Annotated in this window: 52 protein-coding genes and 1 pseudogene (2 of these 53 running past the window's edge); 11 read left to right on the forward strand and 42 right to left on the reverse strand. The window is 33.8% G+C overall.

All coding sequences use genetic code 11. The features are described from left to right. Positions 1–1,151, forward strand: the 3' portion of a protein-coding gene (locus AC4BB2_RS09500) for a hypothetical protein (protein ID WP_490472695.1). Its footprint begins 115 nt before the window's first position; 1,151 of the gene's 1,266 nt are visible here — the last part of the coding sequence; its start codon lies beyond the left edge, outside the window; its stop codon occupies positions 1,149–1,151. Between the two features lie 176 nt (positions 1,152–1,327). Here the strand turns inward: AC4BB2_RS09500 and AC4BB2_RS09505 are convergent, their stop codons facing one another. The 12 genes from AC4BB2_RS09505 to AC4BB2_RS09560 form a co-directional block, all read right to left on the reverse strand. Beyond that, positions 1,328–1,468: a putative metal homeostasis protein gene (locus AC4BB2_RS09505; RefSeq protein ID WP_490472696.1), complete on the reverse strand. Its 141-nt coding sequence runs from the start codon at positions 1,466–1,468 to the stop codon at positions 1,328–1,330. 36 nt (positions 1,469–1,504) lie between these two features. Then, positions 1,505–1,774, reverse strand: coding sequence for a 30S ribosomal protein S14 (gene rpsN / locus AC4BB2_RS09510; protein WP_490472697.1), 270 nt, complete (start codon positions 1,772–1,774; stop codon positions 1,505–1,507). A 174-nt stretch (positions 1,775–1,948) separates the two neighbouring features. After that, entirely contained in the window at positions 1,949–4,777 is a 2,829-nt protein-coding gene (locus tag AC4BB2_RS09515; protein ID WP_490472698.1) for a M60 family metallopeptidase, read from the reverse strand. A gap of 284 nt (positions 4,778–5,061) precedes the next feature. Then, positions 5,062–5,751 (reverse strand): winged helix-turn-helix domain-containing protein, encoded by a 690-nt coding sequence (locus AC4BB2_RS09520; protein WP_490472699.1) that lies wholly within the window; start codon positions 5,749–5,751, stop codon positions 5,062–5,064. Between the two features lie 21 nt (positions 5,752–5,772). After that, the gene (locus tag AC4BB2_RS09525; RefSeq protein ID WP_490472700.1) at positions 5,773–8,517 is read right to left on the reverse strand and encodes a putative mucin/carbohydrate-binding domain-containing protein; all 2,745 of its coding nucleotides are present in this window, start codon (positions 8,515–8,517) and stop codon (positions 5,773–5,775) included. Between the two features lie 143 nt (positions 8,518–8,660). Further along, complete coding sequence (locus tag AC4BB2_RS09530; protein WP_490472701.1) at positions 8,661–11,375, reverse strand: leucine-rich repeat domain-containing protein; 2,715 nt, start codon at positions 11,373–11,375, stop codon at positions 8,661–8,663. A gap of 20 nt (positions 11,376–11,395) precedes the next feature. After that, positions 11,396–12,478: a WxLIP family cell surface protein gene (locus AC4BB2_RS09535; protein WP_490472702.1), complete on the reverse strand. Its 1,083-nt coding sequence runs from the start codon at positions 12,476–12,478 to the stop codon at positions 11,396–11,398. A gap of 224 nt (positions 12,479–12,702) precedes the next feature. Next, positions 12,703–13,386: a WxL domain-containing protein gene (locus AC4BB2_RS09540; RefSeq protein ID WP_490472703.1), complete on the reverse strand. Its 684-nt coding sequence runs from the start codon at positions 13,384–13,386 to the stop codon at positions 12,703–12,705. A 23-nt stretch (positions 13,387–13,409) separates the two neighbouring features. Next, positions 13,410–14,084: a WxL domain-containing protein gene (locus AC4BB2_RS09545; RefSeq protein WP_490472704.1), complete on the reverse strand. Its 675-nt coding sequence runs from the start codon at positions 14,082–14,084 to the stop codon at positions 13,410–13,412. 26 nt (positions 14,085–14,110) lie between these two features. Continuing rightward, positions 14,111–14,803 (reverse strand): WxL domain-containing protein, encoded by a 693-nt coding sequence (locus AC4BB2_RS09550; RefSeq protein ID WP_490472705.1) that lies wholly within the window; start codon positions 14,801–14,803, stop codon positions 14,111–14,113. A gap of 14 nt (positions 14,804–14,817) precedes the next feature. Continuing rightward, the gene (locus tag AC4BB2_RS09555) at positions 14,818–15,501 is read right to left on the reverse strand and encodes a WxL domain-containing protein (protein WP_490472706.1); all 684 of its coding nucleotides are present in this window, start codon (positions 15,499–15,501) and stop codon (positions 14,818–14,820) included. Further along, the gene (locus AC4BB2_RS09560) at positions 15,455–15,829 is read right to left on the reverse strand and encodes an EF2685/EF0750 family sortase-dependent surface protein (protein WP_490472707.1); all 375 of its coding nucleotides are present in this window, start codon (positions 15,827–15,829) and stop codon (positions 15,455–15,457) included. Before AC4BB2_RS09560 ends, AC4BB2_RS09555 begins: the two co-directional genes overlap by 47 nt. A 220-nt stretch (positions 15,830–16,049) precedes the next feature. Here AC4BB2_RS09560 and AC4BB2_RS09565 point away from each other — a divergent pair, with 220 nt between their 5' ends. From AC4BB2_RS09565 to AC4BB2_RS09575, 3 genes are all read left to right on the forward strand, one after another. After that, positions 16,050–16,802, forward strand: coding sequence for a LytR/AlgR family response regulator transcription factor (locus AC4BB2_RS09565; protein ID WP_490472708.1), 753 nt, complete (start codon positions 16,050–16,052; stop codon positions 16,800–16,802). 115 nt (positions 16,803–16,917) lie between these two features. Further along, positions 16,918–18,111: a GHKL domain-containing protein gene (locus AC4BB2_RS09570; protein WP_490472709.1), complete on the forward strand. Its 1,194-nt coding sequence runs from the start codon at positions 16,918–16,920 to the stop codon at positions 18,109–18,111. Between the two features lie 18 nt (positions 18,112–18,129). Next, positions 18,130–19,416 (forward strand): hypothetical protein, encoded by a 1,287-nt coding sequence (locus tag AC4BB2_RS09575; RefSeq protein WP_490472710.1) that lies wholly within the window; start codon positions 18,130–18,132, stop codon positions 19,414–19,416. A 118-nt stretch (positions 19,417–19,534) separates the two neighbouring features. Here AC4BB2_RS09575 and AC4BB2_RS09580 read toward each other — a convergent pair. After that, positions 19,535–19,774: pseudogene (locus AC4BB2_RS09580) on the reverse strand (winged helix-turn-helix domain-containing protein); the annotation flags it as partial. 255 nt (positions 19,775–20,029) lie between these two features. On the opposite strand from AC4BB2_RS09580, the gene AC4BB2_RS09585 reads away from it, so the two are divergent. After that, positions 20,030–20,728 carry a TIGR00266 family protein gene (locus AC4BB2_RS09585; RefSeq protein WP_490472711.1) on the forward strand — a complete coding sequence of 233 codons (699 nt, stop codon included), beginning with the start codon at positions 20,030–20,032 and terminating at the stop codon, positions 20,726–20,728. Between the two features lie 56 nt (positions 20,729–20,784). Here the strand turns inward: AC4BB2_RS09585 and AC4BB2_RS09590 are convergent, their stop codons facing one another. Then, positions 20,785–21,729, reverse strand: a complete 945-nt coding sequence (locus tag AC4BB2_RS09590) for a DUF975 family protein (protein ID WP_490472712.1) — start codon at positions 21,727–21,729, stop codon at positions 20,785–20,787. A 366-nt stretch (positions 21,730–22,095) separates the two neighbouring features. Between AC4BB2_RS09590 and AC4BB2_RS09595 the strand changes: the two genes are divergently transcribed. Continuing rightward, a complete protein-coding gene (locus AC4BB2_RS09595; RefSeq protein ID WP_490472713.1) occupies positions 22,096–24,093 on the forward strand; it encodes an alpha/beta hydrolase in 1,998 nt (665 codons plus the stop codon). Between the two features lie 305 nt (positions 24,094–24,398). Here AC4BB2_RS09595 and AC4BB2_RS09600 read toward each other — a convergent pair whose 3' ends face one another. From AC4BB2_RS09600 to AC4BB2_RS09625, 6 genes are all read right to left on the reverse strand, one after another. Further along, positions 24,399–25,094, reverse strand: coding sequence for an amino acid ABC transporter permease (locus AC4BB2_RS09600; RefSeq protein WP_490472714.1), 696 nt, complete (start codon positions 25,092–25,094; stop codon positions 24,399–24,401). After that, on the reverse strand, positions 25,095–25,940 hold the full coding sequence (locus tag AC4BB2_RS09605; protein WP_490472715.1) for a transporter substrate-binding domain-containing protein: 846 nt from the start codon (positions 25,938–25,940) through the stop codon (positions 25,095–25,097). A 9-nt stretch (positions 25,941–25,949) separates the two neighbouring features. Next, positions 25,950–27,410, reverse strand: coding sequence for an amidase (locus tag AC4BB2_RS09610; protein WP_490472716.1), 1,461 nt, complete (start codon positions 27,408–27,410; stop codon positions 25,950–25,952). A gap of 325 nt (positions 27,411–27,735) precedes the next feature. Then, entirely contained in the window at positions 27,736–28,158 is a 423-nt protein-coding gene (locus AC4BB2_RS09615; protein WP_490472717.1) for an activator of HSP90 ATPase, read from the reverse strand. Between the two features lie 261 nt (positions 28,159–28,419). Continuing rightward, the gene (locus AC4BB2_RS09620) at positions 28,420–28,902 is read right to left on the reverse strand and encodes a hypothetical protein (RefSeq protein WP_490472718.1); all 483 of its coding nucleotides are present in this window, start codon (positions 28,900–28,902) and stop codon (positions 28,420–28,422) included. Between the two features lie 424 nt (positions 28,903–29,326). Further along, positions 29,327–29,563 (reverse strand): hypothetical protein, encoded by a 237-nt coding sequence (locus AC4BB2_RS09625; protein ID WP_490472719.1) that lies wholly within the window; start codon positions 29,561–29,563, stop codon positions 29,327–29,329. A gap of 217 nt (positions 29,564–29,780) precedes the next feature. Here AC4BB2_RS09625 and AC4BB2_RS09630 point away from each other — a divergent pair, with 217 nt between their 5' ends. Beyond that, positions 29,781–30,656 (forward strand): hypothetical protein, encoded by an 876-nt coding sequence (locus tag AC4BB2_RS09630; RefSeq protein WP_490472720.1) that lies wholly within the window; start codon positions 29,781–29,783, stop codon positions 30,654–30,656. A gap of 623 nt (positions 30,657–31,279) precedes the next feature. On the opposite strand, the gene AC4BB2_RS09635 is transcribed toward AC4BB2_RS09630, so the two are convergent. Then, on the reverse strand, positions 31,280–31,705 hold the full coding sequence (locus AC4BB2_RS09635) for a hypothetical protein (RefSeq protein WP_490472721.1): 426 nt from the start codon (positions 31,703–31,705) through the stop codon (positions 31,280–31,282). An 85-nt stretch (positions 31,706–31,790) separates the two neighbouring features. Between AC4BB2_RS09635 and AC4BB2_RS09640 the strand changes: the two genes are divergently transcribed. Further along, positions 31,791–32,084 carry a hypothetical protein gene (locus AC4BB2_RS09640; protein WP_490472722.1) on the forward strand — a complete coding sequence of 98 codons (294 nt, stop codon included), beginning with the start codon at positions 31,791–31,793 and terminating at the stop codon, positions 32,082–32,084. A gap of 67 nt (positions 32,085–32,151) precedes the next feature. On the opposite strand, the gene AC4BB2_RS09645 is transcribed toward AC4BB2_RS09640, so the two are convergent. The 15 genes from AC4BB2_RS09645 to AC4BB2_RS09715 form a co-directional block, all read right to left on the reverse strand. Beyond that, positions 32,152–33,024, reverse strand: a complete 873-nt coding sequence (locus tag AC4BB2_RS09645; RefSeq protein ID WP_490472723.1) for a GIY-YIG nuclease family protein — start codon at positions 33,022–33,024, stop codon at positions 32,152–32,154. Positions 33,025–33,050: 26 nt separating this feature from the next. Further along, positions 33,051–35,300 carry a DGQHR domain-containing protein gene (locus tag AC4BB2_RS09650; RefSeq protein ID WP_490472724.1) on the reverse strand — a complete coding sequence of 750 codons (2,250 nt, stop codon included), beginning with the start codon at positions 35,298–35,300 and terminating at the stop codon, positions 33,051–33,053. Then, positions 35,300–36,133 (reverse strand): DNA adenine methylase, encoded by an 834-nt coding sequence (locus tag AC4BB2_RS09655; RefSeq protein ID WP_490472725.1) that lies wholly within the window; start codon positions 36,131–36,133, stop codon positions 35,300–35,302. Before AC4BB2_RS09655 ends, AC4BB2_RS09650 begins: the two co-directional genes overlap by 1 nt. Before the next feature lie 1,220 nt (positions 36,134–37,353). Next, positions 37,354–37,614, reverse strand: a complete 261-nt coding sequence (locus tag AC4BB2_RS09660) for a helix-turn-helix transcriptional regulator (RefSeq protein WP_490472726.1) — start codon at positions 37,612–37,614, stop codon at positions 37,354–37,356. A 503-nt stretch (positions 37,615–38,117) separates the two neighbouring features. Further along, complete coding sequence (locus AC4BB2_RS09665; RefSeq protein ID WP_490472727.1) at positions 38,118–38,447, reverse strand: nucleotide pyrophosphohydrolase; 330 nt, start codon at positions 38,445–38,447, stop codon at positions 38,118–38,120. Between the two features lie 38 nt (positions 38,448–38,485). After that, complete coding sequence (locus tag AC4BB2_RS09670) at positions 38,486–38,842, reverse strand: DUF2200 domain-containing protein (protein WP_490472728.1); 357 nt, start codon at positions 38,840–38,842, stop codon at positions 38,486–38,488. A 220-nt stretch (positions 38,843–39,062) separates the two neighbouring features. After that, on the reverse strand, positions 39,063–40,232 hold the full coding sequence (locus AC4BB2_RS09675; protein ID WP_490472729.1) for a M20 metallopeptidase family protein: 1,170 nt from the start codon (positions 40,230–40,232) through the stop codon (positions 39,063–39,065). A 27-nt stretch (positions 40,233–40,259) separates the two neighbouring features. After that, positions 40,260–41,459: an MFS transporter gene (locus AC4BB2_RS09680; RefSeq protein ID WP_490472730.1), complete on the reverse strand. Its 1,200-nt coding sequence runs from the start codon at positions 41,457–41,459 to the stop codon at positions 40,260–40,262. A gap of 397 nt (positions 41,460–41,856) precedes the next feature. Beyond that, positions 41,857–42,093: a hypothetical protein gene (locus tag AC4BB2_RS09685; RefSeq protein WP_490472731.1), complete on the reverse strand. Its 237-nt coding sequence runs from the start codon at positions 42,091–42,093 to the stop codon at positions 41,857–41,859. A gap of 187 nt (positions 42,094–42,280) precedes the next feature. Beyond that, the gene (locus AC4BB2_RS09690; RefSeq protein WP_490472732.1) at positions 42,281–42,568 is read right to left on the reverse strand and encodes an SHOCT domain-containing protein; all 288 of its coding nucleotides are present in this window, start codon (positions 42,566–42,568) and stop codon (positions 42,281–42,283) included. Positions 42,569–42,667: 99 nt separating this feature from the next. Further along, positions 42,668–43,714, reverse strand: coding sequence for a hypothetical protein (locus AC4BB2_RS09695; protein WP_490472733.1), 1,047 nt, complete (start codon positions 43,712–43,714; stop codon positions 42,668–42,670). A gap of 24 nt (positions 43,715–43,738) precedes the next feature. Continuing rightward, a complete protein-coding gene (locus AC4BB2_RS09700; RefSeq protein ID WP_490472734.1) occupies positions 43,739–44,440 on the reverse strand; it encodes a response regulator transcription factor in 702 nt (233 codons plus the stop codon). A gap of 13 nt (positions 44,441–44,453) precedes the next feature. Further along, the gene (locus AC4BB2_RS09705; protein WP_490472735.1) at positions 44,454–45,917 is read right to left on the reverse strand and encodes a sensor histidine kinase; all 1,464 of its coding nucleotides are present in this window, start codon (positions 45,915–45,917) and stop codon (positions 44,454–44,456) included. Between the two features lie 52 nt (positions 45,918–45,969). Beyond that, positions 45,970–46,929 carry a DUF4822 domain-containing protein gene (locus tag AC4BB2_RS09710; RefSeq protein WP_490472736.1) on the reverse strand — a complete coding sequence of 320 codons (960 nt, stop codon included), beginning with the start codon at positions 46,927–46,929 and terminating at the stop codon, positions 45,970–45,972. Positions 46,930–47,145: 216 nt separating this feature from the next. Further along, positions 47,146–47,853 carry a DUF975 family protein gene (locus AC4BB2_RS09715; protein ID WP_490472737.1) on the reverse strand — a complete coding sequence of 236 codons (708 nt, stop codon included), beginning with the start codon at positions 47,851–47,853 and terminating at the stop codon, positions 47,146–47,148. Between the two features lie 317 nt (positions 47,854–48,170). Between AC4BB2_RS09715 and AC4BB2_RS09720 the strand changes: the two genes are divergently transcribed. Then, a complete protein-coding gene (locus tag AC4BB2_RS09720; protein WP_490472738.1) occupies positions 48,171–48,653 on the forward strand; it encodes a DUF3955 domain-containing protein in 483 nt (160 codons plus the stop codon). 167 nt (positions 48,654–48,820) lie between these two features. Here the strand turns inward: AC4BB2_RS09720 and eno are convergent, their stop codons facing one another. The 6 genes from eno to AC4BB2_RS09750 all read right to left on the reverse strand — a co-directional run bounded on the left by eno (position 48,821) and on the right by AC4BB2_RS09750 (position 55,947). Beyond that, positions 48,821–50,119, reverse strand: coding sequence for a phosphopyruvate hydratase (gene eno / locus AC4BB2_RS09725; protein WP_490472739.1), 1,299 nt, complete (start codon positions 50,117–50,119; stop codon positions 48,821–48,823). A gap of 158 nt (positions 50,120–50,277) precedes the next feature. After that, complete coding sequence (gene tpiA, locus AC4BB2_RS09730; RefSeq protein ID WP_086444861.1) at positions 50,278–51,033, reverse strand: triose-phosphate isomerase; 756 nt, start codon at positions 51,031–51,033, stop codon at positions 50,278–50,280. Positions 51,034–51,206: 173 nt separating this feature from the next. Next, positions 51,207–52,397: a phosphoglycerate kinase gene (locus AC4BB2_RS09735; protein ID WP_490472740.1), complete on the reverse strand. Its 1,191-nt coding sequence runs from the start codon at positions 52,395–52,397 to the stop codon at positions 51,207–51,209. 128 nt (positions 52,398–52,525) lie between these two features. Further along, positions 52,526–53,527 (reverse strand): type I glyceraldehyde-3-phosphate dehydrogenase, encoded by a 1,002-nt coding sequence (gap, locus tag AC4BB2_RS09740; RefSeq protein WP_490472741.1) that lies wholly within the window; start codon positions 53,525–53,527, stop codon positions 52,526–52,528. Between the two features lie 40 nt (positions 53,528–53,567). Beyond that, positions 53,568–54,605 carry a sugar-binding transcriptional regulator gene (locus AC4BB2_RS09745; RefSeq protein ID WP_490472742.1) on the reverse strand — a complete coding sequence of 346 codons (1,038 nt, stop codon included), beginning with the start codon at positions 54,603–54,605 and terminating at the stop codon, positions 53,568–53,570. A gap of 466 nt (positions 54,606–55,071) precedes the next feature. After that, positions 55,072–55,947, reverse strand: a complete 876-nt coding sequence (locus AC4BB2_RS09750; RefSeq protein ID WP_490472743.1) for a YitT family protein — start codon at positions 55,945–55,947, stop codon at positions 55,072–55,074. Positions 55,948–56,177: 230 nt separating this feature from the next. On the opposite strand from AC4BB2_RS09750, the gene AC4BB2_RS09755 reads away from it, so the two are divergent. Beyond that, a complete protein-coding gene (locus AC4BB2_RS09755) occupies positions 56,178–57,632 on the forward strand; it encodes a glycoside hydrolase family 1 protein (RefSeq protein WP_490472744.1) in 1,455 nt (484 codons plus the stop codon). Continuing rightward, on the forward strand, positions 57,632–57,671 hold the 5' end (the start) of the coding sequence (locus AC4BB2_RS09760; protein ID WP_490472745.1) for a PTS sugar transporter subunit IIC. Its footprint extends 1,304 nt past the window's final position; only the first 40 of its 1,344 coding nucleotides appear in the window; its start codon is at positions 57,632–57,634; the stop codon falls past the right edge of the window. The genes AC4BB2_RS09755 and AC4BB2_RS09760 overlap by 1 nt, the downstream gene beginning before the upstream one ends.

Below are 57,671 nucleotides of genomic sequence, written 5' to 3' on the forward strand. Positions count from 1 at the left end.
TAGTTTCAATAATAATTATTAGTTTTTTTATTAGAACACCGTATATTTTTATGCTATTATTTATTTTTTATGCGACTTCAGCAATCTTTATACTACAATATACGACCAGTTGGATTTTAATGGCACTCACGCTTTTTTCGATTAATTCTTTAACCATTCTTTCTTGGTTTTTCACCTATGATCTTATAAATTTTCTGTTTCAATTGCATTATCTTAATGCAGATCAACGGCAATTTCTTGTTCCTTTTTCATTACTTGGACAACAACTGTGTTTCTTTTTGCTGATTTTAGGCGTGAAAAAAATTGATAAAATATACCTAATCTCTGATTCTATTTTACATATTCACAAAAGCTATAAGCTCCATTCTATAATCGCTCTTTTTTTTCTCATTCTTTTTGCTTTGATTAAGCAACTTGCTATTCATTACTTTTTTGTAGAGTCTTTCTTTTACCTCACATTTTTATTGCTCACGTTAAATTTAATTGTTTATGCTACTGCTTATTTATATAGTCAGTATTATCAGCAACAGCTAAAAAAGGATATTTTATTTGAGCAGTATAATCAAGAATTAGAAAAAATCACTATTTCAGATGAATTTAGGCACGATTATCGAAATATTCTTTTAAGTTTAGCTAATTATATTGAACAAGGTGAAACGAAGGAAGCACTTAACTATATTTCTTCTATAACTGATTACTCAACAGAGCTTCTAGAAGAAGATCCTTATGCTGAGCTTAGTAATATCTCGATTCCATCGGTTCAAGGTCTGTTGATTTATCTGATCGAATCTTGTAAGGATGAAGAAATCCAGCTTCATCTTTACATACCGGATATAATTACGGAAAAAGATATTTCCATTCGCTTAATTGATTTTCTCAACTGTTTATCTATTCTGATGGATTTTTCTGTAAAAGCAACAACGAGAAAAAATTTATATTTATCAATTAAAAAGATAGAACAGCAGCTTATATTTAAAATAGAAAATACTCTAGAAAAAATACCCGTGACTCCTGTAAATTCTAAAAGTTATTTCAAAAAAAAGAAAATCAATACGCTTAAAAAAATCCTCAATCAATATGATGAAACCAAATTTTTCTTTCATTCTGAAAACGATGATTTTATAATGACATTCTCCATACCACTAATTTAAAGAAAAATACCAGATATCATTAATTGTATAATTTTTAACTATAAAATATTCGCCCTTTTTGATTACTTTAATCTTATAAAGGGCGTTTTTTTTCTGCACCAAAAAATAAAAAAGTGGGCAATAATCTTGTTTTGATTACTCTCCCACTCTTATTATCTAATTTGATAACTATGCATTCAACCAACATTACCAGAAGCCATCACTCGATGTCTTTGCTCCCGTTTGTATTGTTGAATGATTTTTAAGGCTCGTTTTCTTGTTTTTCGATTCGCGCACTTCAATCGTCTCCGTGCACTTGAAAGATCTTGTTTTTCCATCCAATCACCTCTTTACATCTATTTATCACTAACCTTTTACCAGCTTGCTTTGTGAATGCCGGGAATTTTTCCTTGGTGTGCTAAGGTTCTAAAATTGATTCGTGACATACCGAATTTACGCATATATGCTCTTGGTCGTCCATCAATCAAATCGCGATTTTTCAAGCGGTTTGGGTTGGAATCTTTTGGTAATTTTGCTAAAGATTCATAGTCTTTATTGGCTTTTAACTCGATGCGCTGTTCGGCGTATTTTTCAATCAATGCTTGTTGTTGTTTTGCTTTGGCAATTTTAGATTTTTTAGCCATAATCATGTTCCTCCTATATTTATAAATTCAAGAAATTATATCGGACACAAATCGTAATGATTACTATTTGATCTTTTGTAGGATAACACTAACAGAAATAAATTTCAAGTATTCTTTCTTGAAACAGATTAAGTAACATTTTCTACTTTTATTATTCCTAATTTTTGATCCTCCCTATCTCGTTGGTGCATCTATCAATGACCACGTTAACTGAGCCTGGTATTTACCTATTTTTGCATAAGCTGGAATGGATAAACGAACAGCATTTTGTATTGGTGTTTGTTCATCCATAAAACTGATGCTATAGGTACCTAATCCTTTATCTTTTTCAGCAAAAAAAACTGTTTGATTTGTATTCGATTCATTTATAGTGACTTGTTTGGCCTCTGGTAATTTGCTTGGATCAGTATTTTTACTAACGACACTACCTTTAGGAATAACTAAATTCCAACCTCCAGTAAATACTTCTGGTTTTTCTGTAGATGTTTCCAAAAAATCTGTCATTGAAACTTGAAGCGTCCAGCCTCCTCCAGTACCACGATAATCAGCAATTTCCAAACCTAGTTTTTCTCCGACCTCAACCTGAGCCTTTCCAACTTCGCCTATACTGATTCTATCAAAAGTAAATGATGGTACAGCTTCAAGTCTAAAACTATCAGGTCCTGCTTTTACTGTGATCACAGCAGTTTTTTTTACCCCTCCGACATTGTATGTTACACTATATGCTCCTAAACGTTCTGTATCTACACTTCCCTCAACTTTGATTTTTTCTATCCCTATTTCATTGCCTGTTTTATCAGTAGCAGAAACTAAATTATCGGCTGGATTCCAATAATCTCCCACACCTAATAAGGTATCTTTTACTTCTATTGAAGTAAAATCGTATGGATCATTCACTTCTTCCCAACCATTGTCTTGTATCTTATAATAATAAGTATCTTTATCTGTAGTTACACGAACGTTATTCTTATAGCGCGTCACTCTTTTACTAGCTTCTCTATGGTATAGTTCAATGATATCTCCAATTTCAACTTTTTCATTATTCAACGCAGTTGCAATTTCTATACCAGTATTCTTCCCATAACCCACGACTTCTTTTTTCACTGTTTTCATATCTTTACTATAGATTTTTATCTTAGGATAAATAGTATTTGGTATGTTCTCCAAGATTTTTTTGGCATTCCCAATGAAAACTAATCTCTTTTTTTCACTGTTATAACCAAGAGTAGCATAAACTCCTTTTTGCCCTGACATAACATAGCTATTGCCAGGAAGAATGTTTAAAGGAATGCTGAATTTATTTTGAACAGCTAAATCATTTATCAGGTAAATATCAGCATACTTGATACCAAAATCCACATTTTGTGAGAGACCGCCTCCTGTCTTAATTCTTGTAGGACTATCCACTGGATCCGAATATAGTTTGCTAAATGCCTGACTGTATTTCTGAGGATCTTGACTTTCTTCGAAAGGTAATTGGACTATTTCTTTTTTTAGTTCTCCCGTGGGTATACTGTAAGGTCCCATACTTGTCGTTATTCTATAGGTTCCATTTTTTTCTTCTGCTTCACTGGCTAAAATATCTTTCCAAATTTCTTTTTCTAAAGGCTGTAAGTTCAGTTTTTCTATTTTTGTTCTGGTTTCATCTGTTACGGTAAATTTCCAATAATCAAAATAGGGCAATAGATTCCTTTTAGCAGTCAATGATGCCAGTACAATAAATGTTTGTTTCATTTCTAACTCATTCTTAGGTGTATCACTGTATGTTAGTGATCGATAATTTTGATTCAAAATTTGATAAAAATCATATCCGAAAACTCTTGGTAACGTTAAGTACAATCCTAAGACTGCAAAATGATAATCAGAAGATTCTAGCGTTTCACGATCATATGTCCAAGTGGGATCTTTTTCTAGTTTGGAAAAATAATTTTTTACTGACTTGCGACTTCCATTAGAACTATTTACCGCATCATATCTGCCAGTTCCTGTAAGAGTCCAATTTTTTTGAATATAATCAGCAAAGATATTAACTGTAACTTCTGCCATATTCTTCCATAGATAATCTTTATCTTGATAGGTATGTCCTATTTCATGACTCAAACCCCAGTCCGGATAATTTCCACTACTACTGAATATTGTTCTATCTTTAGTCGTTCCACTGTGAATACCAATAAAATAATTGGTTGAGAAAAGTTGACCTGCGCCGAAAGATGGGTTAACTAAATGAATTCGTTGATTGGATTTTTTGGCTGTTCCAGCTCCATCAATAAAAAAACCAGACGTTTCACTTGCTAACTTCGCAGTCTTAGAAAACATATCAACAAATTTCTTAACCTGACCATTTTTACTGAAAATATCTTTTGCTCTATCTATCCTTATCGTAGCAATCACTTCACTACTTTCCATTTCCATAAAGGGGATGTCTTTATATGTATTCAGTTGTTCTTCAAATTCTTCTGGTGCCGTCACACCATCGATATAATGTGGGACTTTCACACCACCTTTGATTGTAATCCTTTCAGTTTTGGTATCAGAATAGTTTACAAGATAAATCATTCCGCCAGACTCTGATCTTTTAAAGCGATTCGTTCCTTTACTTAATTTAAAAATTCCATTTGTAAAAGGTTTTGTTTGCGTTCCTGTTAAAATATAAGGAATAGCGGTATACCCACCCCACTGACCAATCCTTAACTCTAAATTTTCCGGCTCGTCTTCTAGAGTGATCTCAACTTCTTCTCCTTGATATAAAAATAGACCTGTAGATTCAAAAGCAGAGTGCTCATGGGTTCTTTTTTGACTGTCTTTTATTTTAGTTGGATTTCCTCTTGGTATTGCGATAATCTCTGTTTCTATGTTCCGTTCGCCATCAAATGTTTCAGCTGAGGTATTGATTGGACAGACGTGGATCGTCAGTATTATAAAAATTATTAATAAAATAACAGTTATTTTATTTTTTTGTGTAACATCTTTAAATCTTCCTTGGTATTTTCCAAACACTTCCATCTTTTGATACTCCTTTTCTTAATTTATTTAACTACTATCTTTTTCCTTAACATTAGTCAAAACTTAAATTTGTAACTAGTTTATAAACTTGAAGACAGAAAAAATTTAATTAAACTAAAAAAAGCTCGCAATAAAACAGGGACAATGTTTTATTGCAATCCTTTATATTAATGAACAACGGTAAAAATATAAATCCTTCAAAAATAAGCGGTTTAATCCCAATGATCTTTATCTCTTAATCTATTTTATGTTTCAAATCATCTGACGCTTGTTTCTGTGTTTAACTACTTAACTTTAAACATGTATCCTTTTGATCGAATTGTTTTAATAAACCTTGGCTTTGTTGTATTTTTTTCGATCTTACTTCTTAAATGGAAGATAGTATTAGCGATTCGGTAATTTTTATCCTCAGTATCTATTTCGTTCTCCCACAACGTTTCCCTGAACTCTTCATATGAAATTGCTCTTCCTGGATTATTATACAACATCTCCATTGCTTGAAATTCCTTTCTTGTTAAAGAAATTTCATCTTCCTCGTCAATAATGACACTCAAATTATTCGGCATCAACACGAAATCTGACGCTGATACAGAATTATCTTTTTCCCCTATTTGATACTTATCCATATCCAATCTTGTTAATAGGTTATTTAGTGTTATCATAAATTCTTCTGGATCTATTTTAGATGAAAAGCAAATCTCTACTCCTAACTGTAAATAAACAATATTCGTATGAGAATCATTCTCTTTTGAAAGTAAATAAATTGGTAATTTAACAATTTGAGTAAGTTCGATTAACCAGCCACATATTAGTGGCATATCTTCTTCTTGTATAATTATTGCATCAAGTTTTTCTTCTTTTTCTATCAGATCAGTTTTTTTTATCAGCTTCACTTCCCACCCTTTTTTCTTTAAACAATTCATATGGGTATCTTCGGTGGTTTCCTCTGAAGCTAAATAGCCAATTGTATACATTCTTCAATTCTCCTATTAATTTTATTTTATTGGTCCATCAATCAGGGACCAAGTTATTTCTGCTTTATATATTCCCGTTTTTACATAAGTGGGAATTGATAAACTGACAACATTTTCCGTAGTTGTTTCATCTGTCATAAAGACATTTGTATAATCCCCCAGCCCTTGATTTGTTTCTGCTGAAAAAACCAATTGATTTGTATTAGCTGTTGAAATGATTACTTCATTTGTTTTTGGAGGATTCTCTAAATCCCCCTCTTGGCTAGTAATCGTTCCTTTTGGAATTTTTAAACGCCAACCTTTAAGAATTGTTTCTTTGTTTTCTTCATCTTCTGGTGAAAAATCACTCATTGCAACTTGAACGTTCCAACCACTACCTACTCCTCGTTTATCAATGACTTCTAAAGCAAGTTGTTCACCTTGTGCTACATAGGCTTGACCTGTCTGGCCTAATTGAATTTGATTAAATGAAAATGCTGAGCCTGTATTTAGCGTAAAATCATTTGGATCAGCAACTACCTCAACAGTTGCTCTATCTGCGTCCCCTGTTTCTGCAACAGGAAACAGATAGTCGTATTTATCTTGATAAACTATTTTATTTTTTTCTGATAATTCATTCATAGCTGCCCAAAGCTGCTGCTTCAATTCAGATTCTGATGATGTTTTTATCTCTTCTTGATTATTTATTTCCGCTGCTAATGCATCAATTTTTCCTCTTAAAATCAATTCTGGGTCATTTTTTAATTGCAGATTCTCTAAGCCTCTAGTGGTCATTTTTAAGTTGTTTGTGTTATTCGTTTTATAAATGATATTATCAGTACTTAGTAGACGAGTTTTTGTTTCTGCATGGAAGATTTTCACTTGATAGTCAGGAGCAAAAGGAAACGTATCTTCTCCTACTGTATTTTTTGTTCCTTCCAGTTCTTTACTGTAAATGATCTTACCTGTTGCATCACTCACCTGTATACTGATGTATTTTTCTCCGTCATAATAGCTATGAGGATCTTTATTTATCACTTTAAAACTTGCTTGTTGAAGATTTGCATTTGTTTTAAAAGAAGCAACAAGGTAGTTTCCTAACCCTTGAAAAAGTATTTCTTGATTCACTAATGTACTTGCATTGATTTTTTTGAATGTCAGAGTACTCGTATTTTTCTTTTCTTTCACATAAAAATAATGTTGGTCGAAAGTATAGCCAAGTTTTAAATTATCAACAATCTCTAGCGTATAAATACCATTTGGAATGTCATCAAAATAAACTTGCTCTTGATTAATCACAGCTTCACTAACCACATCTTTTCCATCTAGCAAGCGAATTTTTTTCCCTTTTATCTTGTTGATATCATCAATTTTCAAATCAATTGTCAGTGACCCTCTCAAGCCTAACGGCGCAAGTTGCTGGTTATGAATAATTTCGAAATTGGAATTAATCAAAATTTGAGAATCAATACTTTTTCTTGCAGCATCCAGCTGATTCGAAGGAACAACATCTGCCAAAGCTGCTACGGCTTGATATCGTCTCGCACGATTTAGTTCTGTTTGTTTTTTATTTGTCCCCATCTTCCAACGATCTAGTACCGGAGTAAAATCAAAGCCGCTTGTTTCACTGTAATATTTATTCATCAGTTCAGGCAATGGATAGTTTTTTGTATTAAAGCCTGATTGTTGCGCTAATAAACGGTAACCTTGGTACATTTTGGCATAGGCTTCTTTACCTGCTTTTTGTTGTAGCATCACTAAAAGAACTAAGCGGTCCCGATGAGATAGATCATCTTTATAGCCTTTTCCACCAATTATGATTTTATTGTATAAACCACTATCTATTTCTGTTCTTTTACCGAAGTTAAAGAGCCAACTGAATGAGTCAGCAGATTTTCCAAATTTTTCATATTGATATCGTGCTGCCAATACATTATTGGATACTTCTCCTGTATAAATGCCTTCATTGTCAAATCCTGCTTGATAACCATGACCGATTTCGTGTAGTGTTCCCCATCCTTTATACTCTAACCACATATCGATACTTCTACTTGTATTCGCAGTCCAATCGACACCGTAATAAGCCCCTCCTGGTCCGCTAACATCTGCTTTCAAGAAATAACGGTTTTCACTACGCATATTTACTGGACTAGAATTATCTAAGCCAATATATTGATCATAATTATTTAAGATGTCGTCCAAGTAATTGGCTACATCCTTCAATGTTTTAAAATTTTTATGTGCTTTGACCAGCGCTTTGTCTCTCTTAGGGATAAAAAGTTGAAAATTACTTCCTTTTAAAAGGGCAAAGCTACTATCAGATTTGTCCCAAGCAGTGAAGAATTCATTTTCATTGCCATTTCCCTCATAAATAGGCAATGGTACGGTTCCCCCAGAATCTTCTATTTGATATTCTATTTTAGCTGTCTTTTGACCATAAGCTCTATTGATAAATGGAGTTGTTTCAAACCCAGAAGAAATCGATACCCACTCTGACCCGAATGTTGTTGTTGTTTCCTCTTTTGAATCATTTGACAGTAAACGGATCCTTAACGAATCTTTAAATTCAGGATTGACTTGTCTGACTTTTAACACTACATTTTTCTTCAGGATAAATCCTAAATCTTGTCGATCATGATATCTCCCTTTACTGATTCCAGCTTTAAATAACCATGTAGGTTCTTTCATACTTGTTATCTCTAGACTGCCTTCTTCAGCTTGTGCAACTTGTCCACAAAAAAAGAACACTATAACAACAGACAAGACAATCATTATGTTTTTTTTCATTTTGCCACCCCTTAAAAATTAGAAGAATTACTCACTTCAAAATAGGATTGAATGTTGCTTCTCTCTTTTTATCCATCCTACTCCCATTCTTACTATGTATTTCTCAATTATTTACCTAATATACTAAAGAGATTCCTAGCTCATTACGAACTAGGAACGTCTTCTAGTGTCCATGTAACACTGCCGTTATATGATCCCGCATAATTAGAACCCGAGGATAGAATGTATTGTAAGCCTCGTTTTTCATTCCAATTAGTCGAAATAGGAATACTTTCATTCTCTGGATCACTTACGCCGCTTTCAATTATAGTCTTTTGACCTGCTGAAATTAATTGATAGCCACCATTTGTATTTTGATATACGAATGCGCCTTTAAGCTCTCTAGAACCAGAAGTAAGAGTTGTTGGCGTTAATCCTAATCTCCAGTGGCCGTTATCTCTATTGTCAAAGATAGAAACAGCTCCTGTTAATTTCACTGGTTTAGGCTGATTGTCATCTAATGATATTGTAAATGACATATCACTTGGTACATTATCAAGCTTCAATTCAGGTATTTTTGTGATTACCACAAATTGACTGTTAGGATTTAATGTGGCTTTGTCCACGACCACCCTATATTTGATCCCTTTTGCGTAGGGAATAGAAATCGCTTTATCTACTGGACCTTCGTATAAAACAGCTTTTGTATCGTCATTTATGATTGTATAAATATGTCCGTCATTTAATGAAAATACTTTATCACTACCTACTTGTGATGCCTGCAGAGCGAAATTTCCTTGGTTTGTTTCATCAAATGGCTTGATCGTCTTTATATCAGCACCATTGATGTTTAATGAGGAGTTTCCTATTATTTTTAATTTTGTGGTACTAGAATCGTTAACAAACGTATTCGTATTCGTTCCAGTACTTGCACTTGTTAAAAAGCTTGGAACCTTGTCTGAATTGACCGTCAATTGATTATTACTAATATCGATCAAACTAAATCCATCGGAAAATGCTGGTACTTGTCCAACAAACTTATTCCCATTGACTGAAAAAGATTTTAATTTCGATAATTCTCTTAATCCTTCTGGTAAAGTTCCTATCATTCCTTTATTTTTTAACGATAAAAGACTTAGATTGATTAAATATTTGATATTTTTAGGAATAAATTGATTGGTAAACTGTCCATCAGTATCTGTATTAAGTTGTGATACTTTAGGTAAGTCTGACACATAGACATCTTTGCCAATTTGTTTAGGCTTCAATTGATTGTTGACAGCATTGATGATCCAACTTTGATTCTCAAAAAATGCAGCTGTTACAACATCATCGGTGACATCAACAGGGACATCCAATGTTTGAGTAACATCAGGAAAAATCTGACTTTGAAGTTGTACTTTAACTGTATCTTTTTTCACTGTATCAAAGACTTTTTCAGTTGGAATCGTAACGGTTACTTTATCTCCTGGAATCGTACTTTTTACATCTGTCAGAATTTTGCTTACATCTAAATCATTTGTTGTACTATTTATCGGCAGTTTTTGAGAAACTGTGGTTGCCGAAAGTGTTGGTACAATTTCTGAATAGCCAATAATGCTGTCAGATTGGACTTCTTTGCCTTCGGCCGTTCTGATATTGTATGCTGTCAATGGAATCTTGATCGTACCGCTTTTTTTATCAAAAAGTGATAAGGCTTTATCAACATTCAATTGAGTAAAATCTATACTCAATTTGACAGAGTTACTATTTAACTCGTTTAATAGACTATTTGGTATAGTGACGCTTATTTTATCTCCAGCTAACTGTTTTACTTGAACTTTACTGGTGATATTATCTCCGTTTCGATTTGACACTTTAAGTGCTGAGGCATCAAATGTTGAGAATATTTTCTCTTTGTCTTCTAGTATAACAGTGACATTATCTGGATAATATATTGGGTAAGCAGCACTCACAGCTTGAGAAATATCATAAGATGCATGAAATCCATCGCTTACTCGTTTTCCAACAACACCTGGTGTTCCATAGGTTGGAGTACCGGGTACTGCAATTGAGCTTACAAAAATTCTAAGTTGGCGATACACAGCTCCTATGTTTTTCACTCCAGTAGTTCCAGGTAAATTATTGTCACCTATTGTCACATAGCTTTGATCAACGGGTCCCCAATAATTATTACGGTCCAAAGTAGCTGTCAAAAACGATTTTCCAGATACCTTATCCGTTACTATATCTAAACTAGGTGCTTGTTCATATTCTTTTATTTGCCTATTATAAACTTTCTTTAACCCGTCTATAGAAAACGATTGATAAGGATATACTCCAGCATTAGGATTATGATTATCCATCTGAATAATCTGAGGGAATTCTAGATAAATATCTTTAACCACTTCTTTTGTGTCTGAATACACTAATTGATAATTAAAAAGACCGGTTGTTCCATCAGCAGTAAGTGTTGGACTAAAATTAATAGAACCCTCTTTAGATAAAGCTAGGACATCAAACACGTTTGCTACCTCTGGTCCATTAATAATAACAACTTTGAGAGCTAATTGTCGATCTTTGTAATATCCAACATCTTTATAATACAGAACTTGGCCTTTAGTATAGCCCCTAGGTACATCGTAGCCTGCAAAAAATGGATTGTCATCCTTATCAACGATCTCAGTAAGAAGCTCATTCCAATCTCCTTGATATTCCGGTCGAATCACTGGTTTATCAGGAGTAAAAATTGTTCCAGATCTAACTACTCCCTTTGGAGAGATTTGTGTAAAATAGTCTTGTGCCACGGCTGCGTCAACAGTCTGTATTTTTAAAAAAAGTAGGCTGATGAAAAGTAGACATAACATAGCTTCCCTTAGAAACTTAGCTTTTCTTTTCATTTTGTAACCTCCTTTCTTATTTACTCATTATTTTTCATTTTCTTTTTTTTCCGTTTTTTCTCTAAACGTTTCTTTTCTAACGCTTTTTTACGTTGTTTTTCTTTTATGATTTTTACAATCACCAGAATAACGATTAAAATAACCAAAATGATTCCCGCAATAATTCCGCCAATCAACCAATAGTTCGGTTCTTTTTTGACATCAATTGCTTCTTCTGTTAATTTTTTCGCTTCCTTACTGTTGATTTCAAAATCTTTTGAGAATTTCCACTCATTGTCTTTTGTGCTAGCGACTAACTCTAAAGAATATTTTCCTGGAGTAATCTCCTGATTATCCCAACTAATTGGAAAATCAAAATTTGAGTTTGGTGCCATTGCCATTTCTTCTTTAGTTGTTTGGTGGATAACTTCTTTTGATCCTTTTTCGCTTACCTTAGCGACAATTTTCAAATCATTCACAAATGTTGGTTGTGTGTTTTGTAAATTAGCTGTTATGGCTGTTCGATAGTTCAGTAAACTTGGTTGAATCGTATTCAATTTTAATTCAGGTGCTACAGGATCATCTTTTTCAGTTAGTTGAATACCAACAACCATGGCATATTTATTGGTGATTTGAACGCCGCCTTCAGATTTTTTGTCTTTTTCCCCTGATTCATCTTTATAGACGTAAAATCCGCCCACTATTTTCCCAGGCAGTTCCTCTTCTGGCATTTGTAAGCTAAACGAAACCACTTTATTCTCTTTAGGTGCTAAGGTCACTTTTTGTTCCTTAGATAGAAGCTTTGTCAGTGGATACTTAAGGCTAGAATCTATGGCCTTGTCCTTTTCACTAAAATCGATCACACCATTTTGATTGGTTGTTGCCACATTAGGAATGATATTCAACGTGATTTCTTTGTCCCCAGCATTTGAAACATTAAGTGTTAAGTCTTGTTTTTGTCCTGGTTTCATTCGTAGATCAAAGTACGTTTGACTTTTATCTACTTGATTTTCCGGAATATTGGCAGATATGGAATATTCCATATCTGCCGCTAAAGCGGGCGTTCCTATGAAGAATAATGTAATTAAAAATAAACTGTAAATCATTGTTTTGACGTTACGCATCGTGTTTTCCTCCTGTAGTAAATGAGCTTGGGCTAACCTAAAACTTTTGAGACACCCAACTTTTAAAACAGATGTTTTAACGTCTGTGGTGAATAAAATAACGATTAGTTTATTTAATGTGATCAATCGTTAGAAAGTAGGGGTTGGAACAAAATAGTTATTTTGTCCAATCATCTACCTACTTTCTTAGTATCAATCAATTTTGGCCTTGCTCTTACTTATTTTTATTTTCCTGGTGCGTCTTGAAGCTCCCAGTAAATGGTTGTTGTATAAGTTGTGTTAGCTTTAGCTGTACCAGCTAAAATAGCTAATTGGATACTTTTATTTTTTTCATCAGCAGCTGCTTTTGTCCATTTTTGCATCCAAGTACCTTCACCGGATTTTTTGTCTGCCATCATAACTCTTTGATTTTTTGCTGTTAATGTCACATCAAAACCTTTTGGTGCAACGATTGCTTTTCCTGCACTAGCTGATACAACTTCATTATTGTTCATTGATAGTGTTGCACCTTTTAATTCGTCTTTAGCAGCACTTGTAAAAGCATCAGCTCTAGCGTAAAGTGTCCAACCAGCAGAAGTTCCACGAACGTCTGTTACTTGAGTATATGGATTTTCATTCATGGCATATTCTACTTGATCAGAACCATTGATGTTTACTTCACCAAATGTTATGTTTGGCACACGATCAATCGTTAACAGACCTGTATTTCCTGTTCCTGGATTTTCTGGGTCAGTTGGATCTTCGCCTCCTGCTGGGGGACGAACTTCGTTTTCGTTTCCTGCCAACATTTGAAGCTCAGCAGTTGACTTAGCATCTGATAAATTTTCTGCATGTGCCTCTGTGTTAAAGCTGTTAACGGCTAATACGCCTAATACTAGAGATGAGAATAATACTAGATTTTTTTTCATTTTTACACTCCTATTTTTTAAAATTATTTTGCTGGTGCATTTGCTAGTGTCCATGTTAAGTCGGCTTTATAAGTCCCAACTTTTGCATAACTAGGAATTGTCAAACGGACACCATCTGCAGCTGCTGTTTTATCATCCATAAAGATGTTCGTATATCTACCTAAGCCTTTATCTTTTGCCGCAGAAAATACTGTTTTAGCAGCACCAGCAGTATCCAATGTTACAGCACTTGTTTCAGGAGCATTCATTAAATCCCCTTGCTTACTTGACACTTTTCCTTTTGGAATCTCTAATTTCCAACCTTTTACGATAGTATCTGTGTTGCCCTGAACTGTTGAGCTAAAGTTTGTCATAGCCACTTGGACATTCCAACCAGAACCTGTACCACGATTATCAACAACTTCTATCCCTAATTTTTTACCAGTTGCAACTGTTGCAGTACCAACTTCACCAATTTTGATTTGACCAAAAGCAAAATCAGAAACGGCATTGATAGTGAAGTCGCCTGATCCAGTTCCTGGTCCGATTGGTTCTTCTGGGTCTACTGGTTTTCCTGGATCAATTCCGGCAGATTTCGTTACTTCAACTTCTGCTTTAGTTGTTTTTTGTGTTGCTGTATCTGCTGCAAAAGCACTTTGTCCATTGATGAATAAAAGACCTGCTAATGCAACACCTGCTAATAAATTAATTTTTTTCATGTTATTACTTCCTTTTCTTTATCTGATTATTTTGTTCCTGTAGGCGTATCAATTAATGTCCAAGTAATTGTTGCAGAGTAAGTACCAACAAGGTTTCCACCAGGAATTATTAACTCTACTTGATCAGCCCAATCGTTGACCCAAGAACCTTTTCCTTTTTCTTTAGCTGCCGTGATAAGTTGTGTTTCAGTTGTTCCAATCACTGTTCCTTGAGCATTTGCTGCTGTTGGTGGATTTAATGTATCCCCATTTGCTGATGTTTTAAATGTTCCAGCAGGGATTTTTACTGTAGCACCTTTTAATGTTTTAATATTTTTAGCATCTGTTTTATCTTCAAAGTTGCTGATTTTTGCTCGAACATTCCAACCAACACCTGTTCCACGCTTATCTGTTACTTGAATTCCTAATGTTTCTCCATCTTTAGCTATTGCATTTGTTTTTGTTTCGCCACCTGAAATAGCTGCTGAACCAAAGTTGAATTGAGAAACAGCATCAATCGTCAATAAGCCTACTTGACCTGTTCCACCCTCTTCACCTGGATCAACTGGTTTTTCTGGATCTACAGGTTCATTGGGATCTGGATTTGTCGGATCTTCTGTTTTAAGACTGAATGTCGCTTTACTATCATATGGTTTTGTACTTTCTGCATGAGCTGCTTGTGTGGCCATAGCCAATGATGTTAATACAACTGCACTTGTTAAAATAATTGTTTTTTTCATTTAATTTTCTCTCCTTATTTCTTTCCTGGTGTGTCTGAAATTGTCCATGTTAATTGTGCTTGATACTCACCAACTAATACATCTTGTGGAATTGTTAATTTAACTGCGTCTTTACCAAATTGGTCCATCCATGCACCAGCACCTGTTCCATCTTGTGCTTCAAAAACAGTTTGCGCTTTTGCATTTACTTCCATAACTTCTCTTGTTGTAGGTGCTGTGGAAGTTGTACCACTTGCTTTAGCTGTTCCTTTTGGTAAATATAAAGAAGCACCCTTCATAATGATTTTATCGTTTGTTTTTTGTTTAAATTCTGTCATGGCTACTTGAACGGTCCAGCCTTTAGCTGTTCCGCGAATATCACGAATTTGAAGACTTGGATTTTCATTTTCTGCAGCTATTACTTCTTGCTTACCTGTTAATTTGAAATTCCCAAAATTTAGTGGAGAAACATATGTGATTGCTAGAACTCCAGTATTTCCTGTCTCTCCTTCGCCACCTTCTCCGCCTTCATCACCAGGAACTTCAGGTTGACCAGGCTCATCGCCTTTCCCTGCTTCCAAATTTACTAAACCATATGATGTTGCATCTTTCTTCCCTTTTTCGTCTCCTGCCGTATCATCTGCTGCAAATGAGACACTTGGTGCTGCAATACTACCTAATAGTACTGTTGTTAATAACATTGATTTCCATAATTTCATTTTTCTTCCCCCTAATTAAATAGTAATAAACCATGATGAAGCTTAAAATTATTAATGCAAGATAACCCGTGGCTATCCATAAAATCATCTTAACTTCACCGGTGTTTGGTAACCTTTTCCCTTGTCCTAGACCTAAATCACCAAATATTCCTCCCTTGTCGTTTGGAGTCTCTTGACCTTTTGGCGGTGTGTTGTCATGGACAAAAGTAATACTTGCTTGACTACTTGCACGGTTGCCTGTGTTTTGTTCTTCTGCATTACCAATTGTTGGATAAACACTCAAACAAATAATCACCAAGAAAAATGCAAGTAATCTATTCCTCTTCATATAACTCCCCCTTATTAAATCACTCGTATTAAAATGATACTGTAATACTGTTTAAATAATACCGATACTTTCAAATCACTTAAATCGAATGTAAACGTTTTTTTGTCTTTTTTGTGTTTTTTTATAAATTTTTTATTAATATACTCTTCTTTTTATTGGTAATATAATTTACTATGTATTAATATTAATATTTATTTTACATACTAAGGAGTACTTTATTATGAGCTTATGTGCTAAAATTTATGTGATAGAAGATGATTATGAATATAGGAAACGAATTATTCAATCTTTAAAAGACTATCACTCTAACTTTGTTGATTTCGATATTTCTTCTATTGATAATCATTTATTTTTTTTAAAGGATTTACAAACGCTGTCCATTACTGATACGGATGTTTTTATTTTTGATATTGAGTTGAAAACAACGTTTACCGGAATCGATTTAGCGACTGAAGTGAGAAAACGAAATAATAACTGTTCGATTATTTTTCTGACTAGTCTAGAGGATAAAGCTATTTCTATCATTAATAGTGATATCTTTCCAATTGGTTATATCGTCAAAGATGCCACTTATCCAGGGAATTTGAATAGCTCAATCCATAAATTATTATCAAAAGTAGAACATCACTTAAAAGATTTTTGGACTGAAAACCCTGATATCGTTACATTAAAAAATGGTGCTGAAAAAGTTTATATCAATTGTAAAAATGTCCTTTACATTGAATCCGTTAAAGGTGTACGGGGGCAAATTTTAATTAAAACTTTTTCAGAAGAAATCATTATCAACGGTCATATTGGAAAAATAAAAAAACTTTTACCACAAGACTACTTGATGACCTCATTACTGTCTTATATCATCAACCTCTCAACCATTGCGACACTTGATCGAGCAAATGGTATCGTTACCTTCTCAAATGGAGAACAATTAAATGTAGGCATCTCAATTATTGATAAAATTAAAAAAGCCTTATAGGAGGCTCATTACTTTGGACAAATCTCTCTTCACATCATTATTAGCTATTAATTGCTTTCAGTTGATCTGGCTTCTTACCCATAAAAAAATTTTTATGTTACGGGAAAATCTTATTTTGACTTTCTGCGTAGTAATCCAATTTGGCTTAGGTTTTCTTGTAACTTCACCTTATGTAGCTGTTTTTCAACTCCCCTTCTTTTTATTACAATTTATTTTTGCTGTTAAAAGGTTGAATAATTGGTTTTCCCCATCCTTACTGATTAGTTTTGAGATTTCTCTGATTACTCTTTCTTGGATTCCGACTTTAGATACTTGGGATATTTTGCATCATAATCATCAAATTTCTAACGCTACCTATGATGCGTATTTTTACTTATTTGTTTTATTACAACAGCTAGTATTATTTTTGATTATTGGGTTAATGAATTATCTATGGAAACGATATTTTCCTCATGATACTCCTGCGCTACTGCCAAAAAAATACAGATTGCTATCTGTTTTTCTTTTATTCTTGCTTTTTTTAGCAGTTGTCATCAAACAATTCAACGTTTTAAGTGGAGATACGTTTTCTCTGATGTATAGCTTATTCATCATCGTTGGTTATACCTGTTTGATTAGCTGGAATTTACTGATCGTACTTAAGTCTAATAACGAGAAACAATATATTGCACTTTTAGCTGAAACGTATGATCGTGAAAAAAATAAAATCACTCTTTCAAATGAGTTTCGTCAGGATTATAAAAGTTTCCTACAAAACTTAACGACTTCTTTAGAAGCTGGAGATCAAGAAAAAGCGTTTGAGCAGCTTAAACGCATTATTCAATACTCTGATTCATTACTTACACCAAACTTATATCGGAAAGTTTCTGTTATTAATAATTTACCTATTCAAGCTTTATTGACCAGTTTTCTAAATAAAGTACTTAATGCAAATATTTACCTGAGCTTACATATAACTGAAAATTTGTCGACTGTTGATATGAATATCGTAGATTTTATTCGTTGCTTTTCTATCTTGTTGGATAATGCTTATGAAGCTACTGAAAAAACAACTGATCCTTCTATTGAAATCACCATAACAGGAACAGCTAGTACCGTGACCATAGAAGTTGAGAATACTTATAACAATCAAGCCAATGTCCCATTCTCCACTTTTTTACAAAATAATTTTTCAACCAAAGAAGGGCATCAAGGAAAAGGGCTTTATATTTTTATCAATATATTGAAGAATTACAAGCATAGTAGTCATAATTTTATAAATAAAAATAATCACTTTATTGCCAAGTTTACGATGCCTAAAAAATACTAACGTATAGGAGGGAAAACTATGACCATCATTCTTTTTAATAGAATACTTGTTGTGAATTATATACAGTTTATTTGGTTTCTTAACTATAAAAAGTTTATTACACCAAAACAAACAATTTTTTTAACAGTATTGCTAGTTCTTCAGATCCCGTTCGACTTGGTTTTTACTATCCCCTTTTCCTTAATAGCCGTCTTTATTATTTTACAACCTATTTTTATTGTTCGGTCTTTAAAAAAATGGTTACCCATGGTTCTTTTTTTATATTTAGAAAACTCATTAATTATCATTTCATGGTTATTTACGAATGATTTAATCGATTTCCTCTTAAAAAACGGGAAAATTTCCAATACTATTTATCAACAAATCCTTCCAGTTTCATTGATACTACAACAACTTTTGCTTTTTATTTTGATTTTTCTTCTTAAGCAAATAGATTTAAAATATAGCATATTCGACTCAATTATTCAGATTAAAAAAAGTTATAAACTTCCAGCTATTCTACTAACGATTCTTTTATTTTCTCTTGATTATTTTAAACGTTTAGCTGTTTTTCTTCACTCTAACATTGATTTTTTTTATCTAACGTTTTTACAGTTGACCCTTACCATTATTTTTGGTACCACTGCCTATTTATATAGTCAGTATTATCAGCAACAGATGATGAAAAAAATTTTGTATCAGCAATATAGTAAGGAAATGGAAAGAATTACTTTATCAGATGAATTTAGACATGATTATCATAATATTCTTTTGAGTTTAATGGGTTACATAGAACATAATGACTTGCACAAAGCGTTAGATTTTATTTCATCTGTAGAAAACTATTCTAAAAATTTGTTGGAAGAAGGCGAGTATGATCAGATAAATCATTTAACAATCCCTCCTGTTCAAGGCTTACTTATCCATTTTATTGAACTGTGTGAAGCGAAGAATATTCAGCTGACGATTTCGATTCCTCGAATGATCCAGGAATCAGATATTCCACTTAATTTGATTGATTTTATTCGATGTATCTCTGCTTTGTTTGATTACGCCTTAAAAACAACTGTTTCGAGACAGGAATCAGTATTAGATCTTTCTATCAAAAAAGAGGATCAAGTCCTTTACTTTTGCCTAACTAACTTAACGGATCCTTCAACGTTGCTTAATCATAAACCAAACCAAAATATCCAAGCACAAAAGAAATTGAAGGAACGTGATTTACTTGATGCTCAAAAAATTCTTCAACAATATAACCAAACAGAGCTTCATGTACATACAAAAAACGAGAAATTTCTATTGACTTTCACACTCCAATTAAATTAGTGATTTTTCACTATATAAAAAAAGTGCTTGGGACATGAAATTCGCATAAACGTGGGGAGCAGAAGAAAATCCTTCGGAAATAAACCCTTCTGCCCCAGCCTCTTTTTGCTACAATCCACTACATTTCTTTTAACTTTTTCAAATCCAGCATATATCCTTTAGAACGCACGGTTTTGATAAACCGTGGATTAGTTGTGTTAACTTCTATTTTATTTCGTAAATGAAACATCAGGTTTGCCACTCGATAATTTTTATTCTCACCCTCTACTTCAGAATCCCATAGTTTTTCTTTAAGCTCCTCATAAGAAATGGTTTGACCCAGACTATTATATAGCAGTTCCAATGCATTATATTCTTTTTTAGTTGATGAATACTCTTATGAATGGCGGAAAAGGATAAAGAATAACCAATAAGTAAAGGAATTATTTCCATTTATTTATTGGTTATTTTGATGTTCTATGATCAAACTAATAGTAGTGAGATACGTCTTTACTTCTCCTTCAATATTAATTTTGTATATCCCAAAATTTTCTATAACACAGCTAAATAATCAAAAAACTCATTATATTTGTATGGTATACTAATAAACGAAATAAAAAAGGAGGTCGATTTAATGGATTACAAAATGACAAAAGATACGGTGTTTCCGTTGGTTGAAGTAGATTTAAAAACTGGTGAAAGCATCCAATTAGAAAGTGGTGCAATGGTTTATCACAATGGTGAGATCAACCTTGAAGGTAAAATGAACAGCAATGGTAAATCTGGTTTAGGCGGTGCCATTCGCGCTTTAGGACGTTCAATGTCTAGCGGTGAAAGCTTCTTTATTACAAAAGCATCCGGCTTAACAGATACGGCAAAAATTGCATTAGCCCCTGCAACACCTGGAGCAATTAAAGAATTACAAGTTGGAACTGAACACTGGCGTTTAAATACAGGTGCATTTTTAGCATGTGATGCTTCTGTTTCTTATAATATGAAACGTCAAAAACTTAGCGGAGCTATTTTTGGTGGAACTGGTGGATTATTCGTGATGGAAACAGCCGGTTCAGGATCGTTATTAATCAACAGCTATGGTGATATAGTTGAAATTCAATTAGATGGCACTAAGCCATTTGTAGTGGATAATCAACATGTTGTCGCTTGGTCTGAATCATTAGATTACAACATCAAAATCGCATCAGGAATTTTTGGATTCACTACTGGTGAAGGCGTCGTCAATGAATTTCACGGCCGTGGAACGATTATGATTCAAACACGAAATCTCGAAGGTTTAGCTGGTTTAATCAGCCCTTTTGTTAGCTCAGGTTCATAAAAAAGAAGGCGTATGAAAATCCCCAACAAGATTTTCATACGCTTTTTTATTTGTTTTTAAAAATCAACAAAACCAGCTTCTTTTTCTTGTGAAAACAAATAATGTTTCCCTTCAATAATTTGATCGAAAAACATCGCTTCTGTCACACCATAATAAGGAATAACATAAACACTAACTAAACCAAAACTAAAAGACACTGCAATTTGCCAAAGAATAAAGGAATAAGAAAAAATTAAATACTCCAACTTATAGCCTTTCATCAATTCTTGACTCAACGCCATTGCTTCTTTAGCCGTTAATATCGGATCTTTTTTCAACAAATAATTCGTCATACCATACGACAACTGCTTAATTACCCCAGGAATAATGAACAACAAAGACCATAAGAAGGTATAAAGAGTTACTAAAATATTAGCAACGACCGTCCGTTTACCATTTACGATGACAAACTCTGTAAAGACCGATTTCAGATTAAACTCGCGCCCTTCTACATTATCAACAGCTGCCCATTGAATCATTCCTCGATATAGAATTATCGCAAGTATCGCGATTAAACTAAATAAAAAAACAAAAAAACTGCTAATACTCGTCTTAATTGACGTCGTTTGCTGGTAAGTAACTTCGCGTGTTGTATTTTTCAACGAAACAATTGAAGAAGTATTAGATAGAGAATTTAGATTGTTCCCGTTGTTTCCACCTTCATCTCCATAATCATAAGAATCCACTTGATAAGCTCCATCATCGTACCCATCTGAATAACCAGCTTCATATCCTTTTTGATACTGACTTGTAGAACGATCAGACCTTTTAGTGTAATCATCTTGCCAAGAATTATAATCATTGGGAGAATCCATAACTCCTGTAGATGACTGAAAAAATATAATGGTAAAAAGTAAGTAGATAAATAATGCCACACATGGTAGAAGTGCAATCCAACTCCAATTTCCATAATAACCATGCAAGTGAGCTTGTGCTTTTTTCTTTAATTCACTTCGACTCATAAACATTCTCCTTTTAACTTCTTTAGAACCGCAGCTAAAGTCGTTACTATGTATTTTCATTTCTTTTTAATTATACCCTTTAATAGGTTAGTTCAGCCACTCAATTCTTTTTCTAATCAGCCAAATTAATGAGAATCAACTAGATTTTCCATTTGTAATCCTTAAAAGAATTGATTTTTTTACCAAAAACAAACAAATCTATTATATACATATCTATATTATTGAATAAACTTATCATATTTTATAAAAAATACTAAAAATATATTTTTTATTTCCAAAAGAAATATTTATTGATTTATTTGTAATATAATGTTATCTTTTTAGAGATAATTATCATAAAATTTATAGAAGGGTTAAGGGTGAAAAATGAAAAAAAATTCAAAAATTATTGTAGGGTTGCTTTTACTTAGTATGCTGTCTCCAATTCATGCGTCAGCTAACGAAAGTATTGTTGTTATTGGAGAGGAAAATCAACCAATCCGTTCCACTAGAAGCATCGTTCCAGAACAACCAGATGTACCATTTGAAGCAAAAACAACAGCAGAAAGAGAACAATTACCACAAAAAGAACAAGAAATCATTAATCGAATGGAACAATATTTAACAGAAAATTCAAATCCAAACGCACGTAATTTTGGTCCTGTACTAAATAAGTTGGTTGCTTCATTAGCTTTTGATGTAACAGTGAGAAGAGAGAATACTATTTTTAGCATTACGGACCTATTAGGAATTACTGGAACAAGTGAAACAAGTTCTTGGTTTGAAAACGTTGCGGGAAAAAGTGAGCGCTATATCACGGTATTTGATAAACCAACGCAAACAAATCTGAAGCTCCATTCTTATTATGTAGACAACCAATCGGATAAAACTGCTGTCGTCCAGCATGGTTATCGTTCGAATTCAATGAATATCATGGAGGAAGCTCAATTTCTTTATGAACTAGGCTACAATGTGATTATTCCAGATGCACGCTCTCACGGGAAAAGTGAAGGAACCTATATTGCATTTGGCGCCTATGAAAGAAATGATATCAATGCCTGGATCAATCAAGAATTAGAAGTAAAACCAAATCAAAAAATTGTATTATTAGGGGTTTCGATGGGAGCCGCAACAGTTATGATGTCTCAAGAAACACCTCATCCTAATGTGGAAGCAGTCATTGAAGATTGTGGTTATTATTCTATCGAACAACAAGCACGAGACGTAATGCGTCTAATTACCTCTAAGCTACAGTACATTCCTTTAGTTAATAAGATAGATTGGTATAATTGCGAAAATGAGTTGATTGACTCAATGAATAATGAGTTTGTAAAACCTATTTTGAAGGTTGATTTATTTTCAATCGCACCATTGAATTCAGTTTCAAAATCCAATGTGCCAAAACTATTTATCCATGGAACCGCTGATTGGTTCATTCCTCCTGTTGCTAAGGACAAATTATATGCCGCATCACTAGGTTATAAAGAACAGCTAAGCATACCAAACGCTGGCCATGCAGTGAATTTAAAAGTTGGCGGCAATTTATATAAAGATAAAGTCAGCTCATTTTTAAAAACAGTCAGCCAAATGAATTCATTACGTCCACAACTTGCCGAAGATAAAAATTTACTCTTCAATACTGAATTCAAACGGAACACAGCTCAAACAAGCTTTGACGGTTGGAAATTAAGTAATAATGGGGCTAATTTTAATAGTGTTAATGCCTCTAACCCTTACGAATTTGTCTTAAAAAGAAACGGTGGAGATATTCTTTCAGCGTTGTCAACTGATCGTAATGGCTTAAAATTCTATAAAAAACTGACAGGATCAGCAGCTTATGCAGCACAAGAAGTTGGCTTAACTAAAAATCAACCTTACGAGCTAAGCTTTGATGCTTATAATCCTAATCCTACAGAATATAGTGAACAAGTTATTAAATATGGCTTCGGGAAATCACTGAAACAAGAAAAACAAATCGCTAAAAATAAAGTTAACAAAAAAATCGCCTACACGCCTCAAACCACTGGACCTCAAAATATTATTTTAGGTTCAGAAATGACCTACTTTAACTTATTTGGGCGTCAAGATACTGTTATGTATTTATCGAATGTAAAATTAATCAACACTGATAGAAAAGCACCGGAACCAGTAAAAATAACTGAAGTCAAGGTCATACCAAAAACTATCTTGACTGGTCAAGGAGAAGCTGAAACGCTAATTCAAGCTGTTTCTACAACCAATGAAGTGGTTTTAGAAGTTGCTACAGATAGTAACGGTTATTTTAATTTAGAAGTTCCTAAGCAACCAACTGGTACTGTTTTACACTTGATTAATAAAGATTTTAAAGGAAATACAAGTGCTTCGATTGTTTTAGTTTTTAATTAAAAAATAGCAATTATGATTTATTCGCGTTTGAAAAAGCTAGCGAGAGAAAACATTTAATAATAGTTTTCTCTCGCTAGCTTCATTTAAAGTTAAATTAGCACATTCAATTACAACCTAGAAATCAAGATTTTAGAACTTCATCGCTTTTTAGACTTATCTACATAATATCCTTCTTTTGACTACGACAAATTAATCCCCCTCATAAAATAGGAGCAAAGAAAAAAATCAGTTGCTCCTCTTAAAAAAAGAGAAACAACTGATTACTATTCCAATTTATTTAATCCTACCTACTGATAACCTTCAACTCAAATCAACACTTTTTTCACACGAACTTCTGGTTTAAGCTTATATCGATTGACATAATGCTTTTCCAACCGATTTTGCCCCCAACCAATCGCCACACACAGGAACCAATAGATGATTGCCACTAAAATATACATAGACATATAATCAAATGTTCTCCCACCAACGATTTTCGCTTTTTGAAAAATATCAGGTATCGTAATCATAGCTGCTAAAGAGGTTCCTTTCAACAAATCCATCGCAACATTTCCTAAAGCCGGGATAGAAATTCGAAACGCTTGAGGCAAAATAATTTTCCCCATTACTTTTCCATAAGGCAACCCCAATGCGTAAGCTGCATCCCACTGTCCTGCCTCCACTCCAGCAATTGATCCTCGGTATATTTCTGCGATAAAAGCACTACTGGTTAAACTAAAACAAATACACGCCGCCGTTAAAGCACTTAGATGATAAGGCAAACCAAAGTACAAAAGAAACAGCAACACAAGACCTGGAACTCCCCGCAAAAAGGAAATATAAAAACGGACAAACCCTCTAATCACTTTTGAAGGCAACATACCTAATACCGTCAAAAGAATGCCTATAATATTTCCCATGATAAATGTTATCAAAGTAATGCCCAGTGTATAAGGCAATCCTGTCAGCAAAAATGGAATAGACTCCACCATTAAATGAAAATCAAGATTAGGTATATACATCTACTCTACTGAAACACTTTCTTCTATTTTTTCTTTTGGCTTAACTGAGACATCTGTTTTGAAATACTTCTCAGAGATTTTTTTCATGGTTCCATCGTTTTGCATTACTTTTAAGGTTTCGTCAATTTTTTTACTTAATGCCACACTATCTTTTTTCATAAGAAACCCAGTAAAGTTTGCATTAAAATAGACATTTTCTAAAATCTTCACTGGAATATCTGGCAACGCACCTATTGACATTTTTTGTAAATAATAATCATTCAAAATAACATCCGTCCGACCATTTGCTACATCTGTTAAGTATTGATCGTTTGTCGCATTGTCGTAGGTTACCAACTTTGCTCCGTATTTTTCAGCTGTTTTCATATAGTCTGTATTTGGCTCTCCAGCTGCTTTCTTGCCTTTTAAATCTTCAAGAGAAGCAATCCCAGAGTCATCACTTTTACGGACGATCATACTATCAAAAGAATACTTAATTGGTGAAGACAAGATAAATTTTTTCCCTCTATCACCTGATAAACCGAAATCATTGGCCGCTAAATCAGACTCGCCTTTATCTACAGAAGTGATTTGTCCATCTACATTATATTCTTTGAATTCAACTTTAAGATCTAAACGTTTAGCAACTTCTTTGATAACGTCCACATCATAACCGGTTAATTCATTTTTATCATTATAATAAGATGATGGAAATAACGTCCCTGATGTCGCAACTGTCAATTTCTTTGCTTCTTCCACTTTTTTCCAGCTATCATCATTTCCTGATGACTTCTCTTTGGTTCCACCACATGCAGCTAACACTAAAATCAATGCAACAATACTAAAACTAGCAAATACTTTCTTCATTTGAACCTCCTATGATTCACGATAATATTTTGGTAATAAGAATTTCTGCTCTTGTTCAAATAGCTTTCCGATTTGGAACAATAAATCTTCTCTGCCTTTAGAAGCCATAAATTGAATGCCTAATGGTAAACCTGATTCGGCTACATGGGTTGGTAAACTAATCGCTGGCTGTCCAGTTAAGTTGGCCAGTTGAGTAAATGGTGTAATCGTTAAACTTTTTTCAAACATCTCATAGACTAAATCTTTTAGCTGTGTAACAGATAATGATTCTGCTTGAGCTAAGACTTTACGGATCTGCTCACTTTGTAACTCTGCATCAATTTTAGGTGCAATGTCTGCTGTAGTTGGCGTTAAAAATAAATCATATTCCTCAAATAATTGCTCCATCTTATACGCCGCTTGATCCCACAATTGAAGTGCTCGTGTATACTGACTTGCCGGTAATCGTAAGCCGTATTGGTAAATCCCCCAAGTCATTAATTCCATGTCCTCTTTAGTAAGCGGCCTCTTAACTCCTCGTTGAATCCCTTCAAACATGGCGGCAGTTTCAGCTCCATTCATCAGATAATAACTGTCAATCAACTGGCGACCGTCCACTGGATAAGGGATCTCTGTTACTTCATGACCTTGTTTTCCCAGGAAATTCGTTGCGTTTCGAATGGCTTTTACAGCCTCTGTTGAAACAGGTGTTCCAACTGGAGACTCAGTTAAAAAAGCAATTTTCAATACTTTTTTCTCTGCAGCTTTTTGATGCGACCACTCAGCTTTAGGTGCTTGATACGGCGCTGCTTTTTCGGTTCCACGTATATGATAGAACAATGTTTCCGTATCTCTCATAGAAACCGTTAAGGCAAAATCAATTGACGCACCTTGCCAACCTCGCCAACCATCAGGACCTACTGGCATACTACCACGTGTTGGTTTTAGACCAATCAATCCACTAAAAGAGGCTGGAATCCGAATGGAGCCACCTCCATCACTTGCTCCAGCAATTGGAAATAGCCCACTTGCAACAGCCGCTGCGGCACCGCCACTGGAACCTCCAGGTGAATAGGCAAGATTCCAAGGATTTCTGGCTGCTCCATAAATAGTTGGATCAGAAATATTTTTAAAGCCAAACTCAGGTGCATTGGTTTTTCCTAAAGGTATGAAGCCTAATCGTTCCAAACCTTTCACAAAGTTATCTGTTGTGGTTGCACGGTTTTCTGTAAATAAACGAGAACCTGAAGACGATTTCATTCCTTCCTTGTCTTGTCCTAACATCTTTAAAGGAATAGGTAAGCCAAAAAAAGGACCTTTACCCGCTCCTTTGGATTCGTATTGTTTTTTTGCAGCTTGTGCATCCCAGTCAACGAATGCATTTAATTCAGGGTTTAGCTTCTTTACTTGTTGCTCTCGATCGTCGATCCATTCTGTCACACTTAGCTTTTTCTCTCGAAACTGTGTTGCGTAGTACCAGCCGTCTTTCATGATCATTCCCTCCTTAGATTCCGACGGTTTTATTATACAGGTTTTTGGGGAATTTTTAGGATTATTTTGCTTGTGTAGGTTTTTTCATGAGGTATATCTTTAAAGATGTTAAGTAAGTTATTAGATATACTGGAATAACTTGCTGGCTATTTTATTTCTATAGACTGACCCGCAATTATCTTACTGGTTTGAGTACTTTTTGTGTTCCCTTAAATTGAAAAAAGAGTGAATCAATAATCAGTAATTCTGACTAGTATCTCACTCTTTTTTGATCTTTTCGTATTAATTTTTGACGTTTTAAATGTTTCTTTAACTATTCTCTACACTAATTGCTTAGTTTTATCAGTTCAGTTCCTGCTTTATCCCATAAATCATTCATCATATCATAATACTCATCATCCATAGCAACATCCACTAACATTTTTGTTTGGTTACCCACTGCTTCAAATAAGTAGTGTTCGGTCATCTCTGCAAATTCAGGAACTTCCACATATTTACCATCGGTGACTTCTCCTAAGAATGCGAACTCAATTTCTTTCTCTGGTTCAAAGACAACTACTTTAGAAACCAAACCATTTCCTGTCTCATCGACAAATGAAACCGTTTCTTCTAATCCCATAACACCAGAATAGGTTGACCCTTCTTGAAAAGGTGCAGCCCATACTTCATATTTGCTACGATCAACGATAAGCTGCCAAGCCTTTGTGGGAGTACAATTAAGCATGAATTCTTTTTTTATGTGTTTCATTGTAAATCCTCCTTTGAGTCTTCTTGCTACTATCTTTTTGGTAGTTTGTTGTAGTTATAGTATAGCACGTAAGGCGACTCAGCATACTGTTATACACACTGATGATTGGCAAATCGTTACATTGTTAAAGTACATTTTTAAAGTTTTTATACTGGGATTGATTTTTGAGGTCACTTAATAATTTACATAAAAAACAAGATAGATTGTGTTTTGTGGTCTGATTTTCTTCATTTTCTTTCCTATTTGACAAATTTTTTCTCACTATTCAGCTGGAGCATTTTGGATAGCTAATTCATCTATCTTCTCTTTGTTTAATTGAACTAAATCTTTAAGCTCTTTAATGGTTATACCATTTTTATCCGTATTAGAATCAATTTCAACCTGGTTTTCCCCTACGAAAGCTTGTCCTTTTAATATCGTTCCATCGGAAGCCACTAGAATTCTATCCGAATCATCATGATCCATTTCTAAAAGATCGATAATTCCATCGGCATTTGGACCGTTAAATGTTTTGAAAATCTTCTCAGCATCAGCATTTTTGATGTCAACGGAAAAGGAATCTCTAGTACTTTCGTTGAATTTTTTCTGAGCTACCTCAATTGCTTCTTTGTCTATTACTTGTTTTTTAAGTTTCGTTTCCTCACTACGTTGAGATTGTGCTTTAGTCTTATTATAAAAAGTAAATGTTACAAAACTAACTAGTAAAAGTAGTGAAAAACTGACTATATAAATCTTTTTTTTCATGTTAACAACATCCTTTCTTCGTAAAAATCAATGAAAACTAACCTTAAAGTTTAATTATTCTATTTACTGTAATCCTTCATAAATTTAACTTATTCAATAGATATCACATGTGATAAGAGAGCAATGCGTGAACTTACTTCCCTTATGTAAAACCGTTTAAGACGGTAGCAAATTTTTAGTTAAAGAAATAGCCAGTTAACCTGCTAAAGTTAATGACTGGTTATTTCTTTGTCGTTTTTAAGCATATCTATAACCAAACAAATTAAAAAAGTGCCAAAGCCTAGCATCAGCGTTAGATATAGTAATTGTTTATACTACCTTCCCGTAAATTGCAGTTGCTTCACTTCCATTTAAAGTTTGCGGTATTGTTGAATAGTCCATATATATAGCATCATAACCCCATCCGTCTGCTAACACAATAAAATTATGAGTTGTAACTTAAATTTATTTTTTTCTTCTGTCTAGCAAAATTTACTATAGTTGAACCTATTTTATTAATTGGTGTTGTTCCATACTGAATAAGAGAACCTTTCAAAATACCTTCTCGTCTTGCTCCATCATTCGTTGTACCTGATAAAGCCCAATTTCTGTTATAAGCACCTTTTAATTCATCGTTTTTCCAATCATCAAAAAGTCTCAAAGAACTTGCCATTGTTGTCAATAAGGATATCAGTTCTCTCTGATTTCTTAGTAATATCTCTATTTTTCAAATTGGGCAGAACAGAGAAATTTAATATCATGTATTTCAAACCTTAAATAGTATTTGTCTATATTATTCTACCCAGAATATCCAAAAGATTACAAATAAGAAAAATGTTGACACGTAAAGAATAATATAATATCCTTTTAATAACAAATGAAAGGAGAATGAGAATTATATGAAAAAATTTTTATTAGGAATTGCACTATTGGTTTGTTTGGGATTTGGTACCAATGTTGAGGCTCAAGAAAGGTATGAAATTAGCGAGAATAATACTAATCTGATTGAGGAACTCACCTCAGCAGAACCTGCAAATTCAGATTACATCAACAACACTATTGATATGTATTATGAGGTACCCTCTGAAAATGATTCTAGTGAAGATTTTAATTCATTTCTAAATTCAGTCCTAGTTGAGTTAAAAAACTACGATAATAAGCAAGATGAAAAATTAGAAGCTCAGCTTGAAACTGCTGAGGAAAATGTTGACTTATCTTTGGATAATAATTTACCTAAGACGTCTAGAGTTTTAGTCGCAACACCGTATGACCTTGCTTCAGCTGCATATGTTGCTGGAATTAAACTGGTCGAACGAAGAGGACACTGGCAGACTGCTAATTATATGAGACGCGCTATTGTTCCAGCAAACAAACTCAACGTAGCATACACACCAGCAACCTATTACAACACTAATGATACTTGGGCCAGAATGGTAGACAGCGAAGACTTGATGCGTTCTTACTACGGTCGTTTAAAAGCCGAAGCTTTCCGAGGAGGCAGAGCTTCCGGATCTTTCGCAGGGTCGCATACGTTCACAAGTGGACATTTACTCACAGCTTTACGAGGTGTGTCTTATACGGTATCCTATAAACGACAAGCAAATGGAAATTACTTTACTACTGTAAAAGTTACCGATATATTTGACTTTGCTTGGGAACCAAATGGGTATAATGATTTTGCTGTTGGTTTTGGTAATAACTATTGTTATGCAATGCAGTCTCGTGGGTATATAAAACCATATAAAATTGAAATTGTAAGATCTATGTCAAGATAAGACAGGAGTGAGTTTTCATAAAATATAACAAGTTGCTAATCGCTACACTTAGCTGTATGTTCCTAGTTTTGAAAGTTGTTGGAATTTTTCTGACACTGAATTTTTTTCCTATGCAAGATCCTGAAACTTTAACACTTGGAGAAAAAATAGAACTGCAAAAAGAATTTTCTATTAATTATGATCTAGGAAATTCCCTGATCCATCTAAGCAACATATGTTTAACAGTTCTGATAGCGTATTTGATATATTCATTTTATATTTTTTGGAGATTAACTCACTATGATGATGGGAATTTCAATAAATAGAATAATATCTTCTCCTCTTTACGTACTTATACGTGAGGAGTTTTTTTTATGAATCAAATAATACTATTAGAAAGTAATTTAGTTGGATTGGTTAGCTAAGATGGTACTGCTCGTTGGGAATTTGACAGTATCGAAGATGCTAAGAAGTTATATAATTTATTAGTTTTGAGCATAGATATTGAGTATAGAATTTCGGAATTGTGCGCTAAAAATATATAGAAAAATAAGCCTTTCTCAATGCAATATTAATGGAACAGGCTTGATTTATAATGTGAAAAAACGCTTGTACAGAGCGAACGTACTTACCAGTTAAACTTTCTATTCTTTGTTCAGAAATCGCATAAAAAACTTAAATAATTTTGATATGATACATGTAACCGCCAAATTTTTAACAACTCTTAATTTTTTCCTCTCTACATTAATATCTCGTGAATTTTCAATATAAAGACTATTTTTACTGACTGGTATATCTTCACGTAATCTGATAGAAATTGTTTCGCCAACCGTATATTTTTCTATCTCTTTCTTTCGTGATTCATTTGTTGGATTTGTTGGGTAATTTGAGCTATGATCAATCACAGTTTTAGAAAAATCTAACGTTAAATTTTCTGATTTAATGATTTGTGCTAGCTGAGTATTTGTGACTTCTAGTTCTATTCTCATTTTGTCAATCTCGACCTTTTTTATTACTCCAGAAATTGTTCTTGGTGGTATCGTGTTAGCATATCTTTCATCGCCACTCACCACTTTCTCCTCCTCTCTAATTTTCCTTTTATTAGTCAAGATTAGAAATAGACAGACAATGCATATTAAAAGGAGGAAATGGGTTATGAAAAAAGAATGTCAGGCTTTAAAGATGATTCCTTATCAAGATATTACAGATTTACAACATACATTAGACCGCCTACAGTCTTGGGAGAAACCATTTGCTGTGTTGCATCATTTTTTTCAGTTTCGGAAAGGTCCGATTAATAAGAAAAAAGTTGTGAAAGAGTATTATGCTTGCGGGCATTTGTTTCATGCTTTTTTTGAGGAGTTTATACGGTTGATGGCGGTTGAGGAGGAGAAGGTAAAGAAGTTGGATGGGGAGAGGAAGGTTATGGGTGAATTTTTGAGAAAATGATGATGATAAAAAATAAACTAGGTTCACTGGTTTGAGTGTTCCTAGTTTATATAAAAATAATAAAATTTTAACGATATACTTCATCCAAAGTTTTTCCAGACTCGTTAACCCAATCTATCCATCCGTTAATTGAACTTTGTTTAACACATGATGCTGCCATTGAAGGTGATGAAAAAAGTAAGTTTTTAACTAAAACGTAAAACGAACCTTGGTCGGAAAAATAATCTTCTTGAATGAAGTTTTTCATTTTATTTATTTGAGATTGTCTAAAACTAGCAGTAGGTTCTTTAACAAATTGAGAACCTTTTAAAACCACAAAGCCTTCCTCATCTAAATAACCAGTAGCACTAAATCTCCGTCCTTTACAATAGAAAATTTCTTTATTATCAATAGTTGCTTGTTGACTGTTTTTATCTGATATTTTTTTCTGCTCTAAAGATTCAAAAATAGGAAAACCTAATGAAGTAACCAATACCTTAATCGTTTCAAAAATATCATGTAAATCAGCCTCACGCCATTCTTGTACAAAAGATTTAGTCGGGATAGTTTGATCTAGTTTATACCTATCTACTTTTTTTGCAATAGTATAAGATAAATTTTCTAAATATTTTACATCGGCTTTAGTGAATTGATGTTCTTCATTATTAACTACTATTACAATAGCATATTGCCAAAAATCTTTTTCTCTATTTTGTTGAACAATACGAGTCGCACACTCTTCAGCTTCTCCTATATAACACATGGGCTCTTCAGTTAAATCATCTTCTCCGAATAAAAAATATATTCCAACTCTTAAAAGCTCACTTCGTTCATATGCATATTCTAATTCTGATCTAGGTATATAAACAGCTTGTATTGTTCTATTTGTTACTTCAGATATTTTCACTCCTTTGGGATTTCCATCTGGTAAAAACATCTGAATAGTCATAGCTCGATTCATAAAAATCTCCCTAATTAAACTTAATTTTAATCAATTAACCATGCTTTTAATTTTTCCAAAAATTCAAACTCTTCTTTTGTAATACTATAAGTATGATGATTTTCATTTCTTATTCGCGAAAACTTCTCAATCCACTTTGTCTTAGCTTCTTTTCCACCAGAGATTTTTTCTTCACCTGGCATAGTATATCTTTCTGAAAAAATTTCTGACCAATTTTTACCACTAGTAGCTATTTCTCTATAATTTATTATAGTCAAACAAGCCCAAGGTTGTACCTCATCATCTTTTTCTTTATCATAATTTTTTGTTGCCGCTAATTGCATAGAAGTGTCATAGACTTTTCTTGGAACTCCTTTTTTAAACCAACCATCTCCAAAATGTTTGTACAATCTCTTTTTAAAATCAGTATTCAAATATGTCTCAATTTCACGAATCATATCATAAGATTCATTATTGAAGCGCATATCATTATTTAACCAATACTCTTCCATACCATCAGGTTGAAATTCAGGATGTTTTTTATTAATTTCTCTTTGTAAAGTTCTCCAATATTTTACCTTTCCACCTCCCCCATAACTCTTTTTAATCTTAGTTTTTTCTTCTTTTGAAACTGTTTTGTAAAATTCAATCACAGAATCTAAATATGGTGCTACAAGTTCAGTTATTTCCTCTTGCTCAAGCTCTTTAAAGTCAAAATCTTTTTCCTTAACAAAATAATTTATGATGTCATTTAATATTTTGATTAGACTATATACCCCAGTATTAATAATAACAAAGGATTCCTCTTTATCTTGTTCTCTCCATTCTTCTTTTAAGTTCTTCTCAAGATAGAATAGGCACTCCTTTAAGAATTTAAGAAGTATAACGCTAGTTTCATCGTTATTACCAACATCCAAAGTACCATCTTTTAACAACTCATTACTCTTTCTGTCATATTGTTCTAAAAAATCACTGTTATCTAATCCCTGTTTCACTGAATCTAAAGTTATACAACAAGTATCCGTTTTTGGATTTTCGCCTACAATAATTCTTTGATATAATGGCGAATCAATATCCTCCCCTAAACTTTGCGCTATCTGAGATTTTAATGCTATTTTTCTTTCAAATAAATTCTCTGATTCCCAAAGTAAATCAGCATTTAAAGTTGTTCTTAGATTTTTAGAAACTGCTTTTTGATTTTCATTAATATCCATAAATAGCTTTATTTGCTCTTTCCTATCCAGATCTACGAAAGCCACAACAGGTATTGAATTGGTCTTAGCAAACTTAGAATTAGCATATCCATATAGTCTATGTTGACCGTCAATGATGTAAGCCGATCTATAAAGTTTAGGTAAATGTAAAATCCCAATCCTCGAAACTGCGTCTGCTATTTGTTTATCTGAACGATCAAAAGTTAAATCATTCTTTTCTATATTTATAATTAAAGAGTTTGGAAAAAAACCACCATTTTCTACAAAATCTTGAATCGAATTTAGTCTACCCTTTTTTATTATTCGTTGATATGTAGGCATCATTTGCTTATTAGCATTATTTCTGTGCAAAACATATCCTATTTTTAATAATTTCTCTGGTTCTATTGAAAATGAATAGTATTTATAGCCTCCCATCTTACCTTCAATTGCAGGTATTTTATTATCCATTTCAGGTATTTTTTGTCCTGTGAACAAATAACCTAATAACTGGAACCTTGCTGCGGTTCCTAAATGATTAGACAAATCTTCATAGTACTTTATACCTTCTTCATTGAAATAAATTATTTTTTCTTTTTTCATAAATGCAAAATCTTGATCTGGTAATATATAATTTTTTGTCATGAAAATAAATGAATACTTCTTTTTCGTACCTGGAAAACGTTTTCTTGCATATTCAATTAACTTACTTTTATTTTCACTTATCTCACTAATATCTCCTAATAAACATTGCCTTTTCTGAGGTTCCTCTGAAACTTTACAAAAAACGAATAGAACTGTTTCTTCATCAACAGCCAAGACATCTACATTACAATTATTTATTTTAAGTTTCTTTTCATTCATTTGCTCAAAACCAAGATCAAAAAATAATTTCCAAGCCTTATTTATAAAGCGCTCTTCACAAGATTTTAATTTTTTTAATCTAGTTAAAGTTTTAAATTCCCTCTCAACTTCCCATCCGTCTGCTAAATATTGTTCTACTTTATCATGTGGAACCCCTAATGTTCCATACTCTTTTATACGCATCCTTCTTTCAGCTTCCAATTCTTTATCGCCCAGTATAGTATTCATTTCTTCAATCATCAGAAAACTTCCCCCTTTATATTAGTAAACACAAATTCATTTATTTTTCCTCTGCTTGCATGTTTACCACCTATTATACTTGCTCTTGATAAGTCAAATCTTGTATCATCTTCCTTATCAAAAATCTCTACTACTGTCTTATGAGCTGCATTCGTTAATATATAATAAGCACCAATTTCCTTGATTTTATCTATAAACTTACTTAATCTTACCTGATCTTCTATGGCAAAAAGTTTTTGGTTATATTTAATAAATCCGTTCTCGTTATGAGAAACCGTGTAAGGTGGATCTAATAAAATTAAATCATTTTTTTGAATCTTATTTAGGGTACCTTCAAAGTCATTACATGTTAATGTTGTATTTTTTAATCTAGTACTTATTTCATATAAATTATTTTCTTCAATATTATAAACATTTCTAAAACCATATGGAACATTATATTTCCCACGATTATTCACTCTATAAATACCATTGAATGAAGTTTTATTTAAATAGATAAATCTTGCTGCTTTTAAAATTGGATCTTCCAATTCTTTTTCTCTCATCATATAATAAAAATCTTCTTCATTTTTATATTTCTTTAACTCTCTTATAACCATCTCAGGATTTTTTTGTATCATCGTATAAGTGTTTATAAGTTCTTCATTTACATCTGATAAGAATGCTTTTTTTTTTGGTTCTAATGCAAAAAAAACTGCTCCTCCACCTAAAAAAAGCTCATGATAATTATTAAAATTCAACTCCCCAATTATGTCATCCAAATATTTAATCAACCAACTTTTTCCACCCGCCCACCTCAAAAAAGGTTTAACTGTGACACCTGATTTAGACATTAAATTCTCTCCTTAAAAATACTAAATAATTATTTTCAAAACAAAATTGTATTCCTAAAAACAATTCAGTTCTTAAACATATTGTAACAATTATTATCTAAATATGGAATCTAAATGTACTAAATTAATATCATTTAATATTATATACATATTTTTTGATTATAAAATAAAATCAAATATAAATAAAAAAAGCTATATTAGAATTTATATCTAACATATCTTCTTTTAAAATCTGACTCAAAAGAACATAACTTAATCAATCCTATCATTAATTTCAATCATATTCATAGTCACAAATTTATCTAAAATCAAACTTTTTTATTGGTTTTCAGCTGAACCGACTTCCGACATAAATGCTGATACATATTGGCTAGTAGTATATCTACTTCATAGAGTATGTTAAATAACGTGTAAGAGACGATCCTACAGCATTCAAAATAATTCTTTGGCAGAATCCAATACTCTTACTAATAACTCTTCAGAGTCTAAAAATTACTGTTGTATTTGGTTAAATGATTTAAGCAGTGATTTACTCTGATAAGACTTCCCATTCACTATAATCCATTTTTGACACCTTTTTCCTTATCTTGTTACTGTTTTATGAAGTCTGAGAGGATCCTCTTCTAATTGTTCTTGTTTTCTTTCCTCTCATTTTTAAGGCATATAGCTCCACTTTTCCTTCTTCAAATTGATGTATAACACCATACAATGATCATGTTCTAGATCTTCTAATTTAATCATCGCAGAACACTCCGTATGTGTGACTTTGCTGAAATACAAGATTTCATTTAGTTAACTGAATATAATTTAGTCATCAATCAAAACAATAAAAAAGACTGAATCAAAAACCAACTAAAAGACGAAATAACCCCACCATTTTTGCAGAAATGGTGAGGTAGTATATGTCATGATCCATTATACTTTCCTAAAAGATATAAAAAATCATTTTTATCGATGTTTGACTAGATAGTTTACTGATTTTTATATTATTGATTACATAAAAAAATAATGTTCAATAATGATAAAATAGGATAATGGTGCATTTTTAAATCTAAATACTCTTATTTTCAACTTGGGGAATCAAGTTTATTTTAGTGGAAATCATCACCATCAAAAGTTTCAACTATTTCTATTCACTTTTTCTGATTTCCTAGCATCCATGCAACTCAATGATATAAAAATACCTACAATAAATGTTAGAAACTATATAACGCTTTTCATTAATTACCTTCTTTCATCTTGTTGTTCATCACTTCAATTTTTGACTTTCTTTCTATCGGATATCTATCCCCTTTTAAGATTTCATCGAGAGAAAAATCAAAAAAGAAGCTTAATTCAACTAAAGTATCAATATTAGGATAAGATTGTTCATTTTCCCATCGCGATACTGTTTGTCTCGTCACATGAAAGTGATCAGCTAATTGTTGCTGAGTCAAATTCTTCCGTTCCCTGCGTTCCTTTAATAATGTTCCAATCTCCATACATCCATCCTATCTTTAAAAAGATTTTTTGTACTTATCATACTCTATTAATTTTTTTCTACTTATCTATAGAATAAGCATGCACCAACTACTAAACCACTAACCATTTTTTTATCAATACTATAAAAATGGTCCAACAACTCCTAACATCTCAAAAACATTTTTTATATCTATGTCTTAGTAACTTAAATATTACACAATATATATTATTTAAAAAGCAATTTCAACGTTACTTTATGATGAATATAATATTTTTGGGAGTTTAGCCACAGTTACTACTTAATTTTATGTTAACCACCCTCTAAAAAAAGAAGGTTAATTGAGAAAATGAAGCTTCCTATTCAACTGGGAATCACAACATTTAAATACTAAAAAAGAGCATACAGTCTACAAAGTAAGTATTTTGCTTAAAATCAGCTACTTTCTTTGTTTACTTTATACTCTCCTATTGTACCTTACGCTTTTAGTTGTTAATCCGTCGATAGATAACGCAGCATCAGAATTTAAAATTCTGTATACTTTTTTTTGATTCCTTTACTTTTTTCAATTGGGTATTTCTGGGTATTCACTATCAGTTTCTTTTTAATAATCTCCTCAACATCCAACTCCAAATCAGAGGCTAACATCAAACTATAGATGAGCACATCAGCCAGTTCTTGCTCTATGTTCTCTCTATTTTTTATTTTTGCTTCTTCACTTGATTTCCACTGAAAATTTTCCAGTAGTTCTGATGCTTCCAAAGAGATTGAAATTGCTAAATCTTTTGGATTATGAAACTGTCGCCAATCCCGTTCATCTCTGAATTGATTGATTTTTTCGATTAGTTGGTCCACCTTGAATATCTCCTTTTGACTCACTGATAATTACTATTTTATTTCCTCAAAATTTTCTCCATTGCTTTTCCTTTAGCCAACTCATCAATCAACTTATCCATATAGCGAATTTTCTGCATCAATCCATCTTCTATATCTTCCACCCGATAACCGCAAATCACACCTTTAATCAATGAAACGTTCTTATTCAATTGAGGGGCTTCTTCAAAGAATGTTTCAAAACTAACATTGTTATCTACTTGTTGTTGCAACGTAACCTCATCATATCCAGTCAACCAGAAAATGATTTCATCAACTTCAGCTTTTGTTCGTCCCTTTCTCTCTACTTTTTTGATATAAAGTGGATAAACACTAGCAAAAGACATCGTAAAAATCCTTGGTTTCTTAGCTTCCATTTTTTTCATCCTTTATTTAAATTATTTTGTTAATTCAAATTGTCTTTGTTCTATTCTATTATATCTTTATTTAGATGTTTGGTGAACTTCTTTGTTTTTTACTACTCCTTCCATTGAGTCACGCTAGGATAACGAGTTTTACTTAACAAAAGAATCAGTTGATCTAGAATAATTGGCAAAAGGACTTTAACAAAAGTGTTAAAGCCCTTCTTATTAACAGTTATGCTTGTCCTAAAATATCTAAAATAATCTGCGTATGCATTCCTGCACCAACAGGGAAACATTCTTCCATGATTTTAAATTTTGGATGATGATTCATATACCCACAACCATCTTCTGCTGTTCCTCCGCCTAAGATAAAGAAGGAGCCTGGTTTTACATCTGTATAGGCAGAAAAATCTTCTCCGCCCATCATTCTAGGGGCTTCAAACATTCGCTCCTTGCCAACTACTTTTTCGGCTGCTGCTCGGACTAAATCTGTCGCTTCACTGTCATTAGTAACTTCGCTGTATCCTAATAGATAATCTAACTCATAGGTTGCACCATACATTTTGCAAACACCATCAATGATTTCTTCGATTCTTTTTTTAACAAACATTCGGACTTCTTTGTCGTTCGTCCGAACGGTCCCTTGAATCTGTGCTGTATCTGGAATCACATTTGCTGTTTTTCCAGCATTAAATTCACCGATAGAAATCACCACATTTGAGAAAGGACTAACATTACGTGATACGATATTGTTTAAGTTATTGATAACTTCTACACCAATCAAGATAGGATCAATGGAAAGATCCGGTGTTGAACCGTGGGAGCCTTTGCCTTGGATTTTTAATGTAAAAACATCTGATGCAGCACTAGCAGCACCTTTTCTCGTTCCTACCATACCAACTGGAATATTTGGTGCAATATGCAACCCAAAAACCATATCCACATCATCCATCACACCAGCTTCAACTAATAATTTTGCGCCTCCTGGCGGCTCTTCTTCTGCTGGTTGGAAGATAAATTTCACAGTCCCTGAAATGTTCTCCTTCATGCCGGCCAACGTTTTAACTGCTCCTAAAAGCATCGCTGTATGGGTATCATGTCCGCATGCATGCATTACACCTGGGTTTTCAGAAGGAAAATCGACATCAGATTCTTCTGTAATCGGCAAGGCATCGATATCAGCTCTTAAAGCAATCGTTTTCCCTGGACGACTCCCTTTTAGAATGGCAATTACGCTGTTTTCAGTTAATGAGCTGACTTTTAAATCAGGAAATTCAGCCAAGATACGTTTAATATATTTAGCCGTCTCCACTTCATGAAAAGATAATTCTGGATGACGGTGCAAATGTCTTCTCCATTTAATCATCTCAGCTTGGGGCATTTGTTCTTGAATGTTTGTCATTGTTTTTCCTCCTTCTATAAAAACACCTTATTTTTGTTTAATGAACATTATCGTTACAGCCGTCAACAAGCCAACGACTAAAAAGTAAATAAATGTTGTGATATACTGACCATTTGACATCTCAACTAATTTTCCAATGAGTGTTGGTGAAACAAAACCACCAAGAATTCCTCCTGTAGCAAGTGTTCCATAACTTGGAGCAAATTTTGCCCCTTCAAAAATGCCCAGTGGAATACTCATCAACGTTACAAATGAAATAATCAGGAAGAAGTTTGCTAATCCCATAATAATTGCTAACAATACAAGATTTTGGACATAATAAGAACCAAATGCTAAAAGTGCGCCTAATATGGCAAAGATAGCAACAACCAGTTTTTCCTTATTTTGGAAAAATTTTCCCACGATATAACTCCCACCAATTGAACCAATCAGCATAAATATTCCACCTACACTACTGATTATAGCTGCTCCATTTAAATCTAAACCACGTTCTCCAGTCAAAAAGCTCGGTACCCAACTGGACAATCCATATAATAAACAATTAATGAAAAATGCACTCAAGAATAAAATCCATACTCGAATATCTGACCAAATTACTAGAATAGAAATCTTTTCTGTTTTTGTTGCAACAACATCTTTTTCTTCTTTTGCTTTTTCATTTCTAGGAATGGCAATAATTAGAACTATAGAAATGACAACAGCTAAGATAGTTAAAATAAGATAAGCCGTTTTCCAACCAGAATTTGTGATGATTGGTGACAATGCCAGTGGACCTATAAACGCTGCCACTCCCGAAGAAGAGAGTAAAATTCCTTGGGCAAATGTTCGTTTCTCAGGTGGAAAATTCATGGTAATTTCTTTACTAGCCGAAGATGCATAGCCCGAATGAGCCAGTAATCCTGTTAAAAAACGAAGCGACATAAACATAATCAACGAAGTACCAAATCCAAATAATAGAGCAAATAGCCCCATCCCTAAAACAGAACCGATTAAGACAATCCGTGAGCCGACTTTATTTATCACTAACCCCATGGGAATCTGCATAATTGCGTAACCTAGGAAAAAAGCACTCATAATCATCCCTTTAGCGGCTGGCTCTAAGCCAAATTCAATTGAAATCGGAATCAGGGAGTAGCCAACAGAAAGCTTATCAATATAGACCATAGTGTAGCCCAAAAACAATGCAATCAACAACAATCCAGTTTTTTTAGGTTCTTTCTTTTCCATAATATCCTCCTTAAATTTAAAAAGGTAATTGGCTCATTTTTCCTCAACTGAAAAATATGCGGGTGATACTTTTTGTACAATTAAATTTTATCTTTTTTCCGAGAGGCTAGCCTAGATAAAAGCCAAATATCTTCATCCTGTCAAAACAATTCTTTACTATTACAGTATAATCCATTACTTATCGGAAAAGAAGAGTTAAATGATAAAGTTATGAATAAAAAATTAACAAAAAACAAATATAAAAAAAGACAATACTCATAATACAAAAAAAGATAGCGCTTACAAACAGATATATAAATTCACCTCCGTTTCATTAACATAAATATGGCTATAAATGATAGTTGACTTAACAAGAATTGCATCAAAACGTACATGATTATACCATTCGAGAAAAACACTACAATCCCAACAGACCAAAGAATAAAAATAATAACCCAATACTAAGTAATGCGAAAAATCCATAAATGTTATGCATGTTTATACCAATTCCATATCCAATACGTTTTGGGATAAAAAAATGAGACTCAGCAAAATATTGGCCATTTTCTTGTTTTGATTTAAAAATTGAAGGAATAGATAAAACTGGGTAAGCAAGTAAAATCAAAGAAACGATAATATTTAATTTTTGATCCATAAAAAACACCTTCTTATGTATTCATTATACACTTAAATTTTAGTATCGAGAAAGAATAGGAGTAACTATTCTTTCTCTACTTTCTAAAATAACTAATGATATCTACTATAACCGTGGATATAGGCAGTTTTTATAAGAAATAAAAAGACAAAAAGCAGATGATTTTCCATCAGCTTTTTGCCTATTCTTATTTTTTAAGTACTTCTTTTTTATACAGATATTCTTCTTCCGTAATATTTCCTTTAGCAAACTCTTCATCTAATACATCAAATGCTGAAGAACGAGATGCTTCGTTTGTTGGTTTTGAGCTTGGATAATTATCAAACCCTGTTGGTTGCTTCGATCTATTTCTTGTAAAATAAACCGCACCAAGAATGACAATAACTAGTAGACCCCACCAAAAAAGTCCCATGCCAAACATTCCGCCCCTCATCATTCCTCTACCTCCTGCGAAAACATCTGAACAATAACCCATGAACGATCACTCCTAACTTATTTTTACTTATTATAAAAGTAAACTATGTCAAAAGTGTGTCGAAAAATGATTGAGTCTTGCTAAATTTATTTTGGTTAGTTAAATCTTGATATGTTCCATTAATTTTTTGTAAGTTGCAAAAGACGGATGATTTATCAGTGTATTATTTTCAATACTCAAAGTTTGTTTATCCACGATTTCTTTGGTTAATGCATCTGAAAATTGTACAAAGTCGTTGTTGGTTTCTTCATTATATGTTAAAGAAAAATATTTTGATTGGCGATAAAATTTTTTTAATTGAGGCGAAGTGATTTTTTCAGGTTGATCCGCAAAGTATTCATCATAACGGGCATTTGCGATTTTACCATCAGTCATCGTCAATTGCAGTCTTCCAATCAATCCATCACCAAACTCTTCTGCATAACCGATATACTTTGTTTTAGACGGTTGTCTTATCTCATCTGACAGTTCAGCTGCGATTGCCATCAATCCTTGTCTGGCGGTTGTCGAAGAACCTTTGACTGTTTTGAAATTTCCAGAAACACGATTTTCTTCCCGCATTTGTTTTTCTACAAAAGTAATCCCATTAACTACCGTCACTAATGTAGTATCCGTTCTAGGATTTTGAGCTTGGAAAAACGCGTAGTCAGAAAGACGTTTATTCGCACCTGAATATTTTGATTCATAATAATTTTCAGCACCAAATTCGTTGAATTCAACATTGATAATTTTACCTGCATCATCCGTAACAATTTCAACAATTCCTTTATTTCCCACATCAAAATAGCCTTCGTTAGTAAAATAATTTCCTTCAATCAAGCCTAAGGGTGGCTGATTTGACCAAAACATTTTCTTTAATTTTTCTTCATAGGTGTAAAGGGGTTTCGGATTTGAGCCAAATGTTGTCTGAGTGGCTCCTGTAACAACATCATAATTATAGGTCGTATCTTCAAAAGTCACATCGTTAGCTGTTTTTTCTTTCATTTCCTCACTGGATGAAGTTGGCTCAGACGAAGACAGAATGAAAAGTTCAGGTCTTGATGACTCAGTGGATTTTTCTGTATCCTTTCGTTGATCAGGTTTACATCCAGAAAGAACCAACAGGATACAGAAAAAGAAAACCCCAAGTGGATAGCTTTTTTTCATGAATTTTCTCCTTTTATTTATATTTTAAGCATTGAAACGATAGCCACTACCCCAGATTGTTTCTATGGGAATTTCTGATAGTTTTCCTTTTTTCAACTTTTCTCTAATCCGTCCAACATGAACAACAACGGTATAAATATCACCATCAAGATCATCCATATTCCAAACTTGGCGAAACAATTGCTCTTTCATCCAAACTCGATTAGGATGTTCCATAAAAAAGAGTAGTAAATCGAATTCTTTCGTCGTAAAAATAACTTCTTTGCCTAGAACAAAGACTCTGCGAGCATTTTTATCGATAAGGATCTGATCACTTTCTACTGTATCATTTACTTGGGTTGCACCTGTTAATAACTGATATCGTTTAATATGAGCCTGAACACGGGCGACTAACTCACTTGGACTAAAGGGTTTCGTCATATAATCATCTGCGCCTAGCCCTAAGCCTCTCACTTTGTCGATATCTTCTTTTTTAGCTGAAACAATCATCAAAGGAACATTTTTCTTCTCTCTGATTCGGCGACAAATTTCAAAACCATCCATTGAAGGCAACATAATATCAATCACGATTAAATCAAACGGTTCATTCAATGCTCGATTCAACCCTTCCAATCCATCACTGGCAATCTCTGCTTCTATTTTATTGATTTCTAAATAATCTTTTTGTAATTCAGCAATACTTGCATCATCCTCAATCAATAAAACACGTGATACGTCTTTTGACATTTTGTTGTCCTCCTCAGGCTTTTTTTAGTAGAATTGTAATCGTTGTTCCTTGATGTAGCTCACTTTCAATGGTTACTTTTCCTTCATGCATATCAATGATTTGTTTAACGATGGCAAGACCTAAACCACTCCCGCCAGTATTCGTTGGTCGAGCTTCTTCACCGCGATAAAAATGATCGAAAACAAATGGTAATTGTTCTTCTGGAATCCCTTGTCCGTTATCCGCTATACGAATCATTACCTCTTGCTCCGTTTCACAAATCTCTATCTTGATTACAAGAGAACGTTCTTTAGATTTAAATTTCAGGCTATTTTCGATTAAATTGATAAATACACGGTTTAACTGCATTCTATCTGCCACTATATAACTTTGGCTTTCTTGTTTGTTAACCAACTGAATAGTGACAGAATTTTTTTGCAGCTGAAATTCTTCAATGATATGTTTCAAAAATTCATTAACATTAATCCGATCAAAATGAAACGGAATCGCAGCTGCATCTAGTTTGGAATAAAGAAACAGTTCTTCAATCATTTCATTTAATGAAACAGCTTTTGTATGGATTGTCTGTAAATATTTTTCTTGTTTTTCTGGGGAATCTGCCACGCCATCCAGTAAGCCTTCCACATAACCAATAATCGATGTGATTGGCGTTTTTAAATCATGTGAAATACTAGCTACCAGTTCTTTCCGATTATCTTCCAGTTTCACTTGTTCTTCCGTTGAATGAATCAATGCTTCACGCATTTTTTCAAAATCATCTGTTAGTTGTTTGACTTCCCTAGCCGTCTGTTGAGATTGACCTGTCATAGCTACTTCTAAATGACCATTACTTATTTCAGACATCCCAGTTCCTAAATGTTCCAGAGGTTGAATAATCGTTTTTCTTAATAAATGGTTTAAAAAAAGTAATCCACTAATGGAGACCAATACAATCGTGATAATGACCCACACGCCCCATTTTGTCATAAATTCAAGAAAATTATTTTCTTTTTTCAAAACTAATAAGCTGCCAGGTACATTATCACTAAAATAAAAGTCAAATTTCATATAGCGATATAAACGACCAGCATTATCGATGGTTCCTCTTGTTTCAATATTGTTGGCATCAAATTTAGGAAAGTGGACAATTAACGATTTTTCGACTAAATCTTCTGAATAATAGGCAATCACATCTTCCATACTTACAACAACACCTAAAGACTCCGCTTCAAACTGACGGATATTTTTCTTTAGTTCTCCACGAGGTCTAAGAAGCTGGTCTGGATCTGTTTTGGCTATTCCACGTAGTTTGATATATGCTAGTTCTTCTTCTGGACTTAATGATCGTTGTTGAGTAAAGGTACGGTACAACGTGCCAGGAGTTGGATTTTTCCCTGTTGTTACATAAAAAATAATACAAATAATTGAAACGAGTGATAGACAGGCAATCGCAATGCCTCCAATATATGAAATGAGAAATCTCTTTTTAATCGTCATTTTTTCTCCTTTGTTTCCATTTAATAGAGGGAACAATTACATTGCCTGATTTTTAGAAACTAAACGCTGGTTTATGTTCTCCCTTGTATGGTTCATGTTCCACAAATATAGTTATTTCATTTCCTGCTTGATCTTTACCCATTCGTTTGTATGTGAATTTCTTGCTATTCAATTCGGTAAGTTCTAGCGCTGCACCATATTTATTTTCACCAATTGATACGTGAGCCCGAATTTTATTGTGATTCAACACATCATAGTAACCAAAATCTCCACGGCTAATGCCTGATTTCAAATCGAAGAATTCATATTTACTATTGTCAGAATCAAACTTAGCTAAGCTGATAAAATTTTGGTTGAATTCTGTCACATCGTTGCCTGATTCGTCGACCACTTTCGTTCCGTTCCATAGTGTTTCACCTAAAATTTTTGACCCATTTTCTTTTGTATCAATTGTTCCAGTTTTAGTATCAAACGTTTTTTCTTTCTCCGTAAAAGTTAACTCTTCTTTATTATAAGGGATATGTTCAACAAATACATCTACTTCGTTACCAGCTTTGTCTTTTCCTTTTCTTTCATAGGTAAATTTATCCTTCGTTAATTCGGTAACGTCCACAACAGCTTGGTATTTTTTGGACTCTGAAATCAGAATACGTTTTTCTCCATCATTTGTAATAAAAAATATTCCTCGATCGTCACGACTCTCTCCTGTATTCGCATCAAAAAATTCATAACGACCAGTTTCACCGTCATATTTTGCTAATCCGATAAAGTTAGCATTTTCTGCCGTTAAATCGTTGTTGTCTTTGTCGTATACCTTTGTTCCTTGCCAATTGGTTTTGCTTAACGTACTTGTTCGTTGCTCTCCTTTATTGCCGTCCTTCTCTTGTTTGGATTGTTCGGTTTGTTGTTGACTATTTGCTTTAGATTCCTTTGATTCTTGTGTCCCCATACTACAACCTGCCAATAATAATACTAAACTTGAAACGCCCACGATAATTTTTTTATTATTCATACTTTTTCTTTCCCTTCTATAATAAGTTCTATTTTCTTAATCTATATTTTTATTATAAAGGAGAGTTCTAAACAGCTTCTAAAAAGAAAATAAACAAAGTATAAACAATTTTTGTACAGAAGAAATATCCTAGCTTTAACAAAATAAGCAACTAAATTATTGGAAATAAAAAAACTGAGCCATAACCTTTGAAGTTATGGCTCAGTTTTTTATTGTTTAAACCGTTGTTGTTTTTGGTAAATTTTCATAAAATGCTGCTTTAGTTGCAGTGATATAAGGTGTTAGCCATAGATAGCCAATTCCAAGTGTTAAAATAGCTAAGATATGCCAACCAATAAAACTCAAGTCTAGAATGAATAACTGACCTTTGTATCCTTTCATCAACTGTCTACTGCGAGTAATACAATTTAGAAATCCAGGGCGTACGCCTGTTTCTTCAAAACTATCATAATAAACAAAATATGCCTGAGAATAAGAATAACCTTTAATAATTCCAGGAATGATTAGTAGTAATAACCATAAAGAAATAAAAATAGTCATTAATATATAAATACATATTACACCTAAAATGACAGGTCCTGCAAATCCGCGAAAAGCATCTGAAAATGGACGTATTTCTTGTCTTTTTCCTCTTAAAAGATCAAGGAACGTCCAAGAAATTCCTGCACTAAATAATGCTCCGATTATGCCACCAAAAAAACCGCCACCGCTTCCGCCAGAACTTCCATCATAATTTGCAGTACTGTTTAATAAATCTGAATTATTTTGAACAAATGTAAGAGTAGGTACTATCAATAAGAAAAATAGCAAAAATCCAATAGCAATGGCAATTAGCGTTGGTACTAAACACATCAATAGACTATCTTTCCACCGTCCACGAAGTATTCCTTTTGCTTCAATTTTTAATTCAGCAGTTGTTTTCATAAATTTTCCTCCTTTTCTTTTATTACAAACAGTATAACAAATAATTGGTCATTTAAAAATACATATACGTTTGATTATTTTTTTTATTTACAACTTTAATTATGACAGTCAAATTTCTATTTATAAATAATGGATGCTATAATTTAATCACAAGAATAATAAGGTAAATCTACTGAAAAAAAACTAGTACCATCATGAATGAAATCATTTGTAAATCATTACTTTCCCTTTATTTACAGACTTGCAAGCAATGCTTTCTTGAAAATAGCAAGCTGTTTCTTTATTCTTAGGATACATTAACGAAAGGAATTTATACGATGGAATTTGGAGATAAAATTAAAGCGTTGCGAACAAAAAATCAGCTTACACAGGAAAAATTTGCTATTCGTTTAAACGTTACGAGGCAAGCCGTTTCTAATTGGGAGAATGACCGAAACCTTCCAGACATTGAAATGTTGATTCTAATTTCCAGGATTTTTCATATTTCGCTTGATGACTTAATTTTAGGAGGAGATAACGTGAACAATATGACAGAAAAGCTAATTAACGATGGGAGTCAAACAAGACGAGCAAAATTAAATCTGGTTACAACTTTAATTGGAACCTTTTTACTATTCTTTGGATTTGCTTGTATCTTTATAAAAGCCAATTCAGTAGAATATATTGATGCATCAGGTATTTTACATGAAAGTTTTTATCTTTTACCAATAGGCTTCTTTTTCATTTTTGCTGGAATGATTGTATTTTTAGTTACTGGTATCAAATTTTTAATGGCTGTCGTCCGTAAAAGAAAAGAGTAAATAAATGACCGATCATACACAATAGGTACAATTTATACTTAGTTTTTGAATCATCTCAACTAATAAAAAAACTCCTCTTACAAAAGCAAGAGGAGTTTTTACGTATGAGTATAAGGAGAAAGAATCTCATGATCCGTTGTCCCTTTTTACTTTATAATCAACTAAAATTATTTGTTTTTTAAGTTGTAGAAAGATTTCAAACCTTTGTATTCAGCAACTTCGCCTAATTGGTCTTCAATTCTTAATAATTGGTTGTATTTAGCAATACGGTCTGTACGGCTTAGAGAACCAGTTTTGATTTGACCAGCGTTTGTTGCAACAGCGATATCAGAGATTGTTGAATCTTCTGTTTCACCTGAACGGTGAGATACAACTGCAGTGTAACCAGCTTCTTTAGCCATTTCGATTGCTTCGAATGTTTCAGTTAGCGTACCGATTTGGTTTACTTTGATAAGGATTGAGTTAGCGATTCCTTTTTCAATACCTTCAGCTAATTTAGTTGTGTTTGTAACGAATAAATCATCACCAACTAATTGAACTTTGTCGCCTAAAGAAACAGTCATTTTTTTGAATCCGTCCCAGTCGTTTTCGTCTAGTCCATCTTCAATTGAGATGATTGGGTATTTCGCACATAAAGCTTCGTAGAATGCGATCATTTCTTCAGTTGTTTTTTCGCCTTCGCCAGAATCAGCTAATACGTAAACACCTTTTTCTTTATCGTAGAATTCTGAAGCTGCAGCATCCATAGCAAGAACGATGTCTTTACCAGGTACATAGCCAGCTTTTTCGATTGCTTCGATGATTACTTCAAAACCTTCTTCGTTTGAACCAAGGTTAGGAGCGAAACCACCTTCGTCACCTACAGAAGTAGCTAAACCGCGAGCTTTTAAGATTCCAGCTAATGCGTGGAATACTTCAGCACCGTAACGTAAAGCTTCTTTAAATGTAGGAGCACCTACAGGCATGATCATGAATTCTTGGAAGTCGATACTGTTGTCAGCATGAGATCCACCGTTGATGATGTTCATCATTGGAGTTGGTAATACTTTAGTATTGAATCCGCCTAAGTAGTGATATAAAGGTACTTCTAGGTAATCAGCAGCAGCACGAGCTACAGCGATTGAAACACCAAGAATAGCGTTTGCGCCTAATTTACCTTTGTTAGGAGTTCCATCTAATTCGATCATTGCTTTGTCGATAGCCATTTGGTCACGTACATCGTAGCCAATGATTGCTTCAGCGATGATGTTATTAACGTTGTCAACTGCTTTAACAACCCCTTTACCTAAGTAACGAGATTTGTCGCCATCACGTAATTCAACGGCTTCGTATTCACCAGTTGAAGCTCCAGATGGAACCATTCCACGACCAAAAGCACCGCTTTCAGTGTATACTTCTACTTCGATTGTTGGGTTACCGCGTGAGTCTAAGACTTCGCGTGCGTAAACATCAGTAATAATTGACATGTTTTGTCTCTCCTTTGAGTTTGTTTTATACTAAGGGGATTCGATTCCCTTAATTATGATTGTAGTGAATAAACGCCCGCTATGCAAACATTTTTTGCATAATTCATAGATTATTCAATGAATCTTTGATTAATTGCGTATATTGTTATAAGTCGTGATTATTTAACCGCATCTAACAAAGCTAAGAATGAGTCAGCTTCAAGGCTCGCTCCGCCAACTAAAGCACCATCAACGTTTTCTTTTGCCATATATTCAGCAATGTTTTCAGGTTTTACAGAACCGCCGTATTGGATACGTACAGCTTCTGATACTTCTTTACCGTATAATTTTTCAACTGTTGAACGAACAACGCCACAGATTTCATCAGCGATGTTAGCATCGGCAGATTTACCCGTTCCGATTGCCCAGATTGGTTCGTAAGCAATAACCATTGAAGATACTTGCTCATTAGATAAACCAACTAAACCGTTAGTGATTTGTCCTTCGATCCATTCAGCTGTTTTACCTGCTTCATAGGTTTCTAAAGACTCGCCGCAACAGAAGATTGGTGTCATGTTGTTAGCAAAGATAGCTTTCGCTTTTTTGTTGATATCTTCATCTGTTTCGTGGAAGTACTCACGGCGTTCAGAGTGACCAATAATTACATATTGGATCCCTAAATCTGCAATAGCAGCAGGTGAATTTTCACCAGTGAAAGCACCTGAGTTTTCCCAGTAGCAATTTTGTGCAGATAATTGAACGTCAGAATCTTTAAGATTCCAAGCGAGTGGTGCTAAGAATAATGCTGGAGATCCGATTACTGAATCAACAACATCTTTTGATGGAACAGCATTTTTTACTGCTTCAGCAAAGCTTTGCGCTTCTGCTAAAGTTTTATTCATTTTCCAGTTACCAGCGATAATTGGTTTACGCATGGAAAAGCACATCCTTTTCTTATTATGATATGGCATATTATGGATTGGTTATAACCAATCCAGTTTCACAAGCTAGACCTATCGGCATTAATGGATAAAAATTTGCGATGAAAAACATTGCTATAATTTTTTTCCATCAATACTCAAGGTCTAAAAAGCTTGTTCAACTTTTTCTATTTATCGTTAATTGCAGCTAAACCTGGTAATTCTTTACCTTCTAATAATTCTAAGCTTGCGCCTCCACCAGTTGAGATGTGAGTGAATTTGTCAGCAAAGCCTAATTGGATTGCAGCTGCAGCTGAATCGCCACCGCCGATGATTGTTGTTGCATCTGCTAAGTTTGCGATTGATTCACAAACGCCGATTGTACCATTAGCGAAGTTACTCATTTCAAATACGCCCATTGGTCCGTTCCAAACAACTGTTTTTGCACCTTCTAATGCTTGAGCAAATAACGCAATTGTTTCAGGTCCAATGTCAAGACCCATTTGTCCATCAGGAACATCACCAGTATGTTCTTCTGTTGGTACATCATTTGAGAATTCTGCTGCAGTAATTGAATCGATTGGCAAGATTAATTTATCGCCTGCTTTTTCAATCAATTCTTTAGCTAATGCAACTTTATCTTCTTCTACTAAAGAGTTCCCAATGTTCATGCCTTTAGCTTTATAAAATGTATATGTCATTCCACCGCCGATAAGGATTTTATCTGCTTTAGAGATCAAATTTTCGATAACACCGATTTTGTCAGAAACTTTTGCACCACCTAAGATAGCAACAAAAGGACGTTTAGGTGCTGTTACTGCTTCACCAACGAATTTGATTTCTTTTTCCATTAAAAATCCAGCAACTGTTGGAATACCAGTTGAAGCAATTCCTACATTAGAAGCGTGAGCACGGTGAGCCGTACCGAATGCATCATTAACAAATACATCGCCTAAAGAAGCCCAGTATTTACCTAATTCAGCGTCATTTCCGCTTTCTTTTTTACCATCAACATCTTCAAAACGAGTGTTTTCAAAAACTAAAACATCGCCGTCTTTCATGTTGTTTACAGCTGTCTCTAATTCAGTTCCACGAGTTTCAGGAACGAATGTCACTGGTTTGCCCAATAATTCGCCTAAACGCTCAGCAACAGGTTTTAGAGATTTGCCTGCTTTATCTTCTTCTGTTTTCACACGACCTAAGTGAGAAAATAGAATTGCTTTTCCGCCATTTTCAATTACGTATTTGATTGTTGGAAGTGCTGCTACGATACGGTTATCATTAGTAATCACGCCATCTTTCAAAGGCACGTTAAAGTCAACACGGACAAGTACTTTTTTATCTTTTAAATCTACATCTTTGATTGTCTTTTTAGCCATTATGGAGTACTCCTATCTATAAAAGTTTTTAGGTATTTTTAAACAAAATAATAAAAACGGAGAAGCGCGCTGCTTCCCCGCTTATTATTTCACAGTTGTTCAGATTTCACTAATGATAAGAGTTAATCTTATAAGTTAGCGAAGTACTCTAAAGTACGAACTAATTGTGCAGTATAAGACATTTCGTTGTCATACCAAGCAACAGTTTTCACTAATTGTTGATCGCCAACAGTCATTACTTTTGTTTGAGTAGCATCGAATAATGAACCGAAAGTCATACCTACGATATCAGAAGAAACGATTTCGTCTGTGTTGTATCCGTAAGATTCGTTAGCAGCTTTAGCCATAACTTCGTTTACTTCTTCAACAGTTACTTTTTTGTCAAGAACTGTTACTAATTCAGTTAATGAACCAGTTGCTACAGGAACACGTTGAGCAGCTCCGTCTAATTTACCGTTTAATTCAGGGATAACTAGACCGATTGCTTTAGCAGCACCAGTTGTGTTAGGTACGATATTTTCTGCTGCAGCGCGTGCACGACGGAAGTCTCCACCTGGGTGAGGTCCATCAAGAGTCATTTGGTCACCTGTGTAAGCGTGGATTGTAGTCATAAGACCTTCAACAACACCAAAGTTATCTTGTAAAGCTTTAGCCATAGGAGCTAAACAGTTAGTCGTACATGAAGCACCTGAGATAACTGTTTCTTTACCTGTTAAGATATCGTGGTTAGTGTTATAAACAACTGTTGGTACGTCATTTCCGCCTGGAGCAGAGATAACAACACGTTTAGCACCAGCTTTTAAGTGTAATTCAGCTTTTTCTTTTGAAGTGAAGAATCCAGTACATTCAAGAACGATATCTACGCCTAAGTCGCCCCATGGTAATTCTTCTGGGTTGCGGTTAGCAAGAACTTTAACTTCTTTACCGTTTACGTTGAAAGAACCTTCATGAACTTCAACAGTTCCGTTGAAACGTCCTTGAGTTGTGTCATATTTTAACAAGTGAGCCAACATTTTAGCATCTGTTAAGTCGTTGATTGCTACTACTTCGATTCCTGCTACATCTTGGATACGACGGAATGCTAAGCGTCCGATACGTCCAAATCCATTAATACCTACTTTAACTGTCATTAAAGATTTCCTCCTTATGAAAATCAAAAATTTTTTTATTTTAAAGGGTTACCCCTTTTAAAATCTCATTTGCAGCAGCTTCATCAGTGATGAGCCACGTTTGTTTTGGTGCATTTTTCATGTAAGCACGAATTGCTTTGGCTTTAGTCTTGCCACCTGCAATCGCCACGACATTAGGAATCTTTTGGACATCTTTTAACTGAAGTCCGATTCTTGGGATTTTATAAACGATTTTGCCTTCTTCATCAAAGAAATAGCCGAAAGATTCTGCTACAGCATTATTCTGCTTTAACATAACCATCTCATCGTCTGACATTTTACGGCGTGCTGCCATATGCAATGCACGTCCTATACTATGAACAACGCAATTGCTTTGTTCGATTAGTGTCAAAACTTCCTGAATAGAGGGTTCTTGCAACAAAGAGTTATATGTTTCAAGACTTAATTGTTCTGGAACATATAATGCTCTGTGATGTCCACCAGTTTTACTTGCCATTACAGCACTTACTGAATTGGCTTGAACAGTCATTGCCTCACCAATTCCACCTCTGGCAGGAACAAACAAATTATGACGTTTTTCCGTCTCCAGCGTCCCCATATGTTCTGCGGTCACTGCCATTGTCGTACCACCCATCACTGCAATAATATTATTGCCCTCAGGTAAAAGTAAATTCAGTGAATCAGTCAAAATATCTCCAAATTCATAAAGAACTTTCTCTTGATTATCACTATTTCCAGCTACAACAATGCAACGGTGAATCCCAAAGTATTGACTGATCTCTTTTTCAACTTGATGCATACCGAGTAATTGATTCATTACTGTTTCTAATCCTTGATAAACATCTAAGCCTTTTTCAGTTAATGTCATTCCACTTTTTGAAGTTTCTATCAATTGTAGGTTCTTTAGAAAATCTGTCTCGGTTCTCAAGACACGCTCTGTAATCCCCATACTATCTGATAAACTTCTACGTCCAATAGGCTGCATCCAGTATATATTACGAAGAATATGAAACCTTTCCTGCATTACATCGAGCAAATCTGGAGCAACAGCTTCAATCATTTTCAATTCATCTAGCATGATGCGCTCCTTCGTTGGTCTAAAAACGTCCAAGTAAGACTTAAAACGACCTATGAACTTTAAAAAAATAAAATTGATGTTCTTCTTTTTCATTGTTAAGTTCTATTAACAGTCTTAAAAGCGTCCCTCAATCCTACATACATAGTTTAACAGTTTTAATCCTTCTTTTCAAGAAAAAGAGATTATTTTTTTGAAATTAGTTCATCTATTTTCTTTAAATTAAATATATACCTTAACATTCTCCCTTAAAAATCAAGCGACTTTTCTACCTTTGTCCAAATTTAATTTCATTTTCAAAAATCATACCTTTTTTATACAACTTTCTCTACTTACACCAACTATAAAAAGAAAGGATAATGCTTCTAACAAAAGGAACTAAATCAAGTTACAATAACAAAAGTGAATAAATTACTTTAAACACATAAAAGCCAGATCATATGATCTGGCTTTTATGTGTTTTATTTTCTTATAAATCCTCTTCATAAAAACGACCAAGAATTTTTACGTTGTCTGAAATACTAACAAAAGCTGACGGATCTGATTCTTTCATTGCAGCTTCTAGTGCTGGTAATTCAAAACGAGTGACAACTGTCAATAACAAGGTCTGCTTATCATGTCGATAAGCCCCTTCTGCTTCATGAATGATCGTGATCCCTCGTCGCATTTTCTTTTGAATCTCATTAATCACATTATCAGGATTTTTTGTAATGATCATTACCTGCATTTTCTTTTGCTTCGTATAAACAGCATCTGTCACTTTCCCACTAACAAAAATCGACAATGCACTATAAAACATATATTGCCAACCAAATAAATATCCTGCTACAAAGATAATCAATCCATTAAAATACATTGAAATCGATCCTACAGAACGTCCAGTTTTTTTACGGATCGTAATACTAAAAATATCCAATCCTCCTGAAGATAATCCATTTTTCAAGGCAAAGCCAATACCTGATCCCATCACACCTCCACCAAAAATGGCACAAATAATCGGATCATTAGACAGAGTTGTTTGTGGTACAATCTGCATAAACACAGAGGTTAACGTGACGGTCAAAACAGTAAAAATTGTAAATTTTTTCCCGATCTTCAGCCAAGCAACAAAAAACAATGGAATATTCAACGCATATAAAGTTAACGAAACCGGTACTTGAAATCCAACTACTTTAGTTGATAAAGTAGTTAGAATCTGTGCCAGTCCAGTAATCCCACTGGAATAAATATTTCCTGGTTGGTAAAAAAAGTTCATCGCAACGGATGCCAAGATCGCATAAACGATTGATACTGAAAGTTTCGTCGTATAATCGTGGACAGGTAAACTTTCAAAGAATTTTTTCATGTAGAAGTAGCCTCACTTTACTTGATTCATTTGTTTCTCATTATACGTGCTTTAAGATAAGAAAAAAAGCTCAATCTTTGATTTAACACAAAAGTATCTCACATTCTTCATTTTACTCTTAACGTTTCATAATACTGCAACGTGTTGCAAAACAACTGAAAACGATTACAAATCAACAGTTTTTCCGTTATGATCGGGTTGTATAAATTTTAATGAAATGAGGAATAATTATGCGTCATACAACATTAGATTCATTTCCCGAGAACTTTTTATGGGGGAGCGCTTCTGCCGCTTATCAAGTTGAAGGTGCCTATCAAGAGGATGGGAAAGGTATTTCTGTTTGGGATTCTTTTGTGACAAAACCAGATACGACATTTAAAAACACGAACGGAAATATTGCAGTTGATCATTATCATCGCTTTAAAGAAGATGTTGCTTTAATGAATGAACAGGGGTTAAAGGCCTATCGTTTTTCCATCGCTTGGTCACGAATTTTTCCAACTGGAAAAGGTGAAGTGAATCAACAAGGTCTGGATTTTTACAGTCAATTAATTGATGAATTACTGAAATATGATATAGAACCGATTGTAACAATTTATCATTGGGATTTGCCACAAGCTTTACAAGAAGAGTATGGCGGTTGGGAGTCTCGCACAATTATTGAAGACTTCACAAATTATGCTAAAGTCTTGTTTGATACTTTTTCTGATCGTGTAAAATATTGGGTTAGCTTAAATGAGCAAAATGTGTTTATTACTCACGGCTATCTATTAGGAACTCATCCTCCAGCAGTTCGTGATGTCAAACGGATGTTTAACGCCAATCACATGGCTAACTTAGCTAATGCTTCAGTGATTAAAGCCTTTAAAGCGGGCGGCTATCCAGGACAAATCGGTCCAAGTTTCAATTATGGTCCCACTTACGCTTTTGATAGCGATCCTCTCAATGTTCTTGCTAAAATCGATACAGAGGAACTAATGGGCTTTTTCTGGTTGGATGTCTACGGTAAAGGTAGCTATCCCCGAACAGTTATTAAACAGTTGGAAAAACTACAACTAGCACCAACGATTACTAAAGAGGATGAAGAATTGCTACTTGAAGGACTTCCTGACTTTATTGGATTGAATTATTATCAAACAGCAACCGTTAAAGCTAGCACTAATGATACTTTCACAGGAAAAATGAAAATGAACAATTCCGGTCAAAAAGGGTCCAGCCAAGAACTAGAAATTCCAAGAATCAGTAAATTCGTCAAAAATCCTTATTTGGAACAAACCAATTGGGATTGGACGATTGATCCTATAGGCATCCGCGTCGCTTTACGAACGATTGAAAGTCGTTATCAATTACCTGTTCTAATTACAGAAAATGGCTTAGGTGAGTACGATACATTTGAGGATGGTCAAATCCATGATCCTTACCGCATCGAATACCTAGAAAAACATATACATGAAATTCAAGAAGCCATCACAGATGGGGTTCAAGTATTAGGCTATTGCACGTGGAGTTTTACTGACTTACTTAGTTGGCTTAATGGCTATCAAAAACGATATGGTTTTATTTATGTGGATCGAGATGAAGAATCACAACGGACATTGAATCGTTATAAAAAAGACAGTTTTTACTGGTATCAAAAAGTAATTGAAACAAATGGTGGCTACTTAAATGAAATGGGGCGTAAATAATGGAAGGATTAGAGAATTTTCTAAATAAATTTATTGGTC

The sequence above is a fragment of the Enterococcus sp. AAFC-DPL-5146 genome (genome assembly GCF_058216635.1).

What these genes read in the sequence shown, in the direction of transcription:
- rpsN (WP_490472697.1), bottom strand. Translation starts at nt 1,774, where the DNA reads ATGGCTAAAAAATCTAAAATTGCCAAAGCAAAACAACAACAAGCATTG.
- AC4BB2_RS09710 (WP_490472736.1), bottom strand. Translation starts at nt 46,929, where the DNA reads ATGAATAATAAAAAAATTATCGTGGGCGTTTCAAGTTTAGTATTATTA.
- AC4BB2_RS09745 (WP_490472742.1), bottom strand. Translation starts at nt 54,605, where the DNA reads ATGCTAGATGAATTGAAAATGATTGAAGCTGTTGCTCCAGATTTGCTC.
- AC4BB2_RS09505 (WP_490472696.1), bottom strand. Translation starts at nt 1,468, where the DNA reads ATGGAAAAACAAGATCTTTCAAGTGCACGGAGACGATTGAAGTGCGCG.
- AC4BB2_RS09645 (WP_490472723.1), bottom strand. Translation starts at nt 33,024, where the DNA reads ATGAATCGAGCTATGACTATTCAGATGTTTTTACCAGATGGAAATCCC.
- AC4BB2_RS09590 (WP_490472712.1), bottom strand. Translation starts at nt 21,729, where the DNA reads ATGAGTCGAAGTGAATTAAAGAAAAAAGCACAAGCTCACTTGCATGGT.
- AC4BB2_RS09555 (WP_490472706.1), bottom strand. Translation starts at nt 15,501, where the DNA reads ATGAAATTATGGAAATCAATGTTATTAACAACAGTACTATTAGGTAGT.
- AC4BB2_RS09695 (WP_490472733.1), bottom strand. Translation starts at nt 43,714, where the DNA reads ATGAAAAAAAGCTATCCACTTGGGGTTTTCTTTTTCTGTATCCTGTTG.
- AC4BB2_RS09525 (WP_490472700.1), bottom strand. Translation starts at nt 8,517, where the DNA reads ATGAAAAAAAACATAATGATTGTCTTGTCTGTTGTTATAGTGTTCTTT.
- AC4BB2_RS09595 (WP_490472713.1), top strand. Translation starts at nt 22,096, where the DNA reads ATGAAAAAAAATTCAAAAATTATTGTAGGGTTGCTTTTACTTAGTATG.
- AC4BB2_RS09715 (WP_490472737.1), bottom strand. Translation starts at nt 47,853, where the DNA reads ATGAAAACAACTGCTGAATTAAAAATTGAAGCAAAAGGAATACTTCGT.
- AC4BB2_RS09705 (WP_490472735.1), bottom strand. Translation starts at nt 45,917, where the DNA reads ATGACGATTAAAAAGAGATTTCTCATTTCATATATTGGAGGCATTGCG.
- AC4BB2_RS09685 (WP_490472731.1), bottom strand. Translation starts at nt 42,093, where the DNA reads ATGGATCAAAAATTAAATATTATCGTTTCTTTGATTTTACTTGCTTAC.
- AC4BB2_RS09660 (WP_490472726.1), bottom strand. Translation starts at nt 37,614, where the DNA reads ATGGAGATTGGAACATTATTAAAGGAACGCAGGGAACGGAAGAATTTG.
- AC4BB2_RS09585 (WP_490472711.1), top strand. Translation starts at nt 20,030, where the DNA reads ATGGATTACAAAATGACAAAAGATACGGTGTTTCCGTTGGTTGAAGTA.
- AC4BB2_RS09515 (WP_490472698.1), bottom strand. Translation starts at nt 4,777, where the DNA reads ATGGAAGTGTTTGGAAAATACCAAGGAAGATTTAAAGATGTTACACAA.
- gap (WP_490472741.1), bottom strand. Translation starts at nt 53,527, where the DNA reads ATGACAGTTAAAGTAGGTATTAATGGATTTGGACGTATCGGACGCTTA.
- AC4BB2_RS09735 (WP_490472740.1), bottom strand. Translation starts at nt 52,397, where the DNA reads ATGGCTAAAAAGACAATCAAAGATGTAGATTTAAAAGATAAAAAAGTA.
- AC4BB2_RS09670 (WP_490472728.1), bottom strand. Translation starts at nt 38,842, where the DNA reads ATGGAAGCTAAGAAACCAAGGATTTTTACGATGTCTTTTGCTAGTGTT.
- AC4BB2_RS09520 (WP_490472699.1), bottom strand. Translation starts at nt 5,751, where the DNA reads ATGTATACAATTGGCTATTTAGCTTCAGAGGAAACCACCGAAGATACC.
- AC4BB2_RS09640 (WP_490472722.1), top strand. Translation starts at nt 31,791, where the DNA reads ATGAAAAAAGAATGTCAGGCTTTAAAGATGATTCCTTATCAAGATATT.
- AC4BB2_RS09755 (WP_490472744.1), top strand. Translation starts at nt 56,178, where the DNA reads ATGCGTCATACAACATTAGATTCATTTCCCGAGAACTTTTTATGGGGG.
- AC4BB2_RS09545 (WP_490472704.1), bottom strand. Translation starts at nt 14,084, where the DNA reads ATGAAAAAAATTAATTTATTAGCAGGTGTTGCATTAGCAGGTCTTTTA.
- AC4BB2_RS09750 (WP_490472743.1), bottom strand. Translation starts at nt 55,947, where the DNA reads ATGAAAAAATTCTTTGAAAGTTTACCTGTCCACGATTATACGACGAAA.
- AC4BB2_RS09605 (WP_490472715.1), bottom strand. Translation starts at nt 25,940, where the DNA reads ATGAAGAAAGTATTTGCTAGTTTTAGTATTGTTGCATTGATTTTAGTG.
- AC4BB2_RS09680 (WP_490472730.1), bottom strand. Translation starts at nt 41,459, where the DNA reads ATGGAAAAGAAAGAACCTAAAAAAACTGGATTGTTGTTGATTGCATTG.
- AC4BB2_RS09655 (WP_490472725.1), bottom strand. Translation starts at nt 36,133, where the DNA reads ATGTCTAAATCAGGTGTCACAGTTAAACCTTTTTTGAGGTGGGCGGGT.
- AC4BB2_RS09615 (WP_490472717.1), bottom strand. Translation starts at nt 28,158, where the DNA reads ATGAAACACATAAAAAAAGAATTCATGCTTAATTGTACTCCCACAAAG.
- AC4BB2_RS09720 (WP_490472738.1), top strand. Translation starts at nt 48,171, where the DNA reads ATGGAATTTGGAGATAAAATTAAAGCGTTGCGAACAAAAAATCAGCTT.
- AC4BB2_RS09690 (WP_490472732.1), bottom strand. Translation starts at nt 42,568, where the DNA reads ATGGGTTATTGTTCAGATGTTTTCGCAGGAGGTAGAGGAATGATGAGG.
- tpiA (WP_086444861.1), bottom strand. Translation starts at nt 51,033, where the DNA reads ATGCGTAAACCAATTATCGCTGGTAACTGGAAAATGAATAAAACTTTA.
- AC4BB2_RS09630 (WP_490472720.1), top strand. Translation starts at nt 29,781, where the DNA reads ATGAAAAAATTTTTATTAGGAATTGCACTATTGGTTTGTTTGGGATTT.
- AC4BB2_RS09650 (WP_490472724.1), bottom strand. Translation starts at nt 35,300, where the DNA reads ATGATTGAAGAAATGAATACTATACTGGGCGATAAAGAATTGGAAGCT.
- AC4BB2_RS09620 (WP_490472718.1), bottom strand. Translation starts at nt 28,902, where the DNA reads ATGAAAAAAAAGATTTATATAGTCAGTTTTTCACTACTTTTACTAGTT.
- AC4BB2_RS09550 (WP_490472705.1), bottom strand. Translation starts at nt 14,803, where the DNA reads ATGAAAAAAACAATTATTTTAACAAGTGCAGTTGTATTAACATCATTG.
- AC4BB2_RS09540 (WP_490472703.1), bottom strand. Translation starts at nt 13,386, where the DNA reads ATGAAAAAAAATCTAGTATTATTCTCATCTCTAGTATTAGGCGTATTA.
- eno (WP_490472739.1), bottom strand. Translation starts at nt 50,119, where the DNA reads ATGTCAATTATTACTGATGTTTACGCACGCGAAGTCTTAGACTCACGC.
- AC4BB2_RS09535 (WP_490472702.1), bottom strand. Translation starts at nt 12,478, where the DNA reads ATGCGTAACGTCAAAACAATGATTTACAGTTTATTTTTAATTACATTA.
- AC4BB2_RS09700 (WP_490472734.1), bottom strand. Translation starts at nt 44,440, where the DNA reads ATGTCAAAAGACGTATCACGTGTTTTATTGATTGAGGATGATGCAAGT.
- AC4BB2_RS09575 (WP_490472710.1), top strand. Translation starts at nt 18,130, where the DNA reads ATGACCATCATTCTTTTTAATAGAATACTTGTTGTGAATTATATACAG.
- AC4BB2_RS09600 (WP_490472714.1), bottom strand. Translation starts at nt 25,094, where the DNA reads ATGTATATACCTAATCTTGATTTTCATTTAATGGTGGAGTCTATTCCA.
- AC4BB2_RS09675 (WP_490472729.1), bottom strand. Translation starts at nt 40,232, where the DNA reads ATGACAAACATTCAAGAACAAATGCCCCAAGCTGAGATGATTAAATGG.
- AC4BB2_RS09560 (WP_490472707.1), bottom strand. Translation starts at nt 15,829, where the DNA reads ATGAAGAGGAATAGATTACTTGCATTTTTCTTGGTGATTATTTGTTTG.
- AC4BB2_RS09565 (WP_490472708.1), top strand. Translation starts at nt 16,050, where the DNA reads ATGAGCTTATGTGCTAAAATTTATGTGATAGAAGATGATTATGAATAT.
- AC4BB2_RS09530 (WP_490472701.1), bottom strand. Translation starts at nt 11,375, where the DNA reads ATGAAAAGAAAAGCTAAGTTTCTAAGGGAAGCTATGTTATGTCTACTT.
- AC4BB2_RS09610 (WP_490472716.1), bottom strand. Translation starts at nt 27,410, where the DNA reads ATGAAAGACGGCTGGTACTACGCAACACAGTTTCGAGAGAAAAAGCTA.